Raw genomic sequence first — 57,671 nt, forward strand, 5'->3', positions numbered from 1 at the left:
CTTTAAATTACGGACATTCGTTTTAATAACGGGTGATACCACTGCGGAGTGGTAGTTCAGTTGGTTAGAATACCGGCCTGTCACGCCGGGGGTCGCGGGTTCGAGTCCCGTCCACTCCGCCACTTATATTAAGCCCCAGTCGAAAGACTGGGTTTTTTTTCGTTTTGGTTACCCGACTTACCTTACCCCCATTTCCATATTGAAACCTTGCATCGAGAGGCATGCTCCTCTCTCGCGATACTTTCTAAGCCCTGCCATGACGAGCTGACACGTAATTCTGTGACTTAGTCTTAGCTTTATTCCGATACCTAACTCTAGTTTTGAGCCTTTGCGCTTACCAAAGCTCCTTTTACTCGATATTAGAAAATCTAGTTATGTGACAGAGTTTAATTGTTTGAGGTGTCACTTGTTCCAATTTTGAAAATAGGACGACTTTGAATACAAGTTTAGTTTCACTGAGATCAAGAGTGAGGAGTCTAAACTTCCGTTAAGGCTTTGATCTACCTGAATACTAGCTCAGTTTTATCTCGGTGAGGTTGCTAACCCGTTTGGGTTCTGAACGCAATCACCCTAAATGTCTCTTTCTCATAAAAATATAAACTCGCTCATTGCTAAGTATTGTGAAAGTTTAGCTTTGATGTTTGCGAGGAGCCTATATTGCCAAGGGAAGAGAAGTGATACAGATGAAAATGCTTAAACTAAAAGACTCGTCTATGAATATTATCTATCGGTAATAGTTAGTATCTATGACACCGTAGCGTGACGATTATTCGGATATTTAACTGTATATCAAAGAGTAACAAGCGTTTTGTTCTTGAAGGGGAGTCCGAAGATTAGATATAAAAAAAGCAGCTAGATAGCTGCTTTTTCATCTATTAAGTTACGTGTCTTTAAGAGTCCACTGGATCCGTATGCTCTGGAGTGGTTATTGCTTGGTTGTTCTCTTCCATTTTCTTCTCTTCATCTTTTGCTTTTTCAATCATTGGGGTGATTGTTGAGCCTTGAATGAGGATAGAGAAAACAACGACGGAGTAGGTCATTACAAGAATAATCTCTTTTACATCGATTAACTTATCTTGAATCACCCAAATACCTGATGGAATGGAAAGTGCCATTGCCAATGCAAGGCCCCCGCGTAAGCCGCCCCACGTCAAAATACGTACTGACCACGGGTTATATTTTCTGTAACGCTTAAAGCCAATGTACGAGAGAAATACGCTTAGATAGCGAGCTGCTAGTACAAGAGGGACTGATATAGCCATCATGATCCAGTCTTCTTTGTGGAATTCAAATAGCAGCATCGATATACCGATCAGTAGGAATAACACGCCATTCAAGAACTCATCGACGAGCTCCCAAAAGTGGTCAAGGTGGTCTTCACTCTCTTTCGAAAAGCCAATAAAACGTGTCCAGTTGCCAATCATAATACCAGATACAACCATCGCTAATGGTCCTGATACATGGATGTATTCAGCAAATGCGTAACCTGCCGTTGGGACACCAATGGTAAGTAATAACTCCATTGAGTGATCATCGGTGGCACTGATTAAGTAGTGGAATAGTAAACCGAGTACGAAACCATAAGTGATACCACCGATAGCTTCTTGGATGAAGAGTAAGGTGACACTACCTACAGTTGGTGCCTCAGTACCAAATGCAATCGTAAATAGAGTGACAAAGATAACCAAACCGAAGCCGTCATTGAAGAGCGACTCTCCTTCAATCTGGGTGGAGATACGTTTGGGAGCATCGAGCTTTTTAACTATAGCCAATACAGCGATTGGGTCAGTTGGCGATATTAGAGCACCAAATAGTAAGCAGTAGACCAAATCAAATTGGATGCCAATTAACTGACAGAATCCGTAGAGCGCAAACCCGATAAAGAAAGTGGAAAATAGGGTGGCTCCGAGAGCCAAAACGGTAATTTCCCATTTTTGATCTTTAAGGTTCGGGAGTTTGATGCCTAATCCACCCGCAAATAGTAAGAAGCCAAGAATGCCCTTGAGCAAGAAATCTTCAAAGTTGATCCTTGTGACCGTTTCTGTCGCAATTTCGGTGAGGTGGAACCAGTTGTTTTGGCCCGCAATTAAGATTAGAAGTGAAAGCACCATTGAACCTGCGGTAATCGCAATGGTGGTTTGCATCTTTCCTATCTTGCTGTTTACAAAAGCAATTAGCATCGCAGCTGCGGATAGAAAACATAAAGTATGATAGACCGACATAGAGCTCTCTATTTGTAACATTTTATGAATGGGATTCTCGACTGATGCTGCTTAAATAGCAAACATTTTTTCGCGATTATTTTGTAAGTTAAGAAGGAGATAAAATAATCATTAATTCCACGTTTAGACGTCTAGACTCCTGAAGCTTGTGTGATAGGATGGAAAGATAACTAAAGGAATGAGGCTGTACTGTGGGAAGTAACGTAAGACAACAGATTGAAGCTCAATTGAAGCAACGTATTCTTTTGATTGATGGTGGTATGGGAACCATGATTCAGGGATACAAACTTGAAGAGCAAGACTATCGAGGAACGCGCTTTGCGGATTGGCATTGTGATCTAAAAGGTAACAACGACCTGTTGGTTCTAAGTCAGCCTCAACTTATCAAGGAAATTCACGCTGCATATTTAGAAGCGGGTGCAGATATTCTCGAAACCAACACGTTTAACGCAACAACCATTGCGATGGCTGACTACGAGATGGAAAGTCTAAGTGAAGAAATTAACTTTGCTGCTGCCAAGCTTGCACGTGAAGTTGCAGACGAATGGACCGCAAAAACACCCGATAAACCGCGTTATGTCGCAGGGGTTTTAGGGCCGACGAACCGCACTTGTTCTATCTCTCCTGATGTAAACGACCCTGGATATCGAAATGTCTCTTTCGACGAGTTAGTTGAGGCTTACTCTGAATCGACTCGAGCGCTTATTAAAGGTGGTTCTGACCTTATTCTTATCGAGACTATCTTCGATACTCTTAACGCTAAGGCTTGTTCATTTGCTGTTGAAAGTGTGTTTGAAGAGATGGGTATTGAGTTACCTGTGATGATCTCGGGGACTATTACCGATGCTTCCGGTCGGACATTATCCGGTCAAACCACAGAAGCGTTTTACAACTCATTACGTCATGTTAAACCGATTTCGTTTGGTTTGAACTGTGCGCTGGGCCCAGATGAGCTTCGTCCTTATGTTGAAGAGCTTTCGCGTATATCAGAATCTTTTGTTTCCGCTCACCCAAATGCCGGGCTTCCGAATGCATTCGGCGAATACGATTTATCGCCAGAAGATATGGCTAAGCATGTTCAAGAGTGGGCTCAAAGTGGCTTTTTAAACTTGATTGGTGGGTGCTGTGGTACAACTCCTGAGCACATTCGCCAAATGGCACTTGCGGTTGAAAATATCGCCCCTCGTCAATTACCTGACCTTCCCGTCGCTTGTCGCTTATCTGGCCTAGAGCCACTCGCTATTGATAAAGACTCTTTATTTATCAATGTCGGTGAGCGTACTAATGTAACCGGTTCTGCGCGTTTTAAGCGCTTGATTAAAGAAGAGCTGTACGATGAAGCGCTCGATGTGGCTCGTCAACAAGTTGAAAATGGCGCTCAAATTATCGATATCAACATGGATGAAGGCATGTTGGATGCACAAGCTTGTATGGTTCGATTTTTAAACCTTTGTGCGTCAGAACCTGAAATCTCAAAAGTACCAATCATGGTCGACTCTTCCAAGTGGGAGGTTATTGAAGCCGGTCTTAAGTGCATCCAAGGCAAAGGCATTGTTAACTCGATCTCTCTCAAAGAAGGCAAAGAGAAATTCGTTGAACAAGCTAAGTTGATTCGCCGTTATGGTGCGGCTGTGATTGTGATGGCATTTGATGAGATAGGGCAAGCAGATACACGTGAGCGCAAAGTGGAAATTTGTACCAACGCTTACCGAATTCTCGTTGATGAAGTGGGCTTTCCACCAGAAGACATCATATTTGACCCAAACATTTTTGCCATTGCTACGGGTATCGAGGAGCATAATAACTACGCGGTGGATTTCATTGAAGCCGTTGGCGATATCAAACGTGATTTACCACACGCTATGATCTCGGGTGGTGTTTCTAACGTTTCCTTCTCATTCCGTGGCAATAACTATGTACGTGAAGCGATTCATGCCGTATTCCTCTACCACTGCTTTAAGAATGGCATGGATATGGGGATTGTGAATGCGGGTCAGTTAGAAATCTACGATAACGTGCCTGAAACGCTGCGTGAGGCTGTGGAAGATGTCGTTCTTAACCGTCGCGATGATGCCACTGAGAGGTTGTTAGATATCGCGGCGGAATACGCAGGCAAAGGGGTAGGTAAAGAGGAGGATGCCTCTGCACTTGAGTGGAGAACTTGGCCTGTTGAAAAGCGTTTAGAACACGCGTTAGTGAAAGGAATAACCGAGTTTATCGTTGATGATACCGAAGAGGCACGTGTCAATGCTTCAAAGCCATTAGAGGTGATTGAAGGCCCACTCATGGATGGGATGAACGTCGTCGGAGACTTGTTTGGTGAAGGTAAAATGTTCCTTCCTCAGGTCGTAAAATCTGCCCGAGTGATGAAGCAAGCGGTAGCGCATCTCGAGCCCTACATCAATGCAGAAAAGCAGGTGGGACAAACAAACGGTAAGATCTTGTTAGCGACGGTAAAAGGTGATGTACACGATATCGGGAAAAATATCGTAGGCGTTGTATTGCAGTGCAATAACTATGAAATTATCGATCTTGGTGTCATGGTTCCTTGCGAAAAGATCTTAAAAGTAGCGCAAGAAGAGAACGTCGATATTATTGGTTTGTCAGGGTTGATCACGCCTTCATTAGACGAAATGGTGCATGTTGCAAAAGAGATGGAGCGTCTCGACTTTAACTTACCTCTTCTCATCGGTGGCGCAACAACGTCAAAAGCCCATACAGCAGTTAAGATTGAGCAAAATTACAAGCATCCAGTTGTTTACGTGAATAACGCCTCACGTGCGGTGGGCGTATGTACTTCTCTATTGTCAGATGAACGTCGCCCTGAATTTGTTGAAAAACTTGAAGCTGATTACGAACGAGTACGTGATCAACATAATCGAAAGAAACCGAGAACCAAACCAGTGACATTAGAAGCGGCTCGAGCGAATAAAGTTGCGATCGATTGGGAAGCTTACACTCCTTCAGTGCCTGTTAAGCCTGGTATTCATATCTTCGATGATTTTGATGTGGCTATATTACGTCAATACATCGATTGGACACCATTCTTTATGACTTGGTCACTTGTGGGTAAGTATCCAACAATTTTCCAACATGAAGAAGTTGGTGAAGAAGCAAAACGTTTATTCGAAGATGCCAACGAGTTACTTGATCGAGTTGAGCGAGAAGGCCTGTTAAAAGCGCGTGGAATGTGTGGCTTATTCCCTGCTGCGAGCGTGGGGGACGACATTGAAGTTTATGCTGATGAAACTCGTACCGACGTTGTGAAAGTACTGCGTAACTTGCGTCAACAGACCGAGAAACCAAAAGGATTCAACTATTGTTTATCTGACTACATCGCACCTAAAGAGTCGGGTAAACATGATTGGATAGGGGCATTTGCTGTCACTGGTGGTATTGGTGAACGAGAGCTTGCTGATGAATACAAAGCACAGGGAGATGATTACAACGCAATTATGATTCAAGCGGTGGCGGATCGCCTAGCCGAAGCGTTTGCTGAGTATTTGCATGAGCGTGTCCGTAAAGAAATTTGGGGTTATGCTGCGGATGAAGATTTATCTAACGATGATCTCATTCGTGAAAAATACCAAGGTATTCGCCCTGCACCAGGTTATCCAGCGTGCCCTGAGCATACTGAAAAAGGACCGCTTTGGGAGCTACTTAATGTGGAAGAGAATATTGGCATGACTCTAACCTCCAGCTATGCAATGTATCCGGGCGCGTCAGTATCTGGTTGGTATTTCTCTCATCCTGACTCACGTTACTTTGCGATCGCACAGATCCAAGAAGATCAGCTAGAGAGTTACGCCGATCGTAAGGGGTGGGATAGGATCGAGGCTGAAAAATGGTTAGGGCCAAACATTAACGGTTAAATTGATGTTTACCTCGTCCAAATGTAACAACTAATGAAACAACAAAGGGCTGCAGATACGCAGCCCTTTGTTTTATTGAGTTGAACTTACTTCTCAAACAACTCAGTGTGGAGTTTTTGTATGGCTTGTTTCGATACCGATTCATGGAGCAAGAAGCATAAGTTGTGAGGGCTAGCGCCATAACAAATCATGCGTAGGTTAAAATCTTCTAGCGTGCCAAAAACCTGTTTCGCGTAGCCTTTACTCTCACTCATGTTGTTACCAATTAGAGCAACGAGGCATAGGTCATGTTCAACTTCTACCTTACATAACTCTTCTAACTCTTCTCGTGCAGCTTGCGGCAGCTGTGGTGCTCCGCCAGAGGTATCAGTTTGATCAAGTGTTAACGATACACTGATTTCAGATGTCGTGATCAAATCGACAGAGATCTTATGCTTTGCAAGGATCTCAAAGACCTTTGCTAAGAAGCCGTATGCGTGGAACATGTTGGCGCTGCGTAGCGTTACCATGGTTTGGTTACAACGCAAAGCTAGCGCACGGAACAACGGTGAGCTTTCGACTTGGTGGCGAATCCAAGTTCCCCCTTTTTCTGGCTCTTTCGATGACCCTACAAATACCGGAATGTCGTGGCGCAATGCGGGTACTAGCGTAGAAGGGTGAAGGATTTTAGCGCCAAAGTTAGCCATTTCTGAAGCTTCACTAAAGCTGATCTCGGGAATTGGTGAGGCTTTTGGCGCAATTCGCGGGTCTGTTGTGTAGATGCCCGGAACATCAGTCCAGATTTCTAACCCTGCCGCTTTGACGCTCTCAGCAATTAAGGCGGCGCTGTAATCGCTGCCTCCTCGACCTAGTGTTGTTGTATTACCGGCTTCGTCAGATCCTATGAAGCCTTGAGTAACAACAACGGATTGTTGGCAAAGTGGTACGAGTTTATCTTGCGCAAGCGTCGAAATTGCTTCAATGTTTGGCTCCGCGCGACCAAAGTTGTCATCAGTACGCAGCACATCGCGTATATCAAAGCGCACTGCTTGAATGCCTCGCTCACACATTAACTGAGCTAGAATGTGCGTCGACATGAGCTCACCACATGCGACTAAATGATCGGTTAACTTCGCACTAGCTTGGATAGATGCAGCCTCGGCAAGGCTGGTTACGGTATCTAATATGGCATACACCTCGGCAGCAGTTTTTGTGCTGTCTTCGAGCTGAGTTAAAATGGCGTCATGAATATTGGCCAGATTTTGCAGCAGCTCAGTACGGTGCGTTTGATCCTGTACACCATTGGCGAGTTCCACCAATAGGTTGGTGACGCCAGAACAAGCGCTGCTCACGACCAAGCGAGTATTTGGATTGTTTTCGATAATGGTGGCACAACGACTCATTGCCTCAAAGTTGGCAACACTGGTTCCACCGAATTTAGCTACGTTAAATGCGCTCAATGCGTTCTCCCACGACTTCCTAAAAAATTGTACATCCAATGTTTAGTGAGAAAAGGAACAGAGCAAAAAGAGAGGTATTTAGAATGCTATTTGAAAAATTTACCCTCAGAAGCCCTTCATCAGACTGCGCTGATGACAGTTGATGGGATTCAGCCCAATTCAACCGACAAGTCAAATCCTGCAACTTTGACTTACCTCGGCACTACTCCCCCTCAATGATTGGTGTTGGAATTGCGGTTCCACAAATCATCTACCTGGGTAGCGCTCCTCTTCTACATAAAGCTCAAACATTGAACGGTTTTGAGGCCTTAATGTCAATCAATATTTCAACCTTTATGGTGTTTTTTATTAACGATTTTGTGACACTGGTTTGACCTCCATACTTACGGCTAATTGCTGATAGAGGAAAAATCTATTAGGGTGAAGAACCCTACACCTGAGCCATGTTATTGAATAGAACTTTTAGAATGCTCAGGATAAAAGATAATCAAGGAGCTGACATGTCGATCCAAAGCTTTATTCCACCTCACCGTATTTTAATGGGACCTGGTCCTTCTGATATTTATCCTCAAGTGTTACAAGCACTAAGCCGTCCTACGGTAGGTCACCTTGATCCTCTGTTTATCGGTATGATGGATGAGCTCAAGCAGCTATTGAAGTATGCCTTTCAAACTGACAATGAATTCACTATTGCAGTTTCAGCGCCAGGTAGTGCAGGGATGGAAACCTGCTTTGTAAACTTAATCGAGGAAGGCGATAAAGTGATCGTCTGCCGTAACGGTGTATTTGGTGAACGCATGCGCGAAAATGTCGTCCGTGCTGGTGGTGAAGTTGTTATCGTCGATGATGAATGGGGGACGCCTGTTTCCATTGATAAAGTCGAGCAAGCACTCGAACAGCACCCAGATACAAAAATTCTTGCTTTTGTGCATGCCGAAACCTCAACTGGTGCAGTCAGTGATGCTCAAGCATTGGGTAAGCTGGCGAAACAGCATAATGCATTATCTATTGTTGATGCGGTGACATCGCTTGGTGGTGTGCCGTTAAAAGTGGATGAATGGCAACTGGATGCGGTTTACTCTGGTAGTCAAAAATGTTTGTCATGTGTACCTGGGCTCTCACCAGTGACGTTTTCTCCTGCCGCGATTGAAAAGATTCAAGCAAGAACAACACCAGTACAGAGTTGGTTCCTCGATCAGAGTTTAGTTTTGGGGTATTGGAGTGGAGAAGGCAAGCGTAGTTACCATCATACGGCGCCAGTTAATAGCTTGTATGCGCTTCATGAAGCTTTATTGATACTGAAAAATGAAGGATTAGAAAACGCTTGGGCTCGTCACCAACTGATGCATGAAAAACTCAAAAATGGCTTACAAAAGTTAGGCTTTGAATTTGTTGTGGACGAAGCCCATCGGTTGCCACAATTAAATGCGATTTACGTGCCTGAAGGAATTGATGAAGCAAAAGTTCGTGCTCACTTGCTAGAAACCTATAACCTAGAAATTGGTGCAGGCCTTGGGGCATTAGCTGGTAAAGCGTGGCGTATTGGCTTAATGGGTTACGGTGCTCGATCTGAAAACGTTGCGCTGTGCTTAAAAGCGTTAGAAGAGTCACTCACTGAATAAAATCATACAGCAATGAGATAAAGAAAAGCGAAGGTCATCCCTTCGCTTTTTTGTATTTATTACTCAGCTCCTGAAGTGGGGGCTAGTGAGGCAGAGATTGCTTGAGAAGGTGGTTGGTAATTGACGTCACTGAAATCAATCTTCGGGAACAAAAACTGCGCTTCAGCTCTGATTTGCTCCGCTTTACTTGAGTCATCTAAGCCTTGGTAGGCCAAAATCAAATTATTATAAAATGCAGGGCGAGGCTTATCTTTGATGATTTTTAGCGACCAATCGATATAAGGCTGAATCAAGGTTGCGTCTTGTTGGTACAGCCCAATGTTTAAAAACGTGCTATAGACATCCCAATCAAACCTGTCTTTCCAAACTACAGGGTTACTGACTTGATTCAGAATATCAGGGTTAGTTGGCCTAGTGGTCTCAAACTTCGTCAATACATAGTTCGTATGCAATGCGCTTACCATGTAAAACGTAAACGCAACGGGAAGTACCAAACTAAAGACTCGCAGCAAGCTTTTGGTCACATGACTAAAGCCGACTTGTCGATAACGAGAGACGCGCTGATCGACCCAGTACAGCAGGATAACGAAGATCAACCAATGCACGAGAGAGTGGTAGAAAGGGTATTCCAGTTGTGAGTGCAATACGATAGGTATAAACAAGGCCAGCAACGCAAGACGAGTTCCGCGTTTGGCTTGATAGATTCGATACAGTACCAGTGCCATCGCTAAGAAGATGCCGAGTATTGGCAGCAAACCACCTTCTACTCCCCAGTAAAGCAGCTCGTTATGCGGATGATCCATGGCTGGCAAACCAGCTGGGTAATTCTCATTTAGGGCATGTTGACGAGCCGTATACAGCATGTACTCAGATTCAAACTTGCCATATCCATAGCCAGTAAAAGGCTTTTCAATCACCATGTCTAATGTTTGCGGAAAAGTATACGCTCGAGGAGACTCCATGTTTACTTTTTCTGCGGCTAACCCACTTCCATCAGGAAAGGCAAGATACATGACAACCACTGAGAGTGCGAGCCCAGTGACAAGCGACGTAACCCAGCGGATAAAGCGCCCTTTGGTCGCAAAGCGATACATGTATGGGATGACCAACAACACGGCGATGATCGAGGCTAACCAACCTGTGCGTGAAGCCAACGCCACAATCAATGGTAAGGTTAAAACTGGCACAGCATAGAGAAGATAAACATCGCTTAACTTACGGTCGTATTTGTAAGGCTGACGTGCAAGTAAATAGCTGGCAATCACCAGTCCTGTTGCAAGAAAGCTGGCCATTACATTGGGCTGTTGGAAAATACCATAAGGACGATTGGCCATCGTGTTGTAGCCAAACGCATTGCCTGGTTTGAGATACAGATATTGTGTCAGACCCAAAATGGCTTCGATAACAACCGCAAGGACAATGAACCATAACAGGCGTTGGCGATGTTTATTATTGAAATGAAATTGTTGTAAGACAATAAAAAACAGGACGCCACACCACAGACCAATGAGCTTGTTGGCTGCCAAACTGCTATTCGCATTTGGGTACAGAATGGGCACCGTCATGATAAGAGCACTAATGAACAAGCCGATGGTTAATTTTGAGTAACGTAGCGCTCGATTATTCGCGAGTTGGTAGCACCCAATGCCTAATGCAAAGCTAAAAGCAATCCAAGTTGTCGCATTGAAGGAAAGTGAAAGCCCTGAACCGCCGGGGTTGGGCATGAAAAAGTGCATTGCCAACACAAATAGTGTTGCCAAGGCAATGAGAAACTTGCGATTGAGGGGAACCTGTACTTTTTCGGGAGAAAGCTTTGTTCCACTTACATGTATAGTAGCCATAGTTATTGCGTTGTTTTGAATGAAAAAAGACCAGCACTTGCTGGTCTCGGTACTTTACCTGTTTTTTCTACTTCAACATAGGCTTAAGGAAGTGAGCTGTGTGCGAACCCTCGATTTGCGACACATCTTCCGGTGTGCCTTGAGCGATTATCTCGCCTCCACCCTGTCCCCCTTCAGGTCCTAGATCGATAATCCAGTCCGCAGTCTTAATGACATCTAGGTTATGCTCGATCACCACGACAGTATTTCCGTGGTCGCGAAGTCTGTGCAATACAGTGAGCAACTGCTGGATATCATGGAAGTGCAGGCCGGTTGTTGGTTCATCCAAAATGTACAAGGTTTTTCCTGTATCGCGCTTGGATAGCTCTCGCGCCAGTTTAACACGCTGTGCTTCACCACCGGAGAGTGTTGTTGCCGCTTGACCTAGGCGAATGTAAGACAAGCCAACATCCATTAGAGTCTGTAGCTTACGTGCTATAGCAGGTACGGGTTCAAAGAACGTTCGGGCGTCTTCGACCGTCATTTCTAGCACTTCATCAATGGTTTTGCCTTTGTAACGTACTTCAAGTGTTTCACGGTTGTAGCGCTTACCTTTACATACATCACATGGCACATAAACGTCTGGTAGGAAATGCATTTCAACTTTAATGACACCATCACCCTGACAGGCCTCACAACGACCACCGCGTACGTTAAAGCTAAAACGTCCTGGCTTGTAACCGCGAGAACGCGACTCTTGTGTGCCTGCAAACAGTTCACGGATTGGGGTAAAGATTCCCGTATAGGTCGCTGGGTTAGAGCGAGGTGTACGACCAATTGGGCTTTGATCGATATCGATAACTTTATCGAAGTGCTCTAAACCTTTAATCGACTTATAAGGTGAAGGCTGAGCCGTTGTCGCCCCGTTAAGTTGGGTATGAGCAATTTTAAAGAAAGTATCATTAATCAGCGTTGATTTACCTGAACCAGATACCCCTGTAATACAGCTGAATAACCCAACAGGAATTGAAAGATTAACGTTCTTAAGGTTATTACCTGTTGCGCCTAAGAGCTCAACCGTTTTTTTCGGATCACGCGGCGTGCGATCTTTCGGCACTGCGATTTCTTTAGCGCCACTTAAGTACTGACCTGTCAGAGAATTCGGATTTGCGATTATCTCTTCCATGGTGCCTTCCGCGACAACATGACCACCGTGTACGCCAGCGCCAGGACCGATATCTATGACATGATCCGCACAGCGAATAGCATCTTCATCGTGTTCTACCACGAGCACGGTATTCCCCAAATCGCGCAAATGAGTGAGCGTTTTTAATAAGCGTTCATTATCACGCTGGTGGAGACCAATCGACGGTTCGTCCAGAACATACATCACACCAACAAGACCCGCCCCAATTTGGCTTGCTAAACGAATACGTTGTGCTTCACCACCAGAGAGCGTTTCGGCGCTGCGAGACAAGTTTAGATAGTTCAAACCAACGTTAACCAAGAACTGCAGGCGATCGTTGATTTCCTTCATCACTTTTTCAGCGATTTGGGCTCGTTGACCCTCCAGTTTCAAGGAATGGAAGAATTCCAATGCATCAGCAATGCTAAGTTCAACAATCTTAGGCAGTGTCGTATCAGCAATAAACACGTTACGTGCTTCAAGGCGCAGACGAGTACCACCACAGCTTGAACAAGATTTAGTGGAGATGTATTTCGCAAGCTCTTCACGGACAGAGTTGGATTCTGTATCACGATAACGACGTTCGAGGGTATTCAGAATACCTTCGAATGGATGGCGTTTAACACGAATATCGCCACGATCGTTGATGTATTTAAACTCAATCTCAGTGCGGCCAGAGCCCTTTAGAATGACATCTTGCGTTTTCTTTGGCAGAGAATTAAAAGGGGCATGGAGATCGAAACCATAATGATCGGCCAATGAGGTGAGCATTTGGAAGTAGTAGTAGTTCTTTTGATCCCAACCGCGAATCGCACCTTGTGCCAAGCTTAATGAATCATCTTGAATTACTCGGCTTGGATCGAAGTATTGCTGCACACCCAAACCATCACAAGTGCCACATGCACCAGCAGGGTTGTTGAATGAGAAAAGTCGCGGCTCTAACTCTTGCATGCTGTAACCACATTGTGGACAAGCGAAGTTGGCGGAGAAAATAATCTCTTCACCGTCTCCATCCATTGGCGCGACAACCGCAATTCCGCCTGATAACTCGAGCGTGGTCTCGAAAGATTCCGCTAAGCGCTGTTGCAGATCGGGACGAACTTTAAAGCGGTCGACCACGACTTCAATGGTGTGCTTTTTATGTAGCTCTAGCGTTGGAGGATCAGATAGATCGCATGTCTCTCCATCAATACGCGCACGAATAAAGCCCTGAGCTGCCAGGTTCTCAAGCGTTTTAACATGCTCACCTTTACGCTCTTTGACAATAGGGGCCAACAGCATCATTTTGCTGCCTTCTGGCATCTCTAGAACTTTGTCCACCATTTGACTGATGGTTTGTGCGGCAAGAGGGGCATGGTGCGTTGGACAGCGTGGTTCGCCTACACGAGCATACAACAGACGTAAGTAGTCGTAGACTTCGGTAATTGTACCTACGGTTGAACGCGGATTATGAGAAGTAGACTTCTGTTCAATAGAAATCGCGGGTGATAACCCTTCAATATGGTCGACATCGGGTTTTTCCATCAGAGACAAAAACTGACGAGCGTAGGCAGAGAGAGACTCTACGTAGCGTCGTTGGCCTTCTGCATACAATGTATCGAAAGCGAGAGAGGATTTACCGGAGCCACTTAGTCCAGTAATGACAATCAGTTTATCGCGAGGGATTGTAAGATTAATGTCTTTGAGGTTATGGGTTCGGGCACCGCGAACTTCTATTTTATCCATCGTTTTTGCTCTATGTATAACCAAGTGGGGCAAGTATTACATAGTGTGAGAAATGTGCAAAGAAATTACTGGATAAAAAAACAGTAAAAATAAAAGCCCAACATAATGCTGGGCTTTAGAAACAATAATTTCGTACTACGACGATGCTTTATACCGCTTTTTGTGTTGCGTGTTTACCTAACTCTGAAGCTTTTTCATCTTTTAGATAAAGGTTTTCAAAACAGTAGTTGGTTGCTTCGATGTAACCTTCAACACTACCACAGTCAAAGCGTTTGCCTTTGAATTTGTAAGCCAAGACACAGCCCGCTTTTGCTTGTTTAAGTAGCGCGTCAGTGATTTGAATTTCACCACCTTTACCTGGCTCTGTATTTTCAATCAGTTCGAAAATATCAGGGGTCAGAATGTAGCGACCAATGATCGCAAGGTTGCTTGGTGCCGTGCCTTTCTCAGGTTTTTCTACCATGTCGTCTACGCGGTAGATGTCATCTTTGATCATTTCACCAGAGATAACGCCGTATTTGTGAGTCTCATCTTCTGGGACTTCTTGTACGGCAACGATAGAACAACGGAACTGTTTAAATAGCGCCACCATTTGAGCTAGCACGCCTTCTTCTTCGTTGACACAAAGGTCATCAGCAAGAACGACGGCAAATGGTTCGTCACCCACCAGTTCACGCCCGGTCAGAATCGCGTGGCCTAAGCCTTTCATCTCGCGTTGACGGATGTAAGTGAAGTTTGCAGATTCAATGATTTCACGGATATCTACCAATAGCTCTTCTTTATTGGTACCGCTAATCTGGTGTTCCAGTTCGTAGTTCTTATCGAAGTGGTCCATGATAGAGTGTTTGCCACGACCCGTCACAATACACATGCCGTTCATACCAGCTTGAATTGCTTCTTCAACGCCGTATTCAATAAGCGGTTTATTCACGACTGGCATCATCTCTTTTGGCATAGATTTCGTTGCCGGTAAGAAGCGAGTGCCATAGCCTGCAGCAGGGAACAGACATTTTTTAATCATTGGGGGAATATCCTATCTCGTTATTATCAAGAATCTGCGCATAACTTTAACACGAGAGTCGTCAATGAATCATGAATAAAGTAGGAAAAAGTGTGAGACTCAGTGCGGAAAAAAGATGAGCGACTCGTCATTTTAGTCATAAGAGTCGCGGCATCGCATCATGACATTAAGTTTTGATCTGCCCAAGCGATTGCTTGAACCCGATTCTTCACTGATAGCTTTTTGAATATCTGATACAAGTGCGATTTGATGGTGAATTCACTGACAAATAATTCCTCGGCCATTTGGCTGTTTGAGGCGCCAGCTTGCAAGCAACGCAGTACTTGCAGCTCGCGAATGGTTAGGTCTACCGTAGCTGGGGCAGTATGAGTATTAATGACGTTACGGTAATAGTGTAAAAGTTGACTGGTTACATTACGCGGCAGCCAGTTTTGACCGTTAACAATGCCTTTTAATCCTTCTCCAATTTGCTCTAGCGTATCTTCGGAATAGAACAGCCCCTTTAGTTGACCAAATGAAAGAAGCTCATCCGTGGTCAGCCTTTTAGGGACATTGAACACAACGGTTTCAAAGTTCTTCCATACCAGCGGTAAGTTTTTGATCGATTGAACGAGTGATTTATGTTCACTGAAGTCGATCAGTAGGATTTTATTACGATGCTGTGGCTTAGCTTCCATGAGTGCTTCGGTCGAAATCACCGGGATGCTCATATCAATGTATTTTTCGAGTGCCGCCACCTTTTTTTGCGCATTATCTTCCATACTGATCAGAAATAGCTTTCTTGCGTAAGCCGACTTTCTCACGTGTTCAAATCTCCCAGCGTTCAATAAAGGCCATAAGTTGGCATTAAAGAGAGGTTATAACCATAGCTTTACTGAATAAATGCGTTCGAATTCAAAGCTTCACGAAACGATGTCTGCAACGCGAATCAAAAATGCTACAGGCGTAAGTTGAAATGCGATTTGGGTTCTAGTAGGTGACTCATTAGATCACAATGGTATTAGACTTTAATCAAAACATTAAAGCGTGCTATTCTAATGCGCTAAAATTTTATATATCCAGAGTGAAACGGAGCACATCATGGCCAGCCGTGGAATTAACAAAGTTATTTTGGTGGGGAATCTAGGTAACGACCCTGAAATTCGTTACATGCCGAACGGCGGTGCAGTAGCAAACATTACTATTGCGACTTCTGATTCATGGCGTGATAAAGCGACTGGCGAACAGCGCGAAAAAACGGAATGGCACCGTGTTGTGTTGTTCGGCAAACTTGCGGAAGTAGCAGGTGAGTACTTGCGTAAAGGTTCTCAAGTATACATTGAAGGCCAACTGCAAACTCGTAAATGGCAAGACCAAAGCGGTCAAGATCGCTACTCAACTGAAGTCGTTGTTCAAGGCTTCAACGGCGTGATGCAAATGCTTGGCGGTCGTGGTCAAGGTGGCGGTGCACCAATGGGCGGTCAACAGCAGCAGCAAGGTGGATGGGGTCAGCCTCAACAACCAGCTCAGCAGCAGTACAATGCGCCTCAGCAACAGCAACAACAGCAGGCTCCGCAGCAACCACAGCAGCAGTACAATGAGCCACCAATGGATTTTGACGACGATATCCCGTTCTAAATTCTGCTTATGCTTGAATCGAAAAGGCCGCGAATATCGCGGTCTTTTTTATTGTCACTATCTAATGATCTCAAAGGCTTATCTCAGCAAGGTTAGGCGTAACAATAAAACTTATCAATGAGTGTGATGTTCTTTATGCTCCAGCCTCTCACTATCAGACGAATCCGATTGTTTGATGAACTCTTATCAAGTATAAATATTTCAATAAGGTATATGATGAATAAAAAAGGAATTTGGTATTCATGAGGTATACCCCAACTCTTAAGTTAAGCACACGGCTGGTGGCTTTTGTCACCATGATCGTCATCTGCGCCATGTTTATCTTGTTTGTCGGTGGCACCCTCTCTTTTAAACGTCTTGGGCAGGAATATCTCACCCATTATTTAGAAGGGATCGTAGAGGTGGTCGACAAGGAGATGGAAGATCCTGACGCTGCTTATTCTATGCAGCGCTGGATGCCGAAAATGCTGCAGGCTTCCAATATTGTCGAAATGACATTGTCGACCAACAATGCGGTTGTTTATCGCTTCAAAGATACTTCTCATCAAATGGAAGCGTCAGTCTTGTTTGAGACAGAATACCAACTGACTCACAATCAAGATTACACGATTCATTTTAAAGCGATCCCGCCTTACTTAGGTTACAGCTACTCAATGCAGGCGCTTTGGTCGATCACGCTTGCCGTTATCCTGATCATCTTCTGTTTAATGCGCGGTGTTGCGTGGCTTAAGGAGCAATTAGAAGGCTCTGAAATGCTCGAAGAGCGAGGCAGGATGATCCTTGCTGGTCGGGTAGAGCAGTATGCAAAAGGTGACAAAAAAGAATGGCCTTATACTGCCAGTGAAGCGCTCGATGTATTAATTGAAGAGTTACAAGATGCGCGTCAAGAGCGAAGCCGATTTGATACCTTTATTCGAACTCAAACCTTCCTTGATAAGTTAACAGGTACCGCCAATCGAGTGCTGTTTGATAGCAAACTGGAATCGGCGTTGCTAGAAAGTGGGGCTCGCGGTGCCGTGTTGCTGGTGCGCATTCAAGATTGGAAGTTGGTTGAAGAAGAGCAAGATAAGCAAATTACGGATGAGTTTATTGTTGAAGTTGGGAGTTTATTATCCAACTTAGTTCAGCGATACCCTGATGTTGTGTTTTCTCGTTATTACGATGCTGATTTTGCGTTATTTCTGCCGCATCAAAGTGCCAAAGATGTGGCTAATTTGGCATCACAATGCATTCGCCAGTTAGAAAAATTAATTCCGCCAGAGCCACTCGACCCAGACAACTGGTGCCATATAGGCATCACTACTTATAAAGAGGGTGAGCGACACAGCCAAATCATCGATGAAGCAGAGACAGCTTTGCGTAGTGCGCAACTACAAAATAACAATAATTGGAGTCGCTTCAAAAAATGGAACCACGATGAAGAAGCTCGCGGAAGTGTGAGGTGGAGAACGTTATTTGACACAGCACTTACACCAGAAAATGTGATACTCTACGCACAATCTGTGCACCCAATAAGTGACGCAACGCATAAAAAATCATTATATGAAGAGTTAACATGTCGGATTCGCGATCCTGAGAATGGCATTGTTAAAGCGTCTCGGTTTATTTCTGCGATCAGACAGGTTGGTTATGAAGCGCAAATGGATAAGTCAGTTATTAATAAATTCTTAAGAGAATTTAAGGATAATTTTGATAACTCAAGATCGTATGCGCTCAATTTGAATGTAACGCCTTTTTCTAACCGAGAGTACTTTAAATGGTTTCGTGATGAACTCTTACAGTTGTCACGTGAACAGAGAAAGTGTCTCAGTTTTGAGTTTGTTGAAGCACAATTTGTAAGACACTTAGACTTTATGCGACCAGTCGCTAAAATGCTGGCCGGTTTAGGGTGCCACTTAATGGTTGGGCAGGCTGGACGAACCATCGTCAGCACTCACTATTTAAAAGAAGTGGATATTCGTTACCTTAAACTTCATCGCAGTTTAGTAGCAAAAATCGACCAGCGACATGAGAACCAGCTATTTGTCCGCAGCATGCTAGGTGCGGCGGCAAACAGTAAAACTAAAATCATAGCAGTGGGAATTGAGAATCAAAACGAGCTCAACACGTTAATTGAGCTCGGGGTTTATGGTGGGCAAGGGCGCTACTTTTCTGCAGAGCAGCAGTTTCTTCCTCGTCCACAAGCATTGCCAAGTTCTCAATCAGAATCCCAAGTGAAATTGGGAAGACGAAATCGCTGGCGGAAAAAATAAAGATAATAATCATGGATTTCAAAGCACTACTCGACAAGCTCAAACGATCATCTGGTGGTGGTCGTTCCTGCTTTTTGGTTATTCAGCCAGACGGCGTTTATTTATCATCTTCAATAAAAAGTGGCCGCCCATACCAATTTGATATTTCTGAATCCAATTGGGAGAAAGCCGTAGAGCAAGCATTGAGCGTTGCTGCGAGTGCGTATGATTCTCTAACGGTTGTCCTTTCTCATAACTATTATCAGATGTATCAAATCGACAAACCTGTCATGCCGCGCCAAGAATGGCCAGCAGCATTACCGTTTTTGTTGAAAGAACTGATCTCTGAGCGTGCCATTGACATCATTGCCGATGCGGTAGATCTACCCAATTCAACCAAAGTGCAAGCTTACGTCTTATCACGAAAAATGTTGGATAAGATCGTGTTACTGGCCAGTCGCGCCCAGTTGCCATTAGAAGCTATTCTTCCTGAAGACGACATTTGGGGAGAGACCGCAGGTGAACTAGGTAACTTCCTATTATTACAACGCAGTGTGCGTGGTCACTTCCGTATTAGCGCTTTTGTCGAAAATACTATCGCGTTCCATCGTTCGATTCGCAGTGTGACGCCACCGTTAACGGGGGTTCCGTCTAGCGAGTTACAGATGGATAGCCTCTCGTTAGAACTGCAACGTTCGATTGATTATCTTTCTTCTCAGTTGCGCCATGTGCAGCTGCATCAATTGAAAGTGTGTTGTGATGAGGAGGATGAGAGTGAGCTTGTTCAGTCTCTGAACTACCGTTTAAGCACTAAAGTTTCTCCGTTATTACCACCAGAACATGAGTTATCAGGACACGTTTTAGCAGATGCCGCTGCGGCTTCTAATACTCGACGCGTTAACTTATACCCTGATTACTTAAAGCCGAAAAAAGAGCTCCTGACACTAAGAAATATCGCGTTATCTTGGGGTGTCGCGGCTGCGACCATTCTACTCTCTTACGGCTATGTGACTTGGCAGAGCAGTGGTTTAGAAGATGAAATTGCTATTGTAAAAAGCAAAGGCGATATCATGAAGTCAGAGCTTGAACGCTATCAAGTCAAGCTACGTAAGCATCAACCCGACAATAATAAGCTGGCAGCTAAAGCCCGCTTAGAGCGTGAAGTCAAGGCGAAGCGAGACTCGCTTAAAGCCGTCGGGAAATACGATGACTCGCAGCGCACGGGTTACTCTGGCGTGATGCAATCATTAGCTAAGCTAGGAAACCAAGAAATTTCTTTGTCCGAAATTCGAATCAATAACCATACCTTAGATCTGAAGGGACTGGCGAAAAAGCCGAGCTCAGTACCAAGTTGGGTTAACCAATTTAAAAATGAAATTAGCTTGGTTGGCCGGACATTTGACGACGTCAAAATTGGCCGAAATGATAAGGATATTGTGACGTTTGAACTAAAAACGCGCGAGGATAAAGAGAAATGAACGAATTCTGGCTCTCATTAGAAGAGCGCTTTGGCGAAATGAGCGCGCGTGAAAAAGTGCTTATCGCGCTGTGTGGTTTAGTTGTCGTGATCATGTTGCTTTTTACGCTGGTACTGGAACCCAAGCTTAACGAGATCATCAGTAATGAGAGGCAACTAAGCAATTTAAAGCAAGCCAATCAAAAGATTGAAATCGACACGCTACGTATTCAAGCGCAGCTGAAGAAAGATCCAAACGCTGAGATTGATCGCGCGATATCTAACCTGCTAACAGAAAGTCAGCACCTTTCGATGCAGCTAGCGGAGATCATAGAACACCTTATTACACCTTCGCAAATGGCTGAGCTGCTGGAAAATGTATTAGAGCAGCAAAGTGGCATTCACCTTTTGTCTTTGCAAACTTTGCCATCTGAGCCAATTACGGAAGATAAAGAAGCATCGCAATACTCTGGTTACTACGTGCACCCTGTACGCATGGAGCTGACTGGTGACTACTTTTCTATTGCCAATTATCTAAATAAGTTGGAGAGCCTTCCTGCCAGTTATTATTGGCGCAGCTTTAGTTACAAAGTCGAAGAGTACCCGAAGGCGAAGCTTGTGTTGGAAGTCTACACTCTAGGATCTCGAGAGGAGTTTATTGGTGGTTAAAAAACTCATCATCTCATTACTTGTCATGGCTGCGGCAGGAACCGCTTGGGCGAACCAAGATCCAACGGCACCACTTGGCTGGGAAAAGCCTGCGGTTGAAACGTCAGCGAAACCAAAAGCAAAACAGTACCGACTGCCTACGCTCAACAGTATTGTGTGTAAGCCAAGTACTGCTTGTGTCGCGATTATGGATAACAAGCTTGTTGAAAAAGGCGAGCTATTTAAGGGTTATCGCGTCGCGAGCATTAATAGTGAATTTGTAACTTTAAAGCGTGGTAACCGTCAGTGGGACCTAGAGCTTTTTGGTTTAAACGTAAAAAAATAATAACCAGAGCCTGATCAGATATGCGCAAATTAGTTGTAGGAATAACGATTGCTTCTTTAATGGGATGTTCAATGGGTCATCGTGACCCAGTGGAAGTCAAAGAAGCGCTCAATGAATCTATCAATCAAGCGAACAGCCGCACGTTAGAAGAAATTCCTTCTTCTGTCGAAGCGGACCTGATGCCTAACTTAGACTCGAATGTTGCTTCAGAGCAAGGCACCTCGAAGCGTTTCCGTATTCAAGCGAATGCGGTCGATGCACGAAGCTTTTTTGCCTCGCTAGTCAAAGGCACTGAGTACAGCGTGGCGATTCATCCAGCGGTACAAGGTAATATCACCGTCAACTTGTCAGATGTTACGTTGGATGAAGTCCTGAGCGTTGTACAGAACATGTATGGCTATGATGTGGTGAAGTCTGGCAAAGTTATTCAAATCTACCCTGCAGGTATGCGTACGGTAACCATTCCTGTTGATTACCTCCAGTTCAAACGCTCTGGTCGATCATTGACGAGCATTGTCACGGGCTCAGTGACCTCGGCTGGTACGTCTAATTCTGGCGGTAGCTCAGACAGTTCTGACTCATCAGACTCTGACAATGGAAGTAACAACGGCGATAGCTCGACGACTTCTACGGGCGGTACGCGCATCGAAACCATCACTGAGAGTGACTTCTGGCCGATGCTGCAGCAAGCCGTTGCGAATCTAATTGGTTCAGGCAAAGGACAAAGCGTTGTCGTAACACCTCAAGCAGGAGTGATTACGGTTCGAGCGTTTCCAGATGATATTCGAGAAGTCCGTGAGTTCTTAGGTGTATCGCAGGAGCGCATGCAGCGTCAGGTCATTCTTGAAGCTAAAATTCTAGAAGTGACGTTGAATGATGGCTACCAACAAGGCATCAACTGGTCGAACTTATCGGCGTCAATTGGTAACTCGGGTAGTGTCGTAGTGAACCGTCCAGCGTCGGCATTACCACCGTTGGATGCGATTGGCACGCTATTGGGCGGCCAAACCAACGTGACTATCTCTGATGGCAACTTCAATGCTGTGTTGAGTTTTATGTCTACGCAAGGTGACTTGAACGTTCTTTCGAGCCCTCGTATTACCGCAGCCAACAACCAAAAGTCGGTCATCAAAGTGGGTACCGATGAGTATTTTGTTACCGAGTTATCGAGCAATGCAGGCAACGGTGAAAACTCAAATGCCGTTCCAGAAGTGGAATTGACACCATTCTTCTCAGGTATCTCTCTCGATGTGACTCCGCAAATTGATAACAAAGGCAATGTGTTCCTGCATGTTCACCCTGCGGTTATTGAAGTCTCGGAAGAAGTGAAGAAATTGAACTTGGGCGGTGAGTTCCAAAACATCCAATTGCCATTGGCAAAAAGCTCTATTCGTGAATCTGACTCGGTTATTCGTGCTAAAGATGGCGATGTTGTGGTTATCGGCGGTTTGATGAAACAGCAAAATCGTGAGCTTGTTTCTAAAGTCCCATTCTTAGGCGATGTGCCCGCATTGGGGCATTTGTTCCGCAACGTAAATAACGTGACTGAGAAAACAGAATTGGTCATCTTGCTAAAACCGACCGTAGTTGGTGTGAACTCTTGGCAGAAAGAGCTAGAGCGCTCTCGTGATCTGCTGCAAGAGTGGTTCCCAGATGCGCAATAAGCGCGGGGAAAGGTTCCGTTTTTCAATGAGTTTGTGATTCGAGTATGTACTTGTCACATTTTGGATTTCGAGTTCAGCCTTTTTCGTTAACCCCAAACACAGAAATGTTCTTGGGGTTAGTCCCTCACTATGAGGCGATCCAAACCATTTTAGCCGCTGTGCAAATGGGAGAAGGGGTGATTAAGGTGACGGGAGAAGTCGGCACCGGAAAAACCATGGTGTGTCGTAAGTTAATTGAGCAGATTGAATCTGAAGTCGAGCTGATTTACTTACCCAATCCAGTTTTGAATGGAGAGCAGTTGCAGTTTGCTGTCGCCAGAGAGTTAGGCATCGAAAACGATGACCCGCTACGTATTGTTTCTCTCATTCAAGAACACCTGATTCAAGTGCATTTTGCGGGAAAGAAAACCGTCTTGATTGTCGATGAAGCGCAAGCTCTTTCTCCACAAGCTTTAGAAACATTGCGTCTGTTCGGTAACCTAGAAACGGAACAAGATAAACTCATTCAACTGGTGTTATTCGGACAACCTGAGTTGGATGAGCGGTTAGCCAGTCACGAGCTAAGGCAGTTTCGTCAACGTATTACGTTTAGTTGTCAGCTGCGTCCTCTTTCTATCGATGAAGGCGTGGCTTACATCAATAATCGTTTAGACAAGGCAGGCAATGGAGCGCACATTTTTTCTATTGAGCAGAAAAAAGCGATTTGGCGTTCATCCATGGGGATTCCACGTTTGATCAACCAAATTAGCCACAAGTCGTTGCTTGCGGCATTTAATGATCGTTGCACACTATTAAAAAATCATCACGTTTACGCAGCTATGCACGATACGTTTGATGCCCGTAAACCTAAGTTTAAAACACCCGTATTTTGGGGATGGAGTCAACCTTGAGTGCCATCAATAAAGCATTATCAGAACTCGCTGAAAAAACATCACCGTCAGAGCTTACTCGTGCGGACATTCCCAACGTTTCACGCAGTAAACCTTGGCTTTGGCTCGTTGCTGGTTTCTCGTTAAGCCTTGCGGTGGGCGGCTGGGCGGTCTCTCGCGGTCCTATCCCTTCAGGCGAGCTTTCATCTGCTCAAACAGAAACCATGCCATTGTCGTCAGTGAATGCTTCGTCAATCACATCATCAGAGAGTACTCATTCGCCAACGAGTAAAATGACGCCCGAGACAGCCCATGTGGTTTACACGAAGCCAGTGACACAACCGGCTGCGCAACAGCTTCATATGCCTGAGACTGATAGGTTCACGCCAAGAGCGGAGGTAAATGCGGTCTCTGAAGATGCAGTGCTACTCGCGCAAGTGGCAACGATGCCAAGCGATGAGCAATCTAATCACGTAACCCGCACGACAGCAGAAAACAGTTCAATGCGTATTGAGCAGGTTGAGCTGACGCACCGCCAGTTATCTCTTAAAGCGGTTAGCCGAGCGGAAAAAGCACTGGATGCTAACGATATGCAAACGGCGTTGTCGGCTTATGCTGAGGCGTTACGTTATGAGCCAATGAATGCAGACACGCGTCAAAAATTATCGGCGTTGTACTTTGGCAAAGGCGACACGCGTAAAGCGTATGAGATTATCCAAGAAGGGATCAACCTTGACACGAACAACCAAGTACTTCGTTTGGCCTTGTCTAAATTGTTAGTGAAAGCCAATCAACCTGAAGCGGCGCTGAGTCCGCTTGTGCATTTGCCTCCAATGCCAAGTCGAGATTACTTGGCGATGCGTGCGGCATTGGCACAAAAACACAAGCAGAATGATATTGCGCTTGAGAGTTATCAACTCCTTACTCAGCGTGAGCCGGAAAATGCGCGCTGGTGGCTAGGTTTAGCGATTCAACAAGAGCGCGCTCTGACGTTTACCGCCGCGATCAACTCTTACAACCAAGCTCTGGGTAAAGTTGGCATTTCGAATCAATCGCAAGCGTTTATTCGTGACCGTTTGAGCATCTTGAAACAGCTGGAGAATGCACAATGAAAATTCAGTTGAGAAAACGCTTAGGCGATCTTCTGGTTGAAGAAGGTATCGTCTCTGAAGAGCAAATCCAGCAAGCACTAAACGCACAACGTAGTACCGGGCAGAAGCTGGGTGATGCGTTAATTGATCTCGGCTTTATTACTGAGAAGCAAATGTTGGACTTCTTGTCCCAACAACTTGGTTTGCCATTGATCGATCTTGGTCGCGCCCCTGTGGATGCGGAAGCGGTACAGATTCTACCTGAGGTACACGCACGTCGCTTACGTGCGATGGTCGTTGCTCGAAATGGGGACACGTTGCGCGTTGCTATGAGTGACCCTGCAGATTTGTTCATCCAAGAGTCACTGATGAATTTGCTAGGTGAATACAACCTTGAGTTCATCGTGGCTTCAGAGCGCCAACTTATTTCAAGCTTTGACCGTTATTATCGCCGCACTAAAGAGATCGCTTCTTTCGCGGAACAGTTGCATGAAGAGCATAAAGACGAGCAAAGCTTCGATTACGGTATTGATGGAACCGACAGTGAGGAAGTTACCGTTGTAAAGCTGGTTAATTCCATGTTTGAAGATGCGGTACAAGTCGGGGCATCGGATATTCATATTGAGCCAGACGATCAGATTTTGCGCTTACGTCAGCGTATTGATGGTGTACTGCATGAAACCATCCTGAATGAAGTGAATATCGCATCGGCTTTGGTTCTTCGATTGAAGTTGATGGCGCACCTAGACATCTCTGAGAAGCGCTTGCCGCAAGATGGCCGATTCAATATCAAAGTGCGTGGTCAATCAATCGATATTCGTATGTCGACGCTACCAACGCAATACGGGGAGTCCGTAGTAATGCGTCTGCTTAACCAGTCTGCTGGTTTGCGTCCATTAGAAGAGTCAGGTTTGCCGCCAGATTTGCTTGCTCGTTTACGTCGACAGTTGGCTCGTCCGCACGGCATGATCTTGGTGACGGGGCCTACAGGTTCAGGTAAAACCACCACGCTTTACGGCGCATTAAGTGAGCTCAACGAGCCAGGGAAAAAGATCATTACAGCAGAGGATCCGGTCGAATACCGTCTGCCTCGCATCACTCAGGTACAGGTAAACAGTAAGATCGATCTGACTTTCTCGCGTGTGCTTCGAACCTTCTTGCGTCAAGACCCAGATATCATTCTTGTTGGTGAGATGCGTGACCAAGAGACGGTAGAAATTGGTCTGCGAGCTGCACTAACGGGTCACTTAGTATTGAGCACTCTCCACACCAATGATGCTGTCGACAGTGCATTACGCATGATCGATATGGGCGCACCGGGTTACTTGGTTGCCAGTGCGGTCAGAGCCGTGGTGGCGCAGCGTCTTGTTCGCCGTGTTTGTCCAGATTGCAAAACAGAAGACCATCTAGACGAGTCACGCCAACAGTGGTTAGCTGGGCGTTTTCCAAACCAAGTGGGCACCACTTTTTATAAAGGTGCAGGCTGTCAAAACTGTAACTTGACTGGCTATCGAGGCCGAATCGGTGTGTTTGAAATGCTCGAACTGGAGCAAGAAATGATGGATAAACTGCGCGCCAACGATGCGGTCGGTTTTGCCCAAGCCGCGCGTCGCTCAGAAAACTATAAGCCACTGCTTGCTTCTGCAATGGAACTGGCGCTACAAGGCACCGTCAGTTTGGATGAAGTGATGACCCTAGGTGAGGGTGACGCTTCTGGTAAGACTGATCCCATTTTCATATAGGTAAGTGAATGCCAACTTTTCGTTATCAAGGTCGTACTTTAGACGGCTCATCCACTAACGGCAAAATCGAGGCAGTGAACTCAGAAGCTGCAGCGGAAGCGTTGATGAATAAAGGGATCATCCCGCTCAATGTGCGGTTAGAGAAAGAGTCGGCAAAAAGCCAAGTGAGCTTGTCTAAGCTATTTGTGCCAGCCATTCCATTGGAAGTGATCATTCTTTTCTCTCGCCAGTTGTTTAGCTTAACTAAAGCGGGCGTACCGTTGCTGCGTTCTATGCGTGGCCTGCTGCAAAATTGTGAAAACAAACAGCTCAAAGAGGCACTGGAAGATGTCGTTTCTGAACTGAGTAATGGCCGAGGTTTGTCTTCTGCGATGCAGCAACACAGCAAAGTATTCAGCCCACTGTTCGTTTCTATGATCAATGTAGGTGAGAATACGGGTCGACTCGATCAAGCGCTATTGCAACTGGCAAATTACTACGAGCAGGAACTCGAGACTCGCAAACGTATCAAAGCGGCGATGCGTTATCCGACGTTTGTGATTATCTTTATTACCATCGCCATGTTTATATTGAATATCTTGGTGATCCCTGAGTTTGCTTCCATGTTCACGCGCTTTGGTGTTGAGTTACCACTGCCGACGCGTATTTTGATCGCTACTTCTAATTTCTTTGTTAATTATTGGGTGTTGTTGATTGTGGCAATGATTGGCGCGTTTGCGGTTTTCAGAGCCTGGGTGGCGACGGCTGATGGTCGGGAAAAGTTCGATAAGTTTCGGCTTCGGCTTCCAATTGTGGGCGATATCGTTAATCGCGCGCAGCTTTCCCGTTTTGCCAGAACCTTCTCGTTGATGCTGAAGTCAGGCGTTCCACTTAACCAGTCTTTAGCTTTAGCCGGGGAAGCCCTGGGGAACCGCTTTTTAGAAAATCGAATTCTTGAGATGAAATCCGCGATTGAAGCGGGTAGCACCATCTCAGTGACTGCCATCAACAGTAAAATCTTTACCCCTTTGGTGATTCAGATGATTGCAGTAGGGGAAGAAACAGGTCGTATTGATGAGCTGCTGCTGGAAGTGTCGGATTTTTACGATCGAGAAGTCGATTACGATCTAAAAACACTGACCGCGAGAATAGAACCGCTACTTTTGGTGATTGTCGCAGGCATGGTCATGGTGCTAGCACTGGGTATCTTCCTGCCAATGTGGGGAATGCTAGACATCATCAAAGGCGGCTAATCGGTGGTTGAAAATCAAAGTCGAGCGACGCTAATCGTTTTTGGGGTAATTGCTACCATCATTGCTGTTGGCTTGGCGGTCAAATTACGTCCTGTCACCGAGCAGGCGCAAGTGACCGGAGCGAAGTTGGCGAGAGTTTGGATGCAAGATAGTGTTCAGCGTTATCGTCAAGCTTGGCTCGTAAAAGGCGAGCCAGAACATATGCTGATGGATGGTTTTAACCTTACTATGACTGAGGACGGGTTAGTGTCTCCCTTTACTCAACAAGGTGTTTTAGATTGTGGTTATTGGCTAGCAGTGCATTATCCACAACGTAAAATAATGACCAATAAGTTAATAGATATCAGTGGAGCCATCAAAACTGATCGTTATGTCTGTCACTATACTTATGAAAATGGTCAGTCGATTGTAGTTATTTCAACAGCTAATCAGCTGAAAATAGACGTCGGAATGTCGGCGGAGTGAATTTTTTGACACCTAATCACTATAATTGGTAATGAAAGTCGGTATAATGCAATCATTACCATAAGTAAGACGCTGTAATAGAGGGTAAACAATAATGTGTTTTTCTCATTGCAGCATGAACTGAATAATGGCGAACCGTCATTCTGCTCAAGCGGTAGATACAGTATCCACTTCACGGTCAGTTTTAGTGAACGTTGCTGCCCCAAACCGTTTTGACAATATCCAAAATGGTCGCGTGACCTAAACGAAACTTTGCAGTTGTACTGCATGCTTACATAGAGAGAGTAAACAATGAAAAGACAAGGTGGTTTCACCCTTATCGAATTGGTAGTGGTAATTGTAATCCTAGGTATTCTAGCGGTAACTGCAGCACCACGTTTCCTTAACCTACAAGATGACGCTCGTGATTCAGCACTGGACGGTTTGAAAGGTGCGATGACTGGCGCCGCTGGTATTACTTACGGTAAAGCTGCTATTGAAGGTCAAGAAGCAACTGCAGACGGTGCAATTAGCATTGGTTCTTCAACTTTAAACCTAGAATTTGGTTACCCAGAGGCAACTTCAGCGGCTCTATCTCTAGTGGTAGATGGCCTATCTGAGGATTGGGTTGTTAAGAAAGTTGATACTAGTGCTGACCCTAAATACATTTCATACGGTTTTGACAACTACGACACGAAATGTGTGAAATACAGCCAAGCTAAAGGTAAAGATACTCCAGCAACCGTTGTTGTAACTAGCACTGCTGATGAATGTGGTTCTACGGATTAATATTTTCGTTTCAAAGGCCAGCTAGTCTGGCCTTTATCTCTTTATTTTGATGAATCTCGGAATAGTTCATATGCGTAAATCATCAGGTCTTAGTGCAATAGAGTTTGTGGTTGTGCTGATTATCTTGGGTGTGATCGGTTATGTGGTATTACCAAGATTTATCAGCTTCGAGCCAGAAATTTACGAAGCCAAGTGGGAGCAAACCAAGCAAACCGCTGAGCATGTTTCTGAGACGCTAAGCAACAAAGAAACTTACGATCGAATTGAAGAAGAGATCGATAGATCGAAAAACTAACCTAGAGCAATCTTGTTTGCTACGTAAAAGAAGTGTGATTTTAGTCCAAAATTACCATGCTTTTTTGCTTATAATTTAATCGCTTGTTGTAAGCCGAAGGTTCCTAAGTATGAAGTCGCGCTCAACGATATCAGGTTTTACTCTCATTGAGCTGATCATGGTAATCGTCATCCTTTCAATATTATCGCTTTACGCGTCCAGTCGATTTATGCGCACTGGAATTTCTGCCGCAGCAATTCAAGATCAAGTCATTTCTGTTGTTCGCCAAGTCCAGGTGAATCGCATGCAATCAAATGTCAGTAGTGCGGTAGGAAATAACGATTTTATTCTATCCATAGCAACCAATTGTATCGGTTCAAAAGCCTCTTGCTCATCTCAGTCCAGTAGTCGTAGTGATTGGGTCGAAGACAGCAGTGTTACTTTTTCTCCTGTTCAAGAGGTTAAATTTGATCTTCTAGGAAATCCGACCCCTTCTTCGGTCACTATCTCTATTAGCGAAAACAATAGCTCTCAAACTTGTACGGTCACAATCAATGAACAAGGCTACGTGAGTAAAGGTGGCTGTTCATGACTATGAAAGGCAAAAAAACGCTCAGAGGAATGACGCTAATCGAGATGATAATCGCGATCGTCTTGATGGGAGTCGCAATGGTGATGTTTTCGACAGCCTTGATACCACAAATTAAAGATGCTTCCACCTCTCATTATCAAAGTCGAGCCATCGCTTTAGGGCATAGTATGATGTCGCAAATTTTAGCCCGTAATTTTGACCATTATTATGATGATAACGGTGGCATGCTCCGCTGTGGTGAAAGCGGTGCAGATGCTTGCTCTGCTCTTGGAAGGGATGGAGAGACTTCGCCCTCTGCTTTTAATGATGTTGATGATTATATTGGTTGTTGGTACACCAAAAATACTCAGAACCGTTGCCCCTCAGGTGGCGAAAAATACCAACTCTCAGATGTTGTAGGTAATAGTGCAGACAGTAGTTATATCAATTTTCGCGTAGAGGTTGCGGTAGAAACGACAGAGCTCGAAGGAAGTGTTCCTAAAATGAAGCAAGTGAAACTAGATATATTTGCTGGTTCCGCGTTAGCGATTTCATTGGTTGGTTACAGAGGTAATTATTAATGAGTCAAAGAGGCTTCACTCTCATAGAGCTCGTGCTGACCATTGTTATTGGTAGCATCATCATGCTGGGGATTGCAGGTTATGTTCAAGTTGGGATGAAAGGGTATGTTGATGCGAGTTCAAGACAAAGAATTCAGACCCAAGCTCAATTTGTGCTAGAAAAAATGGCGCGTGAAATTAGACACGCCGTTCCCAATAGTTTTGCAATGACAAACACGGTTGACGAATCCTGCCTGTCGTTTGTCCCAACTTTAAATTCCGGTTATTACTTTCAAGAACCAACCAGCAACGATCTGCTTTTTATCACTGGGGAAAATGTTCCAGGAAATACATTAAAAGCTTCCGAGGAGATACGCTTTGTCATTAACCCTACACGCTATGACGATTTGATATCAGGCGCTGTGAGTAATCACTTAATTAATAGTGACCTTTCTTTAAATGGTAATGATGGCAATGGTAATGCCGACTTTTATCGTTATAGCTTAACGACGCCTTTACCTAGTGACTCGATCGCTCATCGTATTTATCTATATCAGTTAGCAACCAAAGTTGAATACTGCATTGTCAAAGCCGGGGCTCATACTAATCGCTTAACTCGCAATGGCACTGTTGTTGAAAATATCGTGGCAGATGAAAGTCAATTTAACTACACGAATGTGAGTTTACAGACTGGTGGGATTGTTTATCTCAAATTTGCTTTTGAACAAAATGGTGAAGTGAGTACCTACCAACAAGATGTGCAGGTGTTAAATGTCCCATAAACAGAAAAACAGTGGAAATGTACTCATTGTATGCTTGTTCGTGATTATTATGATGGGATATCTAGGTGCAACGCTCACAAAGACTAACTGGTCTAATCAAAACTCAATGACTCGTGAGTTTTTAGGGACACAAGCATGGTTTTACGCTCAATCTTCAACAGAGTGGGCACTCACTGAAATATACCCACTTAACAATGAAAACCCAGATGTGGGAAGTAATTGCAGTAATAAAGTCAATGGTAAAGCGCCAAGCTCAGAGAGCATTGATTACGGAAGCTGCCGATTAGTTTCGCTTGTGTGTGACGGGGGAGATAAAAAGTTAGATAGCCAAACATTTTATCGTATCGAAGCTGCAGTCCAGTGTGGTTCTGGATTGAGCTTAGTTGAACGCAGACAAGAGATTTGGATTAAGGATTAAAATAATGAAAAGAAAAATAATTGCTGCTTTATTTTTTTGTTTGTTTTCTCTCAAGAGCTTTTCTGCTGAAACTTTTGATATGGCACCATATTGGTCAATTAGTAAGGGAGCGATGAAATCGAGAGGGAACCTGTGTGGTGGTTATTATCATAGTTACAATGATTATGTTTGCCCGAACGGGTTATACCTACATAAATGGCAGTCAATTTCTTCCGATCGGCCAATGAATATTCTAGTTTATGGTGATGTTGAATTTAAAGGAAAAAATGTAATTGGCAGCTCTATTCGCCCTATTAATATTCTTGCTAAAACCAGTAATGTGAAAGGCCGAAATCAAGTTCAACTCTTCGGCAATATTGAAGCCCATGGAAGTGTTGAACTAAAAAATAATATCGACATAAATGGTTTCATCTATTCGTCTCACGGTAATGTGTATCTTGAAAGTGCAGAAGTGGCAGGAAATGTTACAAGTCTTACGGATGGCATAGAGATTAAAGGTACAGGGAATGTTATTGAAAGTGATATTTGGGGGGCGAGGGATATCGTACTCTCCAAAGTTACTGTCAAAGGTGACGTTACCAGTGCTGGAGGGCAAATAAAAACGGAGAGGAATAACAACACCATTGACGGTGATGTGGTAGCTCATGGCGATGTTATATTGAAGCAGACTGTAGTTCGTGGGGATGTAAAAAGTAAAGGTGGTTCCGTAAAAACAGAAAACTCGAATAATCAAATTTACGGTGACATCGAAGCATCACACGAAGTGGTGTTGAAAGGAACGACAGTTGTTGGAGACATCCAAAGCCTCGGTGAAGAAATAAAGCTTGAAGAGGCGGGGGACGGTAACTCCGTTTACGGAAATTTGACAGCTTTACACAAAGTTGAAATTAAAAAATCCCTAGTATGTGGTCAAGTTACCTCCATAGGTTCAGAAGTTAAACTCGAGAACTCCAAAGAAAATAAAAATAGGGGCATTTACGCCTACAAAAACGCTATCCAAGCAAGTCATAAGGCAACAGTAAAGAACTCAAGTGTGTGTGGTTCTGTTGTTGGTCATTCATATGACTTTGATAATGAAAAAATCTACTGCGGCGTGAATGATCCAAGCTGTACTCCATCCGATACAGATGGCACTTGTCCTATCGATGTTATTCAGTCTGTTTGTCCCGATATGACCCCAGAGCCAACACAATGTAATTTACTTCCAATGGAAGACTTCAACGCTAATGATATTAGTAACTGGTCTGTTATTGGCTTTGGGCAAAGCATCAAACCTAAACCGTCTGGTGGTCGATTCGTTTTAAACTCGTCTCAAAGAAATCAAGCAACTGCATCGGCATACAACTATCTATTCCCTTCGAAAGATAACTACCTTGAAGTGGAATTTGACCATTATGCACACTCCGGCTCTGGGGCTGATGGTGTAGCATTGGTTTTATCTGACGCAAATGTTCCGCCACAAACTGGGGCATTTGGTGGTCCACTTGGCTATGGCGTGAAACCTAACATACAAGGCTTTGCTGGTGGTTGGCTTGGGTTTGGTATCGATGAATACGGCAACTACTCAAGAGAAGGTAGTTTTGAGGATAGTAATTACCGACCAGGGTTTAAGCCAAATACAGTCGCGATTCGTGGCTCTGGGATTAAGAATGACTCAGGGCATTGGATGGGAGGCTATCGCTATATCAAAGGTAATCACAATGTTGGTGACTTAGATGGACGTAGCAATCAAAACCATAGATATAAAGTTATCATTGATTCTAAACAACAAGGTAAAGTCTACATTACGATTCAGCGTAAGATCGGTAGCGCGAATTCTTGGACAACATTGATCTCGAAATTTGATGTCATGAGAGGTTTTGGGCAAACCACTCCTCCAGAAAACTTCCGTGTGTCAATTACCGCCTCGACCGGTGACATTACCAATATACACGAAATGGATAACTTCCAAGTTTGTGCTGATAAGTATCAAAAAATAACGGAAGGCATTCACCACTTCGAGTTTGACTATGCTGGAACTGGCAGTATTTGTCAGGCATCGGAAGTAACGCTTCGAGCGTGTATGAATGACTCTTGCTCGAAAACATATCCAGCATCAGTGTTGTCTAGTAATCCTGGGGCGAGTATTGAGCCCGTCACGGTATCGTTGTTGCCTCAATCTTCCTCTTTGGTTAAGTGGGAGGAAGGAGATAGTGCCACATTCTCTGACTCTATTTCGTTAAAATTGCAGGCTTATCAATCTGGCTCTGCAAAACTTGGCATTGCGAGTAGTTCAGTTCCACAGTTCGGATTTGAAGGCGCTAAGTGTCGTATCGCTGGTGGTCCGCTATCTGAGCAAAACTGTAATATCTTGTTTAACTCTGCCGCGTTGGGCGTAAATATTCCAGATAAGGTAGCGGGCAAACCATTTTTTACTGATGGAACCCCTTTATATGGAATTGAAAATAGACCTTACCTTGAGTTTTGTAGTGCACCTAGTCAGCAAGATGGAGTTGGTCAACATCGCAATGTGATTCTTTCAGTAGAACGTGTTGAACCTGAGAAAAATGCAGTGCAAGTTGAAACATACGTTTCTTTTCTAAAGGAAGATGGCAAGTTTAGTGAAGAGGTTGCTATCGACAACACAGAGAGTATGGAAATTGACGATGTTTACTTTGACAGCGAAGGCAAGGCTTACTTTAACTTGAGATACCCCGAAGCAGGTAAAGTTGCGCTGAAGGCGAAAATCAAAGGTGAGAAGGATTCATTAGGTCAAAATAGCTTTGTTAGTTTTCCTGCTTATCTTCAGTTGACGGTTGATGGTGGTCTTTGTGGGGCATCCGATTCATGTGATAAGAGTTTTGTTGCCGCTGGAGAGCCGTTTACGATGAAAGTAACTGCCTACCAATTTGGTGGTAATAAGAAGCCAGCACAAAACTATCAGCAATCAGGTTTAACGATTAGTCATAAAGTATCTTACCCGCAGTTTGATAGTGCGATTCCTGGCACTTTAGGGACGACCACATACGATCATATCAATCTAACTAATGGTACGGGGTCAGTGACGCAAACTGTATCCGAAGTTGGTGCTTTTGATTTTAAGATTACACCACCTGAAACGTATCTCGGCAGTAAAGCTTTCACCATTACGCCAGCAGAAGAAAATATTGGTCGTTTCTACCCTAAGTATTTCCGAGTTGATGACGCGAAAGGAAATCAATGGGCTTACCCACATAAAGAAAACTTTGCTTATATGGGACAAGGCTTTGGCGTCGAGGAGTTTTATGTTGAGGCATTAAATGCGGATAAAGGCGCTTTAACAAACTACGCCTTCTTCTCTAGTGGCTTACAAGCAAAGTTTGGTTTGAAAGATACTAGCTCTTATCAATCTCGTTTTATTTTGAATAAAACCTATACGGGAACTTGGGTGAATAATGGTGCTGCTTATGTCACTTCAAGAAGTCTAGGTAAGTTTACTGGTTCAACGACGGATGGGTTAGAGCTATTAAAAGGTTCTGGCTCAAGTTACCCAGATGGTCCGCTCAACTTTAACGAGAACGCGAAAGATACGGCGATATCAATCAAACCTGCGGATGATAATAAGGATCCAGTATCTATCGATGGTAGTGAGGGGTTATTGCCTACTCAACCTGACATCCGCTTTGGTCGTATAGACCTAGATGATGTTGGTGGCAACCAGGGTTCGACGTTGAGAGTGCCACTCCGAGTTGAATACTGGAATGGTAGCCGCTTTATCGCCAACCCTGATGACAACCAAACCGATGTGAAAGGTGTCACTGCCGCTGAAACGCATATCTGGCCAACAGGTACTGATGCTGATCCTAAAGCGGTTACATTAGGAGCTGGTGGTGAAGTGTCTTCTGGTTCTTCTCGTTCTGTAACTGCAACTCAAGCTGAACCATACCGTCAGCAAACACGCGTTTGGTTAGATCTTGATGATTCAAAAAATGGCTTACCTTGGCTCAAGTACAACTGGGATAATAAGAAAGCTGGTGAAGAAAACCCATCCACCGTCGTCACCTTCGGTATTCATCGTGGTAACGATCGCGTGATTTACCGTGGTGAGCCAGGGTTAACCGGACAGTAACAACTTAGGTTTTTGCCCTTAAGTTAGGAAACTGCAAGAAATTGAGGCTTTCTGCTCATGTTTGTGTACCAATACCTTGCTGTGACAGCGAGGCATTGGTACATTTAGAGCAATTTTTGTCTTCTATATTTTTGCAGGATGAGCGAAGAGTATGTTTAAGAAACTTCGTGGCATGTTTTCTAACGATCTATCTATCGATTTAGGTACAGCCAACACTCTAATTTACGTAAAAGGGCAAGGAATTGTCCTTGATGAACCTTCTGTAGTTGCTATTCGTCAAGATCGTGTAGGTTCTGCAAAAAGCGTTGCTGCAGTCGGTCACGCAGCAAAACAGATGCTTGGTCGTACACCTGGCAACATTTCCGCTATCCGCCCAATGAAAGACGGCGTAATCGCTGATTTCTACGTAACCGAAAAAATGCTTCAGCACTTTATCAAACAAGTGCATGACAACAGCATCCTAAAGCCAAGCCCACGTGTTCTTGTTTGTGTTCCTTGCGGTTCTACCCAAGTTGAGCGCCGCGCAATTCGTGAATCAGCTCTCGGTGCTGGCGCGCGTGAAGTTTACCTAATCGACGAGCCAATGGCGGCAGCAATCGGTGCTGGCCTGCGCGTGTCTGAGCCGACAGGTTCAATGGTGGTTGATATCGGTGGTGGTACAACTGAAGTTGCTGTTATCTCTCTAAACGGTGTGGTTTACTCATCGTCTGTACGTATCGGTGGTGACCGCTTTGATGAAGCGGTAATTAACTACGTACGTCGTAACTACGGCAGCTTGATTGGTGAAGCCACGGCTGAAAAGATCAAACACGAAATCGGTTCTGCTTACCCTGGCGATGAAGTTCAAGAGATTGAAGTTCGCGGTCGCAACCTTGCAGAGGGTGTGCCACGCAGCTTTAGCCTGAACTCAAACGAGATCCTAGAAGCGCTTCAAGAGCCGCTATCTGGCATCGTCTCAGCAGTCATGGTTGCACTAGAGCAGTGTCCACCAGAGCTTGCTTCAGACATTTCTGAAAACGGCATGGTTCTGACTGGTGGTGGCGCGCTACTGAAAGATCTCGATCGTCTATTAATGGAAGAAACCGGTATCCCTGTGGTTATCGCGGAAGATCCACTAACGTGTGTTGCGCGTGGTGGCGGTAAAGCACTAGAAATGATCGACATGCACGGTGGCGATCTGTTCTCTGAAGAATAAAGGTTTAGGTGAAGCTCATGTCGGGCTTCACCTTCATTTCTGCTCTCTCTGTAATTCAAACATGCTCCATACCTAAAAGTATTTATTTAAGTATTTTTAGGTTGCCAAGTAAGGCTCAATAATCATGGAAGCAATCAGGTCAAAAACAAGATGAAACCGATTTTTGGCAGAGGTCCGTCTCTGCAATTACGTCTGTTTTTTGCTGTCATCGTGTCGGCGAGCTTAATGCTGGCTGATAGTCGTCTAGATACGTTTTCCAACGTCCGATACTTATTGAACAGTATGGTTGCACCGATTCAATACGCAGCCAATTTGCCTCGCAGCATGTTCGATGGCGTATTTGAACGTTTTAATACTCGTCAGGCATTAGTTGAAGGCAATCGCAACTTAAAGCGAGAAGTGCTACGCCTGAAAAGCGAGCTGATCTTGCTCGATCAATATAAAGAAGAAAACCAACGTCTACGCAAATTGTTAGGCTCTTCATTTGTCAGGGATGAAAAGAAAGTCGTAACTGAAGTGATGGCGGTTGATACTTCACCTTATCGTCATCAAGTGGTGATTGATAAAGGACAAATAGACGGTGTGTACGTCGGACAGCCAGTGATCAACGAAAAAGGCATTGTTGGTCAAGTCACGTTTGTCGCAGCGCACAACGCACGTGTTCTGTTGCTAACGGATGCGAAAAATGCGATTCCTGTCCAGGTGATCCGTAACGATATTCGAGTGATCGCGTCGGGCAATGGTGAAATGGATGAAATCCAACTGGAGCACATTCCAACCAGTACTGATATTCAGGTTGGCGATCTATTGGTGACATCCGGCCTAGGTGGGATTTACCCAGAGGGCTATCCAGTCGCGACGGTTACCAATGTGGATCACGATACGCGCCAAGAGTTTGCGTCAATCAAAGCTGAGCCAGTTGTAGAGTTTGATCGCTTACGTTACCTACTGCTGATTTGGCCGAATGAAGATCGTCAACACAAAGTGCTGCGATCCAATGTGGATGAAGGGTTAGAGCAAGAAGAACAAGAGGTAACTGATGGCCAATAATGTAGTGAGCAGCCGAATGGTGATTGGTGTCAGTTTCTTCGTTGCGCTGGTGTTGCAAACCATTCCGTGGCCAGGTGTATTAGATGTTTTACGTCCATCATGGTTGTTCCTTGTAACGTGTTATTGGGTGTTGGCACTGCCGCACCGAGTGAACGTTGGAACCGCACTAGTGCTGGGCTTATTATGGGATATCTTGATCGGCTCAACGCTTGGAATTCGCGGCATGATGATGTCGATTGTCATCTATCTGGTGGCGTTGAATTTCCTATTGATTCGTAACATGGCATTGTGGCAACAGTCGATTTTAATTGCCTTTTTTACTGCGCTATTGGAAGTTTTGATATTCTGTGGGGAATATTTGAACCAGGACGTAGTATTTAATCCATTATCTCTGTGGACGGCGGCAATAAACTGTATACTTTGGCCATGGATGTTTTTATTAATGCGACGAGTTCGTCGTGCATGGCACGTAAGGTAAAGCGGTGAAGAAAAGCTTATCTCTCGTTCTCGCATCGGGTTCTCCGAGAAGAAAAGAGCTGCTTGCTCAACTAGGTTATGACTTTGAGATCGTATTGCCTGATATTGAGGAAGCCAAACAGGCTCATGAGCAAGCACGAGATTACGTGCTGCGTCTTTCTTTGGAAAAAGCTCAGGCAGGCTTAGCATTAGCTAAGCCTGATTCCGTTGTATTGGGCTCTGACACGGTCGTAGTATGCGATGACCGTGTGCTAGAAAAACCAAAAAGTTTTGAAGATTCAAAGCGTATGCTTACTGACTTATCCGGTCGTCGTCATCAAGTGATGACTGCGGTGAGCGTCGTATCATCGGAACAACAACATTCAGTGGTCGTCACCACTGACGTGTGGTTCAAACAACTGACTCACGAAGAAATCGAACAATATTGGCAGTCAGGAGAGCCATGCGATAAAGCTGGAAGTTATGGTATTCAGGGACTCGGAGGGCGATTTGTCACCCGAATCGAAGGCAGTTATCACGCTGTAGTAGGCTTACCTTTGTTCGAAACCGATCAGCTAATTCAAGAATTTTTATAATTGTTTTGAGGTGTGCACATGAGTGCAGAATTGCTGCTTAACGTGACCCCGAGTGAAACTCGTGTGGCCATGATTGAAGGTGGAGTACTACAAGAAATACATATCGAGCGCGAATCGCGTCGCGGCATTGTGGGCAATATATACAAAGGCAAAGTCAGCCGAGTACTGCCAGGTATGCAAGCGGCTTTCGTCGATATCGGTTTAGATAAAGCGGCGTTTTTACATGCGTCAGATATTGTCCCGCATACCGAATGTGTGGCAGAGAACGAAAAACAGCAGTTTCAAGTCCGTGATATCTCTGAGCTGGTACGTCAGGGGCAAGACATTGTTGTACAAGTGGTCAAAGATCCGCTCGGTACGAAAGGCGCGCGTTTAACGACGGATATCACCTTACCTTCGCGTTATCTTGTTTTTATGCCGGGGGCCAGTCATGTCGGTGTTTCGCAGCGTATTGAGAGTGAGAAAGAGCGCGAGCGTCTGAAAAAAGTGGTGAATCATTACTGTGATGAGCACGGTGGTTTTATCATTCGTACCGCAGCGGAAGGCGCAGATGAAAAAGAGCTTTCTCAAGATGCGGCATTTCTAAAGCGTTTGTGGCTAAAAGTCATGGAGCGTCGTTCAAAATACAAAACGCGTTCAACGCTTTACGGTGAACTTGGTTTAGCCCAGCGCATTCTGCGTGATTTTGTCGGCACAGAGCTCGATAAAATCATGGTCGACTCCCGCCTCGAATATGAAAACCTGAAAGAATTCACTTCTGAGTATGTACCTGAGTTAACAGACAAGCTTGAGCTTTACGAAGGTGACAAGCCAATCTTTGACATGTACGACACCGAGAATGAAATTCAGCGTTCTTTAGAGCGCAAGGTTGAGCTAAAGTCGGGTGGCTACTTGATCATCGATCAAACTGAAGCTATGACAACTATCGACATCAACACTGGTGCATTTGTTGGTCGTCGTAATCTTGAAGAGACCATCTTTAATACCAACATTGAGGCAACTCAGGCTATTGCTCGTCAGCTGCGTTTGCGCAATCTTGGCGGCATCATCATCATCGACTTTATCGATATGGCGTCTGAAGAGCACCGTCAGCGAGTGCTCACCTCATTGGAAACCGCACTGGCTAAAGATCGAGTAAAAACCAACATCAACGGCTTTACTCAGCTCGGCTTAGTCGAGATGACGCGTAAGCGCACACGAGAAAGTATTGAACATATCTTGTGTTCTGGCTGTCCTACTTGTGAGGGCCGTGGCAGTGTGAAAACGGTTGAAACCGTGTGCTTTGAGATATTACGCGAGATTACTCGTGTAAACCGTGCTTACGACGCCGATAATTTTGTTGTATACGCATCGCCGTTTGTTGCTGAAGCGCTGTTGGGTGATGAGTCTCATGCATTGGCTGAGCTCGAAGTATTTATTGGCAAGCAAGTGCGAGTTCAGGCTGAGCCCCTGTACATTCAGGAACAGTTTGACGTCGTAATGATGTAATTTGGAACATTTGTGAATTCTGGTGTTAACCGTTTTGGGCGTTTTTGTGCGTGGAGTTTAGTTACTGTACTGGTGTTATTGGCCATATTAGTAACCACACTGCGCGTCACATTGCCACAACTTAACCACTTCCAAGATGAGATCAAAACCTGGGTCAAGCAGGACACAGGTTTTGACTTTTCTATCGCCAACGTCGCAGGGACGTGGCGCAATAATCACCCCTCCATCGCGCTACTCGGTTTAGAAGCGAACCTGCCGAATATTCAGGATGCACGCTTTGCCGTTGAAGAAATCCAAATTGAATTCGATCTCATTCAATCTCTTTTGCAACTCAAACCGGTGGTCGCAGACCTCACCATCCATAACCTCGCTCTGGATATTCACACCGTAGACATTCTGCCGACCTCTAGTCGTCAAGAGCAGGAGCCGAGTGTGGATAAGAGCGAAGTGAAGCTCATCGACCAACTCGACTCACTTCTTTTACGTCAGTTTGAAGACTTCACCATTACCGACTCACGGATTTGGTATAAATCGGTATCTGGTGAGACTCGCCGTTTAGATATCGAGCAGCTCCGTTGGAGCAACCAAGGCAAGCATCACTTAGCTGAAGGCACCGTGAACATTGCCGATGTTCGTCTGAATTCACTGTTAGTGAGCGCTAACTTTAAAGACCATGGTTCGCTGCGTGATGTGTCTGGTGAGTTTTACGTAAGTGCCCAAGATGTCTCAGTGACGCCTTGGTTAACCACTTACATGCAAGAAGAGTCGGGTGCTGAGTCGGGTAAGGTCAGCTTAAACACTTGGCTGACGCTGAAACACAGCCAACCGAATGATGCGTATGTTGAACTGTTGCCTTCTGAGCTGGTGTGGAATGAAAACGGTCGTCATGAGCTGTTTATCGAGTCAGGTATTTTCAACCTTCGACCAGATAAACAAGGTTGGAAAGTAAATGGTCACTCACTTCGGATCCGAACCGACAACACCCCTTGGCCGGAATTAGACGCAGCGTTTGATTGGCAACCGAATGGTTGGACGCTCAACCTTTCTCAACTCGATATCGAAGCACTTATTCCGCTCATCAAATTGGCTCCAGAGTCAGAATCGACCAGTGACCTTATCAACAAATTGGCACCGAAAGGCCGAGTTGAAGATGTTCGCTTGTCCATGAACGGTGGTTTAGACACGTTACGCTACTCCGCGGAACTGGATGAACTTGCGATGACGCAATGGGAACTGCTACCAGGATTCCATCATGTACAGGGCAGTGTATCTGGTGATTTAGATCAGGCAAAAGCGAAAGTAACCGTCATTGATGATGTATTTCCGTACGGTGATGTATTTCAAGCTCCGCTGAATATCAAACAAGGTGAAGTCGATATTATCTGGCAACAAGATGTGAGTGGCTGGCGCTTGTGGTCTGATAAAGTGACGGCAGCGACACCGGATCTTCAAGTACTAGGAGCATTCCGTCTTGATTTTCCAAAAGAACAAAGCCCATTTTTATCGTTTTATGCTGAAGCAGATCTCTATAACGCAGGTGAAACATGGCGTTACCTGCCGACTCTGGCACTTGGACAAGACTTAACGGATTACCTATCGACTGCGATTCAAGGCGGTAAAGTGAATACGGCTAAGCTGCTGTGGTATGGCGAGTTAGGGGATTTTCCTTACAAAGATCATAATGGCATGTTTCAGGCGTGGGTCGGTTTAAAAGACGCGAAATTTAGCTTTGATACGGCGTGGCCAACCATCACTGATCTGCAGCTGGACTTGCTGTTTGAAAATGATGCCATGTATTTGGATTCAAAGTCCGCCACGCTAAATGGTGTTCATGCCAAGCGTATTACTGGGCGAATCCCTGAGTTGGCGGAGGGGGGACACATTGAGATTGAAGCCAAAGCGAGCGCGCCGGGTAATGAAGTTCGTGACTACATGATGGCGACGCCATTGGTGGACTCGGTCGGGGCAGCGTTGACGGCGCTGCAAGTGAGTGGTCCGGTTTACTCTGAGTTCCAGCTCAACATTCCGTTTGATTTTGAAAAAGAGTCCCGTGCTTGGGGTTATGCCGATTTAACAGAAAATCGTGTCGATATTGAAGCGCCGCCAATGACGCTGGAGAAAGCCACAGGGCGTATCCACTTCGATAATGATGTGGTCACCACATCGGGTTTGTCTGCAGAGTTGCTTACCCAGCCTATCTCCCTCGATTTTCGTGGTGAGAGTGCGGAACAGGGCTACAATGTGACGATTAATACATTAGGGGATTGGGACGTTGAGCCTCTCAAACCTTATGTTGGTGAGCGTTGGTTAAAGCTTGTTTCTGGGCATGCGCCGTGGCAAATGGACATTGACTTACAACTTAATGATGTAGGCTTCACCTATCAACTTGATGTGTTGGCGCAGCTAAATCGTTTAGCGAGTCAATATCCCTATCCGCTAGCGAAACAAGTTGGCGAATCCGGGCAAGCAAAACTACAGGCATCCGGCAACCAAGAAAGCATTTCAGCAAGACTACAGATCCCAAATGCTAAGTATCAAACCGAGATAGATATAACTGGCGACGTACCTGTTCTGACGGCGACTCATTTAATGGTCGGCAAAGGTGGTTTCAGGATCAGCCCTATTGTCGGACACGATGCATCAGTGCGTGTCGGTGAGCTTAATTTAGACCAATGGGCAGAGCTGGTTCAGGGCTCGGAAGGTAAGCAATCCTCATCTGTTTTGGCAAGCATGAAGACGCCGAGTATTCCATTGCCGACACGGATTGATGTTGAAACGCCAAACTTGCAGCTTGGTGGGATTGAGTTTCATGATGTGGACTTCTCCGCAAGCAAAAAGAATTTGAGCTGGCAACTCGATGTGGACAGTCAAGAGGTTAAAGGTAAGGCTAACTATCTGAAACCTTATGACTTATCGGTCTCTTTGGAGCACTTACACCTGTATATTCCAGGGTTTGAAGAGATGACCAAAGAGCGCAGTTCGCTCTTTGCTAGTGAGGATCAAAACGCGCCTTTGATTACCAATTTTGACCGCCAGTTTCACGCTGAGATGCCAAACTTAACTTTGAACATCGATGATTTTTGGTTGCAAGGTTACAAAGTGGGGAAGGTGAATGTTGATTTGCAGCGTCGCGAGAACCGTTTGGAGTGGAAAAATATCACCTTTAGCAGCGGCAAAAACCGTATTGATATGAGCGGTTGGTGGGACCTGACAAAAGAGAGCAGCCATTCCAACTTAACCATGAAAATGAAAGGTGATAACAACACTGACCTTATGGAGCGCTTTGGTATCACATCAGGTATTCAGCAGGCACCATTTGAGATCAACGCCAATATGGAATGGGACGGCGCGCCTTGGTCGATGAAGACACAAACCTTGCAAGGGAATGTCTCAACGGAATTTGGTAAAGGCGTGATCAGTGAAGTCAGTGGTGCGGCACGTTTGTTAGGCCTGTTCAGTTTGGATTCTATCATCCGTAAGATGCAGCTCGACTTTACCGACGTATTCGACAAAGGCATGGCGTTTAACTCGATCACAGGCACGGGCAAAATCCAAGATGGCGTATTTATCACCAACGATATCGTGATGGATGCGTTAGCAGGGGAAATGCAGATCCGCGGCATCGCCAATATGAACAGCAGAATGGTCGATGCGGAAGTGAAGTTCACCCCAGACATCACATCAGGCCTACCAATGCTGACCGCGTTTGCAGTAGCGCCACAAACCGCGTTGTATGTTTTAGCCATCTCAACAGTGATTTCTCCGGTGGTTGAGGTCTTCACTCAAGTCAATTATGAAGTGAAAGGCCCACTAGATTCACCAACGGTAAAAGAAATTTCTCGAAGTAAAGGTGAATACAAACTGCCAGAAAAGCTGCGTGAACAGGCCAAATAACTCACCGACTAAAATGGAATAGGGAGGAAACACATGGAACGTGTTGGCATTATTCAAATGACATCGGGTCCTGATATCACTGCGAATCTGGACTTTATTGAAAAACAGTGTGCTTTGGCGAGTAAGCAAGGTGCCAAGCTTGTCCTTACCCCTGAAAATACGGTGCTGTTTGCCAACCGCGAAGCGTACCATCAACATGCAGAGCCACTTGGGAGTGGCGTGATTCAACAGCGGCTCTCTGAAATCGCAAGAAAGAAGCAGTTAACACTGATTGCCGGAAGCATGCCCATTCAAACCGCAAAAGGTGTCACGACCACAACGCTTGTATTGCCGCCGCACGGTAAATGCATTGCTCACTATGACAAACTGCATATGTTTGATGTCGACGTAGCCGATGGTTATGGTAGTTATCGTGAGTCGGACACGTTTATGGCGGGTAATCAAATAGTCGTGGCGGAAACCGATATCGGCAGCGTTGGATTGAGCATCTGTTACGATCTTCGTTTCCCTGAGCTTTATAAAGTATTACGCCAAGAAGGCGCGGATATCATTGTGGTGCCTGCTGCGTTTACCGCTGTGACGGGGCAAGCTCACTGGGAAGTATTATTGCGAGCTAGAGCGATTGAGACACAATGTTGGATTTTGGCAAGCGGACAAACTGGAACGCATCCATGTGGACGAAAAACATGGGGACACTCGATGGTCGTTGACCCTTGGGGACGTATCCATAAGCAGCTTCAGGATGAAGTAGGCTTGTTAGTGACAGAGATAGATTTGTCACAAAGCCAACAAGTAAGGCAGAATATGCCGCTGACTCAACACAGTCGCTTTCAAAATGAATTGAGACGGAAATAAAAGAGCTAACTATGAGCACAAACCAAATAGAACAGGCACTCCTTGCCCCAAATGGTCTGACAGAACAAGACATTGCTGACACGCTTGCCAGCATTGCGACGCGCCAGATCGATTATGCGGACATTTACTTTCAGTCCAGCTGGCATGAGTCTCTGGTTCTAGAAGACAGCATCATCAAAGATGGCTCTTTTAACATTGATTGTGGTGTTGGTGTCCGCGCCGTAACTGGCGAAAAAACAGGCTTTGCCTACTCTGATCAAATCCAGCCTGAAGGCCTGAAGCAGAGTGCAATGGCGGCGCGCGGTATTGCTCAGCAAGGGCAAAATGGCAAAGTTCATGCGTTTAAACGTACGGAGAACCAAGCGTACTACGCGGCTGTGAATCCACTAGCTGAATGGGAAAAGCAGCAAAAAACAGAATTACTTAAGTCTCTAGATGCTTACATCCGCACTAAAGAACCATTGATTAAAGAAGTCTCGATCAGCATCAGCGGTGTGCATGAGCAGATGCTTGTTGCGGCAACAGACGGTACTTATGCAGGCGATATTCGTCCTTTGGTACGTTTGTCTATTAGCGTGCTCGCTCAAAAAGGTGAACGACGTGAACGAGGTAGCGCTGGTGGCGGTGGCCGTTTTGGTTACGATTTCTTTTTAACGGAAAGCAATGGTGTGAAACAAGCTTTCCATTATGCAGACGAAGCGATTCGCATGGCGTTGGTTAACCTTGAAGCAGAAGCCGCGCCAGCAGGCATGATGCCAGTGGTATTGGGCTCAGGTTGGCCAGGCGTATTGCTACATGAGGCGGTAGGTCATGGCTTAGAAGGTGACTTTAACCGTAAGGAATCTTCGGTTTTCTCTGGCAAAATGGGTCAACAAGTGACGTCTTCACTGTGTACCATTGTTGATGACGGTACATTAAAAGACCTTCGTGGTTCACTCAATGTGGATGATGAAGGGGTGAATGGCCAGTACAACACGCTTATCGAAAATGGTGTGCTGAAAGGTTACATGCAAGACAAGCTAAACGCGCGGTTAATGGGTGTGAACCCAACAGGTAACGGTCGTCGTGAGTCGTATGCACATTTGCCGATGCCGCGTATGACCAACACCTACATGCTTCCAGGTGAACATACGCCAGAAGAAATCATCTCGACGGTAGAGAAAGGGTTGTATGCGCCAAACTTTGGTGGCGGTCAGGTGGACATTACTTCGGGTAAGTTTGTATTCTCCGCATCGGAAGCGTACTTGATTGAAAACGGTAAAATTACGCGCCCTGTTAAAGGTGCGACGTTGATTGGCTCAGGTATCGAAGCCATGCAGCAAGTCTCTATGGTCGGCAACGACCTAAGTATCGACAAGGGCGTTGGCGTATGTGGTAAAGCAGGTCAAAGTGTGCCAGTTGGTGTTGGTCAGCCGACCTTGAAATTGGACTCACTGACGGTGGGTGGCACTGAGTAACTCATTCGAATCGTTATAAAAAGAGCGCTCATTAGAGCGCTCTTTTGCTTTGTGAGTCGGTGTTGATTATAGATTTTCTTCAGCAAATTCCGCCAAGCGGCTACGAACCACGCCGTTGAGGTGAATATTTGCGCTGCCTTCAAAGTTCTTGAAGCGCTCAACCATGTACGTCAACCCTGATGTCACTGGGGTGAGGTAATGAGAGTCAATCTGCGCCAAGTTACCGGAGCAGACGATTTTTGTTCCTTCACCACAGCGGGTGATGATGGTTTTGATTTGTGATGCGGTGAGGTTTTGACACTCATCAAGCAGTACAAACGCATTTTGGATCGAACGGCCACGCATAAAGTTGATCGATTTAAATTGAATGTTGGCTTTATCGCAGATGTACTTCAATGAGCCTTCAGTGCAGTGATCGTGTTTATGTAGCGCTTCCAAGGTATCGGTCACCGCCGCTAACCACGGCATCATTTTCTCCTCTTCTGAGCCGGGTAAGAAGCCGATGGATTCACCGATGTCTGGCGTGTTACGCGTCACGATAATTTTATCGAACATGCCTTTTTCAATGGTTTGCTCCAGTGCTGCTGCCATGGCTAATAGCGTTTTACCACTACCAGCGGCACCGGTTAAAATCACTAGGTCAATATCCGGGTCAAGTAAGGCATCCAACGCCATTCCTTGGTAGATGTTTTTTGGTGTGATGTCCCAAGCCTTACGGTGCATCATGCGTTCACGGCTCAGGTCGAGTAGCGTTAATTTGTCTTCATTGATGGTTTCCACGCGGCCAGCAAAGTCGCTGTCTTCATCAATCACATATTGGTTAATAAAGGTTGGTTCAAAAGGTTCACGACTGAGCTTGTGATAGGTTTTTCCGCCCAGCGCATAACTTTCCACTTCCTCAATATCACTCCAGAAGTCCCCCTCACGCAGTTGAAAGCCTTTGGTGAGGTATTGAATGTCGTCAATCAGTTGATCGGTTCGGTAGTCTTCAACAAAACGTACGCCAGCGCCTTTGGCGCGCAGACGCATGTTAATGTCTTTCGTGATCAGTACCACTTCACGTGGTGCTCGTTTGTTTTGCAGATAAAGCACCGCATTGAGAATGCGGTTGTCACCGGCTTTGTCGGCGAAGGCTTTGACGGTTTCCTGCAGTTCGAAATCCGCCAAAATGGAAATGGTGCCTTGGTCGGGGCTGTCTTTAGAAACAGGAATACCTTCAGAAATTTCATCGGGCGTTGCTTCTTTAAACAAATCTTCCAAAGCGCGAATAGCCACGCGAGCGTCTCTTGCGACATCGCGTTTGCTGTCTTTGATTCGGTCGAGTTCTTCCAACACGGTCATGGGGATAACGACATCGTGTTCTTGGAAAGAGAAGATGGCAAAGGGTTCATGAAGAAGAATGTTGGTATCAAGTACAAACAGTTTCCGATCGGTATCGCCCATAGCGTCTCCTTGCCGTAATACGGCTCTGCATGCGAGTGGTTAGGTCGTTCTCAAATAGGTGTGAAGCGGCCTAACTCTGATTGCTTGCAATAGAGGTTGTCGGGCTGATGTCGGTTAGTGTGCAACCGAGTAGCAAGACAACTTACTGCAAACCCGTGTTGATCCTAATCGTGTACTAACGCGCTTAAATCATATGCAATGGTTTTAAACGCCCCTCACTAGAAGTATACGTAATATTTACGTTCTACAACTTAATAATTGGCATGAGTATTTTACAATTTGATTGCATTTATAGTTTGGGAAAAAAAGTTTCCGCTTGATGCGGTTTCGGCGTGACCTAAATCACAGCTTCAAGTAAGATTAGCGACCTTTTTCTGCGTATAGGCTACGTCCGATTTATCATGTTGAGCTGGCTTAAAAATACTCAGTTCATACTGGAATGACGAATGCTATCGGCATAGCAGAAGCCAGAATCAGATCTAAACTATTACCCATGCCTACGGGCATGAGTAGACCAACAAGAAACACGAATCAAGAACTAATAACGAGGTAGTCAATTCATGACATTTGCTTTGGGGCAGCGCTGGATTAGCGATACGGAAAGCGATTTAGGTTTAGGTACCGTTGTAGCAATGGATGCTCGTACTGTGACATTGATGTTTGCAGCGTCAGAGGAAAACCGAGTTTACGCACGTAACGATGCACCTGTTACCCGAGTCACCTTTAACGTTGGTGATGTCATCGACTGCCAAGAAGGTTGGTCTCTAAAAGTTGAAGAAGTACTGGAAGATGAAGGTCTATACACCTATTTCGGTACTCGTGAAGACACGCAAGAAACCGCCGTTGTTCTGCGTGAGATTTTTCTGAGCAACCAAATTCGTTTTAATAAACCTCAAGATAAGTTGTACGCCGGTCAAATCGATCGCATGGACAACTTTGTTCTGCGTTACCGTGCGCTAACCAACCAGTTTGAGCAGCATAAGAGTCCAATGCGTGGCTTGTGTGGTATGCGTGCAGGTTTGATCCCTCATCAGCTTTACATCGCGCACGAAGTTGGCCGTCGCCACGCGCCACGCGTATTACTGGCGGATGAAGTGGGTTTGGGTAAAACCATCGAAGCGGGCATGATCATCCACCAGCAAGTGCTGTCTGGCCGTGCAGAACGCATTTTGATTGTGGTACCTGAAACACTGCAACATCAATGGCTGGTTGAGATGATGCGTCGTTTCAACCTGCATTTCTCTATCTTTGACGAAGAGCGTTGTATCGAAGCATTCGCGGATGCAGAAAACCCATTTGATACCCAGCAATACGTGCTGTGTTCTTTGGATTTCCTACGCAAGAGCCGCAAGCGTTTTGAACAAGCACTGGAAGGCGAATGGGACCTATTAGTTGTCGATGAAGCGCATCACCTTGAGTGGAGCCAAGATAAACCAAGCCGTGAATACCAAGTGGTAGAAGGTTTAGCTGAACGCACTCCGGGCGTACTGCTACTGACGGCAACGCCAGAACAGCTTGGTCGTGAGAGCCACTTTGCTCGTCTGCGTTTGCTGGATCCTGACCGTTTCTACGATTATGAAGCGTTTGTCGAGGAAGAAGAGCAATACGCACCTGTAGCGGATGCGATTACTTCACTTTTCTCTGGTGAAAAACTGCCTGATGAAGCGAAAAACCAGATTACTGAGTTGTTGTCTGAACAAGACGTAGAACCACTTTTCCGCATTATCGAAAGTGAAGCGGACGAAGAAGCGAAAGCGTCAGCGCGCCAAGAGTTGATCGACAACTTGATGGATCGTCACGGTACGGGACGAGTTCTGTTCCGTAACACACGTGCGGCTATCAAAGGGTTCCCTGCGCGTAACGTGCACCTGATGCCAATGGATATTCCACCGCAATACACCACGTCAATGCGTGTTGCTGGGATGATCGGCGGTAAGATGAGTTCTGAAGCACGTGCGATGAAGAACCTTTACCCGGAAGAAATTTTCCAAGAATTTGAAGGCGATGACGCAAGCTGGTGGCAGTTTGACTCGCGCGTGAATTGGTTACTTGAAAAGGTAAAAGAGAAGCGCAGCGAGAAAATTCTGGTGATTGCCTCTCGTGCAAGTACGGCTCTGCAATTGGAGCAAGCGCTGCGTGAGCGTGAAGGCATTCGTGCGACCGTCTTCCATGAAGGTATGTCGATCCTTGAGCGTGACAAAGCAGCCGCTTACTTTGCGCAAGAAGAAGGTGGTGCACAGGTTCTTATCTGTAGTGAAATCGGCTCTGAAGGCCGTAACTTCCAGTTTTCCAACCAACTTGTCATGTTCGACTTGCCATTCAACCCAGATTTGCTTGAGCAACGTATCGGTCGTTTGGACCGTATCGGCCAAAACCGTGACATCGACATTCATATTCCTTACCTGAAAGGCACATCGCAAGCGATCCTAGCACGTTGGTTCGATGAAGGCCTGAACGCTTTTGCGGAAACCTGCCCAACAGGCCGTGCTGTTTACGATAAGTACTCTGATGATCTGATTGAAATTCTTGCTTCTGGTGATACCAGCACGCTAGATGAGATTATTGAAGCGTCAGCAAAAATGAATAAAGAGCTGAAATCCCAATTAGAGCAAGGCCGTGATCGCCTATTAGAAATGCATTCAAATGGCGGGGAAAAAGCACAACAAATCGTTGAGAAAATTGAATCAACCGACGGCGATACCAATTTGGTCACCTTCGCACTTTCTCTTTTTGATACGATTGGCTTGAACCAAGACGACAAAGGTGAAAACGCACTGATTGTGACCCCATCTGAGCACATGATGGTACCAAGCTACCCAGGCCTGCCATACGAAGGGGCGACGATCACGTTTGATCGTGATACGGCTTTATCTCGTGAAGATATGCACTTTATCAGTTGGGAGCACCCAATGATCCAGGGTGGTATCGATCTTCTGATGAGTGAAGGGGTGGGGACGTCTGCGGTATCTCTACTGAAAAACAAAGCGTTACCAGTCGGGACCATTCTTCTTGAGTTGATTTACGCGGTAGATGCGCAAGCGCCAAAACGCAGTGGTATCGCGCGCTTCTTACCGAAAACGCCAATCCGTTTGATGATGGACTCGCGTGGTAATGATTTGTCTGCTCAAGTGGAATTTGAAAGCTTTAACCGCCAGCTCAGCCCTGTAAACCGTCACTTAGGCAGCAAGTTGGTCACGTCGGTACAGAAAGACGTACACCGCTTGATCGAAGCGGGGGACAATCTTATCGAAGCGAAGGTTGAGGAAGTACGCAAGCAAGCTCATCAAGATATGCAGCATAGCTTGAATGCAGAACTTGAGCGTTTGCAAGCACTGAAAGCGGTAAACCCAAATATTCGTGACGAAGAAATTGAAGCCATTGATGCACAAATTAAGGAGCTCACTGGTTACATCAACCAAGCTCAAGTGCAGCTCGACTCGCTACGTTTGATTGTGGTGAGCCACAACTAAGTAAGTATTTATTGCTCATTAAAAAAGGTCTTCAGTTGAAGACCTTTTTCTTTATTTGCGGTTTAGTTTCTTTATGCGGAATGCATTAATCACTAATAGCTACCTCATTTACATCAACCACTTCCACCAGATAAACACAGCCAAGAAGCCAAACAAGTAAATCAGGCCTGCAATCGACAACCACTTCAGTTTAGGTCCAACAGCCAAAGGTTCAGGTAACTCGGTTTTGCTCACTAATGTGTAATTTAGCAGAGCAAAGAATGGCGTGGTCATAAAGGCGAGGATCATCGCAAAGTTCAGCATAGGCAATAACGCAGAAGCCCAGAAAACCACAATACCTAATGCAAGTAAGGAGACTACCAGAATGATCGCTGAAGTGGTTTTAGGGTTAGTGTCTGGTTGCGAGCGCAGTAGGCGTTGAGAATCCGAAATAACGCGCGAATAGCCATCAATAACGGTAATCGTGCTGCCAAAGATACAGAAAAACGCAATTACCGCGATTAAGTAACGAGACCATTCGCCAATCGTCGCCGCATATAAGCCAACCAATTGGTGGGAGAAGCCAACGCCAGAGCTTTCAAGCGCAACGCCAGATCCATAAAGCATCAAAGAGCCTAGCGATACAAAGATAATGGCAAGAAAAGCCGTGCCAATATAACCGACATTAAAGTCAAATAGAGCAGAGCGATACGTTACTTCTTGCTGGCTTGATTGGCGTTTTAGCCATGCAGAGGTTAAACAGGAGATCTCTATCGGTGCTGGCATCCAGCCCATTGTTACGACGATAAAGCCAATTGCCGCAATCGACCAAGGTGACGGTGGCTCGAAGTTGGCCACTTGCTCAACAGGGTTACCAAAGGCGATAGAAACGGCAAGTAAAGTCGCGATGGTTAACACCGACATGATCACCTTAGATAGCGTATCGAGCGCTTTGTAATGGCCAGCAAATAATATGATCAGGCAGGTGACAATCACAATGATACTGAGTGATGCCATTGATAGTGAAAACGGAATGAAGTAGCCCAGCAAGCTAGCGCTAAACATCAACAAAGCGGCGGTATTGATTACGGCTGAGACCACGCTCAGAAATAGAAATAGCCATAGATAAGGCCGACCTAATTTCGCGTAGCCCTCAACCAAAGTGAGCCCTGTTCCCATGGTGTACTGTACGCCCGCTCGGAAAAAAGGGTATTTAAACAGGTTTACGAGCAGAATCAGTGCAGCCAGTTGCCAGCCATAAATCGCACCAGCTTTGGTTGATGCGACGAGGTGAGAGCCACCCACCGCAGCAGATGCCATTAATATGCCGGGGCCTAACGAACGAAAAAATAAGGAAAGTTTGGATTGGGGTTTATCTATAACGGCGGAGTCCATTGCTTATTGTCCTTTTTATCTTATGTATCTTTCTAAAGAGATACATACCGCAGTACATGACAAGCTGAGCGCTCGCCCTATACTGCGCAACGGTAATGTCTTTTAAATGCTGTGTTTTGATGTATTTATTTTAAGTATTCTTTGCGAATATCATGCTGTGTGCATCTAGCACTCTATTCAGTTATGCGTCTTGTTGTCAAACTAAATTTACAACGTGCTATTTTTAGTTTTTATGCTAAAGGATTGACTTTGTTTTATTGGGTTGAACTTTTCTTCAGAATCCTGCATCTGGGTGCTATTTGGGTATATAATCGCGGCGTTTTTATTTGTAGAGATCTCCCATGGCAATGCTTGAATATACCCCTCCCACCGACCCTTGGGTCGATATCGTTTTTGAGGATGACGACATTCTGGCAGTGAATAAGCCATCAGGATTGCTGTCTGTTCCTGGTCGCCTTGCAGAGCATTACGACAGCATGTGGAGCCGCCTCAAGGAGGTGCATCCAGAAATCCAAGTAGTGCATCGCTTGGATATGTCGACATCAGGGCTGATGCTGCTGGCGAAAAATAAACCTTCGGAGCGAGCATTAAAAAAGCAGTTCCAATATCGTCTCACCCACAAGGTGTATTACGCACGTGTTTGGGGGCATGTTGAGCCGCAAGAAGGGAATATTGACCTTCCATTAATTTGTGATTGGCCAAATCGTCCGCGACAAAAAGTATGCTTCGACGACGGCAAGCCATCTCAAACTTTATTCCAAGTGGTGAAGCGTGAAGTGCACTCTGATGGCACCCATACGACCGTTGTGCGACTACTGCCCATTACTGGTCGATCGCATCAGTTACGCGTGCATTTGATGGCGATTGGTCATGCGATTGTGGGTGATGAGTTTTATGCAACTGAAGAGGCGTATCAGTTTTCAGAACGTTTAGAGTTGCACGCTGCGGAGCTAAGTTTTTATCACCCAGCCACGGATCAGCTGAGCAGTATTTTTGTACCCTGTGACTTTTATCCTGAAGCTGAGGCGATGATCTTTAACTATTTTTCGCCAGAACGTACATTGCCTGATTATAAAACGTTGCCACACCCTTAACGCCAATTGCACTCAACAACGGTTCTTTCTAGTTCGCTATTTCGTTACTGTGGTTGATGTATCCTGTCTTTCAGCCGTGAACAAGGAGTTGTTATGTCTTTGCCGACCATCGTATTTTTGGACCGAGCGACCATCCCAGAACATATTGAGATCCCACGACCTAGCTTTCAGCACCACTGGCGTGAGTACGACTTAACCGCGCCAGAGCAGGTAATAGAAAGGTTAGCAGATGCAGATATCGTGATTAGCAATAAAGTCCTGCTTGACCAAAATATATTAGAGCAACTACCACAATTGCGGATGATCGCGGTTGCCGCGACTGGTTTTAATAACGTCGATGTGGACTACTGTGCTAAGCATGATATTGCGGTTGCCAATGTACGTGGTTACGCGACGCGTTCGGTGCCTGAGCACGTGATTGCGATGCTGTTTGCTTTACGCCGAAATTTATTTGGTTACCATCAAGATATTGCCGCTGGCGAATGGCAGCGTAATAAGCAGTTCTGCTTTTTTACGCACCCAATCGGGGATATAGGTGGTAGCACGTTAGGTGTTGTTGGTAGTGGGGCGCTGGGGCAAGCGACGGCGAATCTAGCTCAAGCGTTAGGAATGACCGTGTTGTTTTCTGAGCGTAAAGGGGCGGCAGAATGTCGACCTGGTTATGTGCCGTTTGAGGAAGTGTTAAAACGTTCTGATGCGTTGACTTTGCACTGTCCGCTCTACGAGCATACTCAGAATTTAATTGGTCAAGCAGAGTTGCAACAAATGAAGCCCAACGCCATTCTAATTAATACGGGGCGTGGAGGCTTGGTGAATGAGCAAGCGCTGGTGGATGCCCTAAAGCAGGGAGAAATCGCTGCGGCTGGCTTTGATGTCTTTACCCAAGAACCAGCTGATGAGAGCAATCCGCTGATTGCCAATATGGGTTTACCTAATTTGTTACTTACACCGCATGTTGCATGGGGCAGCGACTCATCGATTCAACGTTTAGTGGGAATCTTGATTGAGAACATTAACGCTTTCGAGCGCGGAGAGCGTATTAATCGCTTGGTGTAACGTTGACATTTAAGTAAAAGATAAAAAAGCAGACATCATGTCTGCTTTTTTCGTTAATTGAATGCTCGTTGGAATCGAACCGTCGAATTAAAACTCTTCTTCGTTCAGACCTTTTAGGATCTGGAAGATTTCGCGGTACGCTTTTGCTGGTTTCCCCGCTTTTTTCTCTTTCGCTGCTTGGCGAGCCAATTGGCGTAGACGCTGACGATCCGCCTCTGGGTACATTTCCATTACGTCATCAATGGCTTTGTCGCCTTCTTCTACCACGCGATCACGCAGAGCTTCAAGCTTGTGGAATACCGCCGTTAATTGAGAGTGCTTGTTACGAATCTTATCCAATGCCGCTTGGATTGGCTCTGGATCTTCATAACGCATCAACTTACCAATACGTTGTAATTGGCGACGACGTGCTTCGTTTTTAAAGCGTTGTGCGTCTGCAATTGCTTCTCGCAGGTCTTCGCTCAATGGAAACTTTTCGAGAACTGCAGGTTTGAGGCCGACAAGCTCCTCACCTAGCTTTTGCAGTTCTTCCATGTCTCGCTTCATCTCGGATTTGCTTACCCAGATGATCTCTTCTTCTGGTTCCCATGGCGCTTTTTGATTCTTACGTGCCATTTCAGTTGCCTGTGTTTTGATTAATATTATGACTATTTTAACAAGAATCGTGGGGAGAAAGCGAAATTCTTGTTATCCTATTGTTCATCAAAGACAAGATGTGAAAGACAATGGATATTAAACAGCAGGTTGCTGAGCAACGTACCGAGCTAGAGCAAGCCGTCGCAAGAGCCTTAAAGCTTGCATCGGCAAAATCTGACGCCGCCGAAGTCGCAATTACCAAAAGCACTGGTTTAAGTGTATCTACTCGCATGGGCGAGGTAGAGAATGTCGAGTTCAACAGCGATGGTGCGCTGGGCATTACCGTTTACCGAGGTCAACGCAAAGGCAGTGCTTCCACGTCTGATTTAAGTGAAGCTGCTATCGAGCAAACCGTTATTGCGGCGCTGGATATTGCGCATTACACATCTGAAGATCCATTTGCAGGGCCCGCAGCCAAAGAATACATGGTGCAAGAGATCCCTGAGCTTGATCTTTTCCACCCAGACGCCCCTGATCCCGATTATGCTGCCGATGTGGCGATCGCCGCTGAGAAAGAAGCGTTAAGTTATAACAGTGCAATCAAGCAAAGTGATGGCGCGAGTTATGATAGCCACTACGGGGTGAAAGTGTATGGTAACAGCCATGGCTTATTAGCAAGCTATGCGTCTAGCCGCCACAGTACCAGCTGTTGTGTGATTGGCGTTGGTCAAAATGGCGAAATGGAGCGTGATTACAGCTACACAGTGGCACGTCATCGCGATGACTTATGGACACCAGAAACAGTGGGTCGTAAGGCGGCAGAGAATACGATTAACCGCTTAGATGCGCAGCGCCTAAAGACAGGTAAATACCCAATCATGTTTGCCGCTGATGTTGCGACAGGCTTGATTGGACACCTTGTTATGGCGATCAGCGGTGGTAACCTGTACCGTAAATCTTCTTTTCTACTTGATCATCTTGGTAAGCAAGTGCTTCCTGAGTGGTTCAATATCTCGGAGCGTCCACATGTATTACGTGGTTTGGCGTCAAGCCCCTTCGATAGCGAAGGCGTGTACACTCAAGATCGTGAGATCATCACTGACGGTGTGCTAGCGACTTACCTGTTAACCAGTTATGCCGCACGTAAAATGAAGATGGCGCCGACAGGTCACGCTGGTGGCATCCACAACTGGTACGTGAAATCGACTGGTCAAAACTTCGAACAAATGCTTAAAGAGCTCGGCACTGGTTTGCTAGTGACAGAAGTGATGGGGCAAGGCGTGAACGTGGTAACAGGTGATTACTCTCGCGGTGCTGCAGGCTTCTGGGTTGAGAACGGTGAAATCCAATACCCAGTATCGGAAATTACCATCGCTGGTAATCTGAAGGACATGTTCAATAAGATTGTTGCCGTAGGTAGCGACGTTGAAACGCGCTCGCAAATTCAAACGGGTTCAATCTTACTAGATGCGATGAAAGTGGCGGGTGAGTAAGCTTTCCTAATTCAGAATTCAAAAAGCCTGATGTGTTCATCAGGCTTTTTAGTTTTTGCAGCTAGGTAATCAGTATTGTGGCAAGCCCTAAGAATACTGATAAACCAATTACATCCGTTACGGTCGTTAACGCCATACCACCAGCTAAAGCTGGGTCGATGTTCATTTTCTTTAAGAGGATTGGAATCGTTACTCCGGCAACCCCAGCGACCAATAAGTTGGTCAGCATCGCTGCGGAAATGATTCCCCCTAGCATCCAGTTACCTTTCCAAGCGACAACAATGCCGCCAATAATCAGCGCCCACATGATGCCGTTGAGTAAACCGATCGAGGCTTCTTTCATCAACAGTTCTCGTTTGTTCGAGTCACCGATATGACCAAGAGCAAGACCACGAATTACTAGTGCGACGGTTTGGTTACCAGCGACACCACCCATGGAAGGAACA

At 45.5% G+C, this 57,671-nt stretch carries 42 protein-coding genes, 1 tRNA gene and 1 riboswitch (1 of these 44 running past the window's edge); of the genes, 33 read left to right on the top strand and 10 right to left on the bottom strand.

Annotation, left to right across the window (positions count from 1 at the left end; translation table 11 throughout):
• The first annotated feature begins 45 nt into the window (after nucleotides 1–45).
• A tRNA-Asp gene (locus FKN16_RS20165) sits at nucleotides 46–122 on the top strand.
• 768 nt (nucleotides 123–890) lie between these two features.
• Here FKN16_RS20165 and FKN16_RS20170 read toward each other — a convergent pair.
• Nucleotides 891–2,222, bottom strand: coding sequence for a sodium:proton antiporter (locus tag FKN16_RS20170; RefSeq protein WP_170903439.1), 1,332 nt, complete (start codon nucleotides 2,220–2,222; stop codon nucleotides 891–893).
• 191 nt (nucleotides 2,223–2,413) lie between these two features.
• On the opposite strand from FKN16_RS20170, the gene metH reads away from it, so the two are divergent.
• On the top strand, nucleotides 2,414–6,094 hold the full coding sequence (gene metH / locus FKN16_RS20175; RefSeq protein WP_170903440.1) for a methionine synthase: 3,681 nt from the start codon (nucleotides 2,414–2,416) through the stop codon (nucleotides 6,092–6,094).
• Between the two features lie 86 nt (nucleotides 6,095–6,180).
• Here the strand turns inward: metH and lysC are convergent, their stop codons facing one another.
• The gene (gene lysC, locus FKN16_RS20180; RefSeq protein WP_170903441.1) at nucleotides 6,181–7,533 is read right to left on the bottom strand and encodes a lysine-sensitive aspartokinase 3; all 1,353 of its coding nucleotides are present in this window, start codon (nucleotides 7,531–7,533) and stop codon (nucleotides 6,181–6,183) included.
• 101 nt (nucleotides 7,534–7,634) lie between these two features.
• Nucleotides 7,635–7,813: riboswitch (Lysine riboswitch) on the bottom strand.
• A gap of 220 nt (nucleotides 7,814–8,033) precedes the next feature.
• Between lysC and FKN16_RS20185 the strand changes: the two genes are divergently transcribed.
• A complete protein-coding gene (locus FKN16_RS20185; RefSeq protein WP_005397422.1) occupies nucleotides 8,034–9,155 on the top strand; it encodes an alanine--glyoxylate aminotransferase family protein in 1,122 nt (373 codons plus the stop codon).
• 59 nt (nucleotides 9,156–9,214) lie between these two features.
• On the opposite strand, the gene FKN16_RS20190 is transcribed toward FKN16_RS20185, so the two are convergent.
• The 4 genes from FKN16_RS20190 to FKN16_RS20205 all read right to left on the bottom strand — a co-directional run bounded on the left by FKN16_RS20190 (nucleotide 9,215) and on the right by FKN16_RS20205 (nucleotide 15,710).
• Nucleotides 9,215–10,996 carry a PglL family O-oligosaccharyltransferase gene (locus FKN16_RS20190; RefSeq protein WP_170903442.1) on the bottom strand — a complete coding sequence of 594 codons (1,782 nt, stop codon included), beginning with the start codon at nucleotides 10,994–10,996 and terminating at the stop codon, nucleotides 9,215–9,217.
• Nucleotides 10,997–11,063: 67 nt separating this feature from the next.
• Nucleotides 11,064–13,886 carry an excinuclease ABC subunit UvrA gene (gene uvrA, locus FKN16_RS20195; protein ID WP_170903443.1) on the bottom strand — a complete coding sequence of 941 codons (2,823 nt, stop codon included), beginning with the start codon at nucleotides 13,884–13,886 and terminating at the stop codon, nucleotides 11,064–11,066.
• Nucleotides 13,887–14,034: 148 nt separating this feature from the next.
• Nucleotides 14,035–14,907, bottom strand: coding sequence for a UTP--glucose-1-phosphate uridylyltransferase GalU (gene galU, locus FKN16_RS20200; protein ID WP_005397418.1), 873 nt, complete (start codon nucleotides 14,905–14,907; stop codon nucleotides 14,035–14,037).
• Nucleotides 14,908–15,065: 158 nt separating this feature from the next.
• Nucleotides 15,066–15,710 carry a LuxR C-terminal-related transcriptional regulator gene (locus FKN16_RS20205; RefSeq protein WP_005397417.1) on the bottom strand — a complete coding sequence of 215 codons (645 nt, stop codon included), beginning with the start codon at nucleotides 15,708–15,710 and terminating at the stop codon, nucleotides 15,066–15,068.
• Nucleotides 15,711–15,987: 277 nt separating this feature from the next.
• Between FKN16_RS20205 and FKN16_RS20210 the strand changes: the two genes are divergently transcribed.
• The 26 genes from FKN16_RS20210 (at nucleotide 15,988) to tldD (ending at nucleotide 46,719) form a co-directional block, all read left to right on the top strand.
• Entirely contained in the window at nucleotides 15,988–16,524 is a 537-nt protein-coding gene (locus tag FKN16_RS20210) for a single-stranded DNA-binding protein (RefSeq protein ID WP_012841367.1), read from the top strand.
• A gap of 242 nt (nucleotides 16,525–16,766) precedes the next feature.
• Nucleotides 16,767–18,776 carry an RNase E specificity factor CsrD gene (gene csrD / locus FKN16_RS20215; RefSeq protein ID WP_048626836.1) on the top strand — a complete coding sequence of 670 codons (2,010 nt, stop codon included), beginning with the start codon at nucleotides 16,767–16,769 and terminating at the stop codon, nucleotides 18,774–18,776.
• A gap of 11 nt (nucleotides 18,777–18,787) precedes the next feature.
• Complete coding sequence (locus FKN16_RS20220; protein WP_170903444.1) at nucleotides 18,788–20,233, top strand: MSHA biogenesis protein MshI; 1,446 nt, start codon at nucleotides 18,788–18,790, stop codon at nucleotides 20,231–20,233.
• Nucleotides 20,230–20,880 carry a type II secretion system protein GspM gene (gene gspM / locus FKN16_RS20225; protein WP_104974757.1) on the top strand — a complete coding sequence of 217 codons (651 nt, stop codon included), beginning with the start codon at nucleotides 20,230–20,232 and terminating at the stop codon, nucleotides 20,878–20,880. The genes FKN16_RS20220 and gspM overlap by 4 nt, the downstream gene beginning before the upstream one ends.
• Nucleotides 20,873–21,205: a hypothetical protein gene (locus FKN16_RS20230; RefSeq protein ID WP_046873588.1), complete on the top strand. Its 333-nt coding sequence runs from the start codon at nucleotides 20,873–20,875 to the stop codon at nucleotides 21,203–21,205. Before gspM ends, FKN16_RS20230 begins: the two co-directional genes overlap by 8 nt.
• A gap of 20 nt (nucleotides 21,206–21,225) precedes the next feature.
• Complete coding sequence (mshL, locus tag FKN16_RS20235) at nucleotides 21,226–22,869, top strand: pilus (MSHA type) biogenesis protein MshL (RefSeq protein ID WP_074191839.1); 1,644 nt, start codon at nucleotides 21,226–21,228, stop codon at nucleotides 22,867–22,869.
• 44 nt (nucleotides 22,870–22,913) lie between these two features.
• On the top strand, nucleotides 22,914–23,759 hold the full coding sequence (locus FKN16_RS20240; RefSeq protein ID WP_170903445.1) for an AAA family ATPase: 846 nt from the start codon (nucleotides 22,914–22,916) through the stop codon (nucleotides 23,757–23,759).
• Nucleotides 23,756–24,850, top strand: a complete 1,095-nt coding sequence (locus tag FKN16_RS20245) for a tetratricopeptide repeat protein (protein ID WP_170903446.1) — start codon at nucleotides 23,756–23,758, stop codon at nucleotides 24,848–24,850. Before FKN16_RS20240 ends, FKN16_RS20245 begins: the two co-directional genes overlap by 4 nt.
• Nucleotides 24,847–26,571, top strand: coding sequence for a GspE/PulE family protein (locus FKN16_RS20250; protein WP_005397401.1), 1,725 nt, complete (start codon nucleotides 24,847–24,849; stop codon nucleotides 26,569–26,571). The genes FKN16_RS20245 and FKN16_RS20250 overlap by 4 nt, the downstream gene beginning before the upstream one ends.
• Nucleotides 26,572–26,579: 8 nt before the next feature.
• Nucleotides 26,580–27,803: a type II secretion system F family protein gene (locus FKN16_RS20255; RefSeq protein ID WP_047009160.1), complete on the top strand. Its 1,224-nt coding sequence runs from the start codon at nucleotides 26,580–26,582 to the stop codon at nucleotides 27,801–27,803.
• A 3-nt stretch (nucleotides 27,804–27,806) separates the two neighbouring features.
• Nucleotides 27,807–28,268, top strand: a complete 462-nt coding sequence (locus tag FKN16_RS20260; RefSeq protein WP_170903447.1) for an MSHA biogenesis protein MshF — start codon at nucleotides 27,807–27,809, stop codon at nucleotides 28,266–28,268.
• A gap of 291 nt (nucleotides 28,269–28,559) precedes the next feature.
• Entirely contained in the window at nucleotides 28,560–29,036 is a 477-nt protein-coding gene (locus FKN16_RS20265; protein ID WP_170903448.1) for a prepilin-type N-terminal cleavage/methylation domain-containing protein, read from the top strand.
• A gap of 70 nt (nucleotides 29,037–29,106) precedes the next feature.
• Complete coding sequence (locus FKN16_RS20270; protein ID WP_170903449.1) at nucleotides 29,107–29,331, top strand: type II secretion system protein; 225 nt, start codon at nucleotides 29,107–29,109, stop codon at nucleotides 29,329–29,331.
• Between the two features lie 109 nt (nucleotides 29,332–29,440).
• On the top strand, nucleotides 29,441–29,902 hold the full coding sequence (locus FKN16_RS20275; RefSeq protein ID WP_025501885.1) for a type II secretion system protein: 462 nt from the start codon (nucleotides 29,441–29,443) through the stop codon (nucleotides 29,900–29,902).
• Entirely contained in the window at nucleotides 29,899–30,462 is a 564-nt protein-coding gene (locus FKN16_RS20280; RefSeq protein ID WP_170903450.1) for a type II secretion system protein, read from the top strand. The genes FKN16_RS20275 and FKN16_RS20280 overlap by 4 nt, the downstream gene beginning before the upstream one ends.
• On the top strand, nucleotides 30,462–31,223 hold the full coding sequence (locus FKN16_RS20285) for a prepilin-type N-terminal cleavage/methylation domain-containing protein (RefSeq protein WP_170903451.1): 762 nt from the start codon (nucleotides 30,462–30,464) through the stop codon (nucleotides 31,221–31,223). The genes FKN16_RS20280 and FKN16_RS20285 overlap by 1 nt, the downstream gene beginning before the upstream one ends.
• Nucleotides 31,213–31,641: an MSHA biogenesis protein MshP gene (locus FKN16_RS20290; RefSeq protein WP_145473461.1), complete on the top strand. Its 429-nt coding sequence runs from the start codon at nucleotides 31,213–31,215 to the stop codon at nucleotides 31,639–31,641. The genes FKN16_RS20285 and FKN16_RS20290 overlap by 11 nt, the downstream gene beginning before the upstream one ends.
• A 223-nt stretch (nucleotides 31,642–31,864) precedes the next feature.
• Nucleotides 31,865–35,728 (top strand): DUF6701 domain-containing protein, encoded by a 3,864-nt coding sequence (locus FKN16_RS20295; RefSeq protein WP_249370563.1) that lies wholly within the window; start codon nucleotides 31,865–31,867, stop codon nucleotides 35,726–35,728.
• Nucleotides 35,729–35,879: 151 nt separating this feature from the next.
• Nucleotides 35,880–36,923, top strand: coding sequence for a rod shape-determining protein (locus tag FKN16_RS20300; RefSeq protein WP_005381144.1), 1,044 nt, complete (start codon nucleotides 35,880–35,882; stop codon nucleotides 36,921–36,923).
• 150 nt (nucleotides 36,924–37,073) lie between these two features.
• Complete coding sequence (mreC, locus tag FKN16_RS20305) at nucleotides 37,074–37,973, top strand: rod shape-determining protein MreC (protein WP_005396268.1); 900 nt, start codon at nucleotides 37,074–37,076, stop codon at nucleotides 37,971–37,973.
• Nucleotides 37,963–38,451 carry a rod shape-determining protein MreD gene (gene mreD, locus FKN16_RS20310; protein WP_012841380.1) on the top strand — a complete coding sequence of 163 codons (489 nt, stop codon included), beginning with the start codon at nucleotides 37,963–37,965 and terminating at the stop codon, nucleotides 38,449–38,451. The genes mreC and mreD overlap by 11 nt, the downstream gene beginning before the upstream one ends.
• Nucleotides 38,452–38,455: 4 nt before the next feature.
• Nucleotides 38,456–39,025: a Maf family protein gene (locus FKN16_RS20315; RefSeq protein ID WP_104970986.1), complete on the top strand. Its 570-nt coding sequence runs from the start codon at nucleotides 38,456–38,458 to the stop codon at nucleotides 39,023–39,025.
• Between the two features lie 18 nt (nucleotides 39,026–39,043).
• Complete coding sequence (gene rng, locus FKN16_RS20320; RefSeq protein ID WP_005381138.1) at nucleotides 39,044–40,513, top strand: ribonuclease G; 1,470 nt, start codon at nucleotides 39,044–39,046, stop codon at nucleotides 40,511–40,513.
• Between the two features lie 12 nt (nucleotides 40,514–40,525).
• Nucleotides 40,526–44,407, top strand: coding sequence for a YhdP family protein (locus FKN16_RS20325; protein ID WP_170903452.1), 3,882 nt, complete (start codon nucleotides 40,526–40,528; stop codon nucleotides 44,405–44,407).
• Between the two features lie 33 nt (nucleotides 44,408–44,440).
• Nucleotides 44,441–45,262 carry a carbon-nitrogen hydrolase family protein gene (locus tag FKN16_RS20330; RefSeq protein WP_170903453.1) on the top strand — a complete coding sequence of 274 codons (822 nt, stop codon included), beginning with the start codon at nucleotides 44,441–44,443 and terminating at the stop codon, nucleotides 45,260–45,262.
• 11 nt (nucleotides 45,263–45,273) lie between these two features.
• Nucleotides 45,274–46,719 carry a metalloprotease TldD gene (tldD, locus tag FKN16_RS20335; protein ID WP_047009150.1) on the top strand — a complete coding sequence of 482 codons (1,446 nt, stop codon included), beginning with the start codon at nucleotides 45,274–45,276 and terminating at the stop codon, nucleotides 46,717–46,719.
• Between the two features lie 66 nt (nucleotides 46,720–46,785).
• Here the strand turns inward: tldD and FKN16_RS20340 are convergent, their stop codons facing one another.
• The gene (locus FKN16_RS20340; protein ID WP_006742346.1) at nucleotides 46,786–48,162 is read right to left on the bottom strand and encodes a PhoH family protein; all 1,377 of its coding nucleotides are present in this window, start codon (nucleotides 48,160–48,162) and stop codon (nucleotides 46,786–46,788) included.
• A gap of 560 nt (nucleotides 48,163–48,722) precedes the next feature.
• Here FKN16_RS20340 and rapA point away from each other — a divergent pair.
• The gene (rapA, locus tag FKN16_RS20345; protein WP_170903454.1) at nucleotides 48,723–51,632 is read left to right on the top strand and encodes an RNA polymerase-associated protein RapA; all 2,910 of its coding nucleotides are present in this window, start codon (nucleotides 48,723–48,725) and stop codon (nucleotides 51,630–51,632) included.
• 108 nt (nucleotides 51,633–51,740) lie between these two features.
• Here rapA and FKN16_RS20350 read toward each other — a convergent pair whose 3' ends face one another.
• Nucleotides 51,741–53,006 carry a divalent metal cation transporter gene (locus FKN16_RS20350; RefSeq protein WP_170903455.1) on the bottom strand — a complete coding sequence of 422 codons (1,266 nt, stop codon included), beginning with the start codon at nucleotides 53,004–53,006 and terminating at the stop codon, nucleotides 51,741–51,743.
• Nucleotides 53,007–53,347: 341 nt separating this feature from the next.
• Here FKN16_RS20350 and FKN16_RS20355 point away from each other — a divergent pair, with 341 nt between their 5' ends.
• Nucleotides 53,348–54,100 (top strand): pseudouridine synthase, encoded by a 753-nt coding sequence (locus tag FKN16_RS20355; RefSeq protein WP_006742349.1) that lies wholly within the window; start codon nucleotides 53,348–53,350, stop codon nucleotides 54,098–54,100.
• A gap of 93 nt (nucleotides 54,101–54,193) precedes the next feature.
• On the top strand, nucleotides 54,194–55,156 hold the full coding sequence (locus tag FKN16_RS20360; RefSeq protein WP_170903456.1) for a D-2-hydroxyacid dehydrogenase: 963 nt from the start codon (nucleotides 54,194–54,196) through the stop codon (nucleotides 55,154–55,156).
• A gap of 87 nt (nucleotides 55,157–55,243) precedes the next feature.
• On the opposite strand, the gene yjgA is transcribed toward FKN16_RS20360, so the two are convergent.
• A complete protein-coding gene (gene yjgA / locus FKN16_RS20365; RefSeq protein WP_005396253.1) occupies nucleotides 55,244–55,771 on the bottom strand; it encodes a ribosome biogenesis factor YjgA in 528 nt (175 codons plus the stop codon).
• Between the two features lie 110 nt (nucleotides 55,772–55,881).
• Here yjgA and pmbA point away from each other — a divergent pair, with 110 nt between their 5' ends.
• On the top strand, nucleotides 55,882–57,225 hold the full coding sequence (pmbA, locus tag FKN16_RS20370) for a metalloprotease PmbA (RefSeq protein ID WP_006742351.1): 1,344 nt from the start codon (nucleotides 55,882–55,884) through the stop codon (nucleotides 57,223–57,225).
• Between the two features lie 61 nt (nucleotides 57,226–57,286).
• On the opposite strand, the gene mgtE is transcribed toward pmbA, so the two are convergent.
• Nucleotides 57,287–57,671, bottom strand: the 3' end of a protein-coding gene (gene mgtE / locus FKN16_RS20375) for a magnesium transporter (RefSeq protein ID WP_006742352.1). It continues 974 nt past the right edge of the window; only the last 385 of its 1,359 coding nucleotides appear in the window; its start codon lies beyond the right edge, outside the window; the stop codon is at nucleotides 57,287–57,289.

The organism is Vibrio sp. 11-4(1) (assembly GCF_013048625.1).
GTDB classification, from domain to species: Bacteria; Pseudomonadota; Gammaproteobacteria; order Enterobacterales; family Vibrionaceae; genus Vibrio; species Vibrio diabolicus.

Coding starts and splice junctions, on each gene's coding strand:
- FKN16_RS20170 (WP_170903439.1), bottom strand. CDS start 2,222: ATGTCGGTCTATCATACTTTATGTTTTCTATCCGCAGCTGCGATGCTA.
- FKN16_RS20185 (WP_005397422.1), top strand. CDS start 8,034: ATGTCGATCCAAAGCTTTATTCCACCTCACCGTATTTTAATGGGACCT.
- FKN16_RS20190 (WP_170903442.1), bottom strand. CDS start 10,996: ATGGCTACTATACATGTAAGTGGAACAAAGCTTTCTCCCGAAAAAGTA.
- uvrA (WP_170903443.1), bottom strand. CDS start 13,886: ATGGATAAAATAGAAGTTCGCGGTGCCCGAACCCATAACCTCAAAGAC.
- galU (WP_005397418.1), bottom strand. CDS start 14,907: ATGATTAAAAAATGTCTGTTCCCTGCTGCAGGCTATGGCACTCGCTTC.
- FKN16_RS20210 (WP_012841367.1), top strand. CDS start 15,988: ATGGCCAGCCGTGGAATTAACAAAGTTATTTTGGTGGGGAATCTAGGT.
- csrD (WP_048626836.1), top strand. CDS start 16,767: ATGAGGTATACCCCAACTCTTAAGTTAAGCACACGGCTGGTGGCTTTT.
- FKN16_RS20220 (WP_170903444.1), top strand. CDS start 18,788: ATGGATTTCAAAGCACTACTCGACAAGCTCAAACGATCATCTGGTGGT.
- gspM (WP_104974757.1), top strand. CDS start 20,230: ATGAACGAATTCTGGCTCTCATTAGAAGAGCGCTTTGGCGAAATGAGC.
- mshL (WP_074191839.1), top strand. CDS start 21,226: ATGCGCAAATTAGTTGTAGGAATAACGATTGCTTCTTTAATGGGATGT.
- FKN16_RS20240 (WP_170903445.1), top strand. CDS start 22,914: ATGTACTTGTCACATTTTGGATTTCGAGTTCAGCCTTTTTCGTTAACC.
- FKN16_RS20250 (WP_005397401.1), top strand. CDS start 24,847: ATGAAAATTCAGTTGAGAAAACGCTTAGGCGATCTTCTGGTTGAAGAA.
- FKN16_RS20255 (WP_047009160.1), top strand. CDS start 26,580: ATGCCAACTTTTCGTTATCAAGGTCGTACTTTAGACGGCTCATCCACT.
- FKN16_RS20265 (WP_170903448.1), top strand. CDS start 28,560: ATGAAAAGACAAGGTGGTTTCACCCTTATCGAATTGGTAGTGGTAATT.
- FKN16_RS20270 (WP_170903449.1), top strand. CDS start 29,107: ATGCGTAAATCATCAGGTCTTAGTGCAATAGAGTTTGTGGTTGTGCTG.
- FKN16_RS20275 (WP_025501885.1), top strand. CDS start 29,441: ATGAAGTCGCGCTCAACGATATCAGGTTTTACTCTCATTGAGCTGATC.
- FKN16_RS20280 (WP_170903450.1), top strand. CDS start 29,899: ATGACTATGAAAGGCAAAAAAACGCTCAGAGGAATGACGCTAATCGAG.
- FKN16_RS20285 (WP_170903451.1), top strand. CDS start 30,462: ATGAGTCAAAGAGGCTTCACTCTCATAGAGCTCGTGCTGACCATTGTT.
- FKN16_RS20290 (WP_145473461.1), top strand. CDS start 31,213: ATGTCCCATAAACAGAAAAACAGTGGAAATGTACTCATTGTATGCTTG.
- FKN16_RS20295 (WP_249370563.1), top strand. CDS start 31,865: ATGAATATTCTAGTTTATGGTGATGTTGAATTTAAAGGAAAAAATGTA.
- FKN16_RS20300 (WP_005381144.1), top strand. CDS start 35,880: ATGTTTAAGAAACTTCGTGGCATGTTTTCTAACGATCTATCTATCGAT.
- mreC (WP_005396268.1), top strand. CDS start 37,074: ATGAAACCGATTTTTGGCAGAGGTCCGTCTCTGCAATTACGTCTGTTT.
- mreD (WP_012841380.1), top strand. CDS start 37,963: ATGGCCAATAATGTAGTGAGCAGCCGAATGGTGATTGGTGTCAGTTTC.
- rng (WP_005381138.1), top strand. CDS start 39,044: ATGAGTGCAGAATTGCTGCTTAACGTGACCCCGAGTGAAACTCGTGTG.
- FKN16_RS20330 (WP_170903453.1), top strand. CDS start 44,441: ATGGAACGTGTTGGCATTATTCAAATGACATCGGGTCCTGATATCACT.
- tldD (WP_047009150.1), top strand. CDS start 45,274: ATGAGCACAAACCAAATAGAACAGGCACTCCTTGCCCCAAATGGTCTG.
- FKN16_RS20340 (WP_006742346.1), bottom strand. CDS start 48,162: ATGGGCGATACCGATCGGAAACTGTTTGTACTTGATACCAACATTCTT.
- rapA (WP_170903454.1), top strand. CDS start 48,723: ATGACATTTGCTTTGGGGCAGCGCTGGATTAGCGATACGGAAAGCGAT.
- FKN16_RS20350 (WP_170903455.1), bottom strand. CDS start 53,006: ATGGACTCCGCCGTTATAGATAAACCCCAATCCAAACTTTCCTTATTT.
- FKN16_RS20355 (WP_006742349.1), top strand. CDS start 53,348: ATGGCAATGCTTGAATATACCCCTCCCACCGACCCTTGGGTCGATATC.
- FKN16_RS20360 (WP_170903456.1), top strand. CDS start 54,194: ATGTCTTTGCCGACCATCGTATTTTTGGACCGAGCGACCATCCCAGAA.
- yjgA (WP_005396253.1), bottom strand. CDS start 55,771: ATGGCACGTAAGAATCAAAAAGCGCCATGGGAACCAGAAGAAGAGATC.
- pmbA (WP_006742351.1), top strand. CDS start 55,882: ATGGATATTAAACAGCAGGTTGCTGAGCAACGTACCGAGCTAGAGCAA.